Source organism: Cryobacterium sp. MLB-32 (genome assembly GCF_000738085.1).
Taxonomy (GTDB): Bacteria; Actinomycetota; Actinomycetes; order Actinomycetales; family Microbacteriaceae; genus Cryobacterium.
The window spans coordinates 1-44355 of sequence record NZ_JPRS01000072.1; the positions used below are offsets into that span (position 1 = coordinate 1).

The window sequence follows — 44355 nt, forward strand, 5'->3', positions numbered from 1 at the left end:
GTGGCCGCGGCATCCGCTGCCCGGGTTGCCGCGGGAGAGCCCGGCCTCGCGAGGTGTGCCCGCGTGAGGTCGGCTCGAAGGCGACCGGCGAGCCCCCGCAGGGACAACGGATAGCGGCTGGCATCGTCGGGATCGGCCGCCGGTTCGTCGGGCACGGGGAGCAGTCGAAGGAACACGGACGGTTCGTATTCTTCGTTGCTGATGCACGTGACGAGCAGCTCAGTGCGAGCCCGGCTGGCCGCCTGGGCGAACATTCGGAGTTCGTCGTGCAACACGTCCAGTCGGGCATCAGAGGCGGGCAGGCTGCCTCCGGAGGCCAGGGCAGCGAGGTCCCCGGCTCCCAGCAGGGAGCCACGGATGCGCAGGTCTGGCCAGACGTTCTGTTGCACGCCCGCAAGCACCACGACGTCGAAATCCCGGTTGATGGTGCCGCTCGGAGTCGATACCGTGACGGCGTCGCCGAGCGCCCGGGGCGCGAGGGTATCTTCGGGCACATCCGTATCGACCAGATGTTCGAGGAACAAGACGGGCGGTGCCCCCGGGGTGCGCTCGACATAGCGCTGGGCGGCCGAAAACAACGCGACGACGGCGTCGAGGTTGTGGTTGGCCTCGTCGGCGACGATGCCCGTTCCGGTGGACTGTTCCTTCCACTCCCGCGCCAGACCGCTGCGCTGCCACAGGCCCCAGAGCAACTCTTCGATGGTCGCGCCGGCGGCGTGTTCGACGGCGGCCTGACGCAGACTTTCGGCACAGCTCGCGGCACGGCGGGCGGTGCGGTTGTCAATGCCGGCCAGCAGACCCGTGGTGGTGAAAACGGCCGCCAGCAGCTCGTCGGAGCTGCGATAGCCACCCGAAGACGGAGGCTCCGGGTGGCTCAGCTCCTGTTGCCGGAGCGCCGCACGCAGCCGACGCAGGGTGATGGGGTCGAGGCCGCCCAGCGGGCCGCGCAGCAGCTCAGTGGCGGCCTCAGAGCCGAGGGGTTTGCGGCCGAGCGTCACCTCAAGCGCGAGGATGAACGCACGCACCGCGTAGTCGTCGCGGAGGGCGGTCTGGGCCGTGGAAACCTGGGTGGGTACTTCGAGGGCCGCGAGGCCACGGGAAAGCGCAGGTACGAGCGAACCACTCCGCACGATCACGGCCATCCGGCCCCAGGGAATTCCGCCCATGACGTGGCGTTCCCGCAGGCGCCGGGCAATCACGGCGAGTTGCTCGGCCGGGCTGTCGACAACAACGGTGTGCACGCGGTCATCGGGTGCCTCCATCGAATCGGCCACCGCAACGGATCCCGCATTTGGCTCCACAGCGGACACCGTGTCGGCCGTTCGGATCGGTGTTGCGCCACCCGCCGCGCTCGCTGCGGCGCGCTGGGTTCCGGCCGCCGCTGTGCCGATGCGGTGGGTGATCTCCCGCACGACAGCGCGAATGGCCGCTCCATGTCGGTAGACGGTGCTCAGAATCAGTGCGGGCCCGACCCTGACGCGGTCTGCTTCGGGCCGCGACCCCGGCACGGGGTTGAGATAGGCACCCAGTCGGCCGAGGGCGTCCGGATGCGCTCCGTGGAAAGATCCGGTGGTGATGTCGGGGTCGCCGAAGGCGATCACGGACACGCCCCGCGCCACGAATTGCGCCAGAAGTCCGAGGGTTGCCTGAGTGACCTCCTGGGCATCGTCGAGCACGATGAGCCGGATCCCCGCGAGCGTGCCTAAGACCTCGGCCCCGGCGAGGCCCGAGGGTGCCCGCGCCACGACCGCTGCCGCGTACCTGGCCAGCTCCGTGGAGTCGTATTGTCCGGCACGCGTCTGGTCTTTGACGTCTGCGTATTCTCGAATGAAGTCCGCCGCGGCCACCCACTCCGGGCGCTCCGTCGTGCGGCCGAGCCTGGCCAGTTCGTCGGGCGTGATGCCGTACTCGACGGCGCGCATCATGAGGTCCCGCAGCTCGGTGCGGAACCCCCGCAGTCGCCGCACGTCGGCTCCGAGAACGTCCGGCCAGGCCGGGGCGTCGGGTGCCGTGCGACCGGCGCCATCGGACTGATCGTCGAGGTGCCCCTGCAGCAGTTCCGCAATGATCTGGTCTTGTTCGCCTCCGGTGAGCAGGGTAGGCGCCGGGCCACCCGCGGCGGCCTCGGCCCCGCGCACAATCTGGAATGCCACCGAATTGGCGCTTCGGGCCAGCGGACCGTTGGTCGGGATCCCGAGCCGGAGGCCCAGCCGGTCACGCAGGGTGGTGGCGGCGGTGCGCGTGGGTACGAGCACCAGCACCTCGCTCGGCGTATATCCCCGGAGCAGTATGCGATCGGCCACCAGCTCGATCAGAGTGCTCGTCTTCCCGGTACCCGGGGCGCCGATCACCGCGCAGGATACGCCGTCGGGCAGATCCACCGCGGCGCGCTGGGATTCGTCGAGGGAGGCAGCACCCGCGCCGACTACCGGCTCGGTCGTGTCGGCATCAACCGCGCCGGCCAAAGAGGAGGAATTCACAATTCAACGGTATCGGGTTGCGCCGACAGTGAACGGTGTCAGGCACGCACGCCGTTCTGTCGTAACCTGACGGTTAAGCAACGAAAGGCTCATCTGGTGGATATCCGCATTGGCATCTTCAACTCTCCCCGTGAGATTGGTTTCGAGACCTCACAGCCGGCTCATGAGATCGAGGAAACGGTCGCGGCCGCTCTCGCAGCTCAGACCGGATTCCTGAAGCTCAGCGACGACAAGGGCAAGATCTACATCGTTCCCACCGTGGGCCTCGCCTACGTCGAACTCGGCTCCGAGCAGTCCCGCCACGTCGGTTTCGTGGCCTAACCCACATGGAACTGCTGTTCGTGGCTCTCGGCGGCACCGTGCTGGGACTCGCGGCGCGCTACGCCCTGCCGGGTCGCTCCACCATGGGGGTCATGCTGATTCCCGTTCTGGGTACCCTGGTCGCTTCGGCGGTCTGGGTAGGGCTCACCTGGCTGGGCTGGGCCTGGGACGCCGGCGCGATCTGGTGGGTGTCCCTCGGGGCCGCGGCCGCAGCATCCGTTGGAACGCAGCTCGTGCTGGCACGACGGCGCACGCAGAGCGACAGCACCATGCTGCATACCCTGATGAAGACCGGCGTTCCTGCCGGAGCCTAATCGGGCACACCAGGCACCCACGTGTGCGGAGTGGGATCGTGGAAACACGCACCCACTCCGCCTGCGGTCGCGAGACGGATCAGGCGGTGCGACGGATCAGGCGGTGAGGCCGAGACCGTCCATGCGCCGGGTGTGAGCAGCGATGAGGTCCGTGAATACCGGTTCGATACGCGCGTCAGCCGCAGCCGGCACCTCACAGCCGGGCATTGCAGACCGCGCCAGCAGCAGGGTGTCGCCGACGAGACGTCGTCCCCACATCGCGAGCCTCGATCCGAGGGCAGGGTCCGCGGCGATGGCTGCCTGGAGTTCATGTACGAGCACGTCCGTGCCGGAATCCTCGCCGAGGAGCTGCGCGACCCGGGGTCCGACGTCGCGCGGCAGACCGTCCGACAGCCGGATGAAGAAGTCTTCGAGCAGGCCACCGGTGAGATAGCAGCTCAGCAGAAGCTCATGCCAGTCCGACCCCGCGGTCTGCTGGCGAAACCGGTCAAGGGCGGAGACGAACGGCGCCATGACGAGGTCCGGTTCGCCGCCCTTGCGACGGATCTCGGTGATAAGTCCATGGTGTTTGGACAGCGCCCGCCCTGCGGCGGCGCTCAGGCCCTCTTTAGAAGCCAGGCTCGGGGCCAGGGCTACGGCCCGGGCGAGACTCTCGAATTCGCCGAGTTCGCAGTACGCCGTCTGACCCAGGTAGTGCATGTGGTCGGGGGTGAGGTCACCGATATCGACCTTGACGCTCGACTGTGCCACACCGCGGGCGGCAAGCCGGGGTGTCTCCACGCGCTGCGGGCGCCGACCGATCCACGTGACCACGAACCCCAGCTTACGACCGCGCGCCTCTGGCCGCGGTACACACCGCGCAGTAAGGTGGAATTACGTCGCCGACAAGGATCGGTGACCGGTGCCCGAGACAGAAGACGAGCGCACCCCCGTTCTAGTTAATGACAGGCATATATTCGTGACTTTCTCCGAACTCAATATTGACCAGGACATGGTCGATTCCCTTGCCGCCAAGGGCATTCTCGAACCGTTCCCCATCCAGATGCAGACCATTCCGTTGGCCCTCTCCGGGCAGGACATCATCGGTCAGGCCAAGACCGGTACGGGCAAGACCTTCGGTTTCGGTCTTCCCCTGATCCAGCGTCTCGGCTTGCACCCCGAGCCGGGCGTGCAGGCGCTCGTTGTCGTTCCCACCCGCGAGCTGTGCGTGCAGGTCTCCGAAGACCTCGAGCTTGCCGCCCGCAACCGCGACACCAAGATCGTGTCCATCTACGGCGGCAAGGCGTACGAGGGCCAGATCGAGCAGCTCAAGGCCGGCGCGCAGATTGTGGTCGGCACCCCGGGCCGCCTCCTCGACCTCGCGAACCAGCGTCTGCTGAGTTTCGCGAACGTGCGCGAGATGGTACTCGACGAGGCTGACAAGATGCTCGACCTCGGATTCCTGTCCGACATCGAAAAGCTTTTCGCGCAGACGCCTGCCGACCGCCACACGATGTTGTTCTCCGCAACGATGCCGGGCCCGATCGTGGCACTCGCTCGCCGCTTCATGAACCGCCCCATTCACATTCGGGCAAGCGATCCCGATGAGGGCCTCATGCAGGCCAACATCGAGCATCTGGTTTACCGTGCGCACAGCATGGACAAGGACGAGGTGATCGGCCGCATCCTCATGGCAGAGGGTCGCGGCAAGACCATCATCTTCACCCGCACCAAGCGCGCGGCGGCCAAGCTCGTCGAAGAGCTCGGTGACCGCGGTTTCAACGCCACGGCCGTACACGGCGACCTGAACCAGGAACAGCGCGAGCGCGCCATGGCCTCCTTCAAGTCGGGCAAGAAGGACATCCTGATCGCCACGGATGTCGCGGCCCGCGGCATCGACGTCGAAGACGTCACACACGTGATCAACCACACGATCCCCGAAGACGACAAGGCGTACCTGCACCGCGTCGGCCGCACGGGACGTGCCGGCAAAACGGGCATCGCCGTCACCTTCGTGGATTGGGACGACATGCACAAGTGGTCTCTCATCAACAAGGCCCTCGACTTCGGCCAGCCCGAACCACTGGAGACATACTCGTCCTCGCCGCACCTCTACACCGACCTGAAGATTCCGGAAGGGTCCAAGGGCCGCCTGCGCGCTACTCCCGTGAAGGACGTCGCAACCGGCACCGGAGCTCCACGTTCGGGCTCCGCACGGTCAGAGTCCGGCCGTTCCAGCTCGGGGCGTTCGGGTTCGCGTACCGGCTCGAGCCGCCCCGATTCAGGCCGCGGCGAGTCCGGCCGCACCAAGGCTCCGCACACCGAGGCAGCCCCCGCTGCCGACGGTGGCCGTCCGGCTCGCAGCCGGTCCCGCACTCGCGTCGGCACGACTACCAACCCGGACGCCCCGGCGGCAACGCCCGCCGCCGGAACCCATGACGGCGGAGGCGCCGAGCACCACGATGGAAACAACGCCCCGCTGCGTCGCAGCCGCACGCGCCGCCGGTCGCCGCAGTCGGGTGGAGCCGGCCAGGCCTAGTCTCCGGTCCTCGCGCACCGCTACCGCACCTGCGGTCGCGGTGCGCATTTTTTCGCGGTGCCGCCCCGACCCGAAGGTCAGCCGGAAATCCGTGATCAGCCGTAAATCGGCGCGTGGCCGCGACCCTGCTCGATCAGGCGCTCAAGCACCTCGTCCGTCGTCGTGTTTTCACCGAGCCGGTTGGGCTTGCCCGTGCCGTGGTAGTCGCTCGACCCCGTGACGAAGAGCCCATATTTCTCGGCCAGCCCCGCCAACCGCGCCGTCGCCTCCGGCTGGTTCTCCCGGTGCCGCAGTTCGAGCCCGAACAGCCCGGCGTCTTTCAGACGGGCGAGCCTGGCCTCGGGCACGACGTCCGCCACGCCGCGAGTGGCGGGGTGCGCGATCACGGGAACGCCCCCGGCCGCTCTCACAAGTTCGATGGCTCGCAGGGGGTCGGGAGCGTAGTGCGGCTGGTAATAGCCCGCCTTCCAATGCAGGATTCCGGCGAAAGCATCGCTGCGCGTGATCGCATGTCCCCTGGCCACGAGAGCGTCAGCGATGTGCGGTCGACCGACCGTGGCGTCGGGAGTGGTCTGGGCCAGCACGTCGTCCCAGGTGAGCGCGTAGTCAAAGCCGATGCGCTGCACCATCTGCTCAGCTCGGGTCAGGCGCGCGGACCGGATGCGGGCCGTTTCACCGACGATGCCGGCATCCGTCGGGTCGAAGAGGTACGCAAGCAGGTGGACGCTGGAGTAGTCGACCCGGGTGCTGAACTCCATACCCGGAATGAGGGTGAGTCCTTCGGCGCGAGCCACGGTCGTCGCCTCAGCCCAGCCCGCGGTCGAATCGTGGTCCGTCAACGCCACGGTGCCGAGCCCGGCGGCGGCGGCGGCGCGCATGAGCTGGGCGGGTGTTTCGGTGCCATCGGAGACGCTGGAGTGCGTGTGCAGATCGATGGGACCATGAAATCGACGGACAACAGGCATAGCCCCATGCTAGTTGGCACCCGGCTCGTCGCTCTCCTGCGGAGGCGGGCACTCTTTCAGGCTGCTGATCTACAGTTATCAACCTATGTTCTCGCGAATCGTACGTTCCGTCGTGGTGATCGGAGTTGCCGCGATCCTCGTCGTGCTCGCGTGGCCCCAGGCCATCGGACTGCAGAACACCTGGGTCTTCGCCCACGCGGTATCGCTGCGCGGACTGGCCGTGCTCGGAGCAGGCGCCCTCATTGTCGTGTTGCTGCTCCTGTCAGGAATCCGTCCGCTCCGCCGCCTCACCGCGTCGTTCATCGTTCTGGCGGTGATCTTCGGCGGTGCCAACGCCGCCGTCCTCGTCTCTCGCGGAGTGGGAACGGATGCCGCGGCGCAGGCCGCTCCCACCGTCGATTCGGTGACCGTGCTCAGCTGGAACACCCTCGGTGATGCCCCAGGACCCGCGACAATCGCCGCCCTCGCGCTCGAACAGAACGCCGACGTCGTGACGCTGCCGGAAACGACGAAAGCGACCGGCGTCGCTATTGCCGAGGCGATGCGCGCCGGTGGACGGCCCATGTGGGTGCATACTCTCGCCTTCGACCAGATTTCCAAGGCACGTTCCACGACCCTGTTGATCAGTCCGAGCCTCGGCGACTACACGGTGTCGAATTCGGCAGGATCGGGCCCGCCCGGAAACACCAATGTGCTCCCGACAGTCGTGGCCATGCCCACCGACGGTGTCGGGCCGACGATCGTAGCCGTGCACGCCGTCTCCCCGATCCAGTACGAGATGACAAACTGGCGCTCAGATCTGGACTGGCTGGCCGAGCAGTGCCGCAGCGAGAATGTGATCATGGCCGGTGACTTCAATGCCACCATCGACCACATGAGCGGCCGGTCCACCGCGCCCGGCGCGGTGCTCGGGACCTGCCGGGATGCAGCCCTCTCCGCGGGCTCGGCCGGGCTCGGCACCTGGCCGACCAGGCTCCCCGCCCTGCTGGGCAGTCCCATCGACCATGTTCTGACCAGTCCGAACTGGACGGTGACAGACATGCACGTGGTCAAATCCCTCGACTCGGCCGGAAGCGATCACCGCCCGATCGTCGCCACGCTGACGACCGCGCCGTAGCCGCCTGTCCCCGATCCCGAACGGCCACCGTCGTGGTCTGGCCGGACCTCAGACGACAATGCGACAATGGGTTATGGCCGATTCCACCGCAACCGCGATCACCCCGCCCACCCGCTCCAATGAGAACCGGTCTACAACACCGGGCTCCGAGGGCTTCAAAGACTTCATCTCCTCCGGCTGGGCCGAGCGCACCGACGTGCTGCCGCCCGCACGAGAGCAGGCACCGTTCGCCGCCGCGCGCCGCGAACGACTGTCGGCGCAGTACCCAGGTCAGCGCCTGGTCATCCCGGCCGGGCGCCTCAAGCAGCGCTCGAACGATACCGACTATGCCTTCCGCGCCCACTCCGCCTTCGCCCACCTCACCGGGTGGGGAAGCGATTCAGAGCCCGGAGCCGTATTGGTGCTCGAACCCTCCGCCTCCGGCCACGATGCCACCGTGTATTTCCGCGAACGTGCCGGCCGTGATTCCGACGAGTTCTACGCCAACCCGGACATCGGTGAATTCTGGATCGGCCCACGCCCCTCCATCGCGCAGGTCGCGAGCGACCTCGCCATCGCCGTGCGCGGAATCGCCGACCTCGCCCATGTGTTCGCCACGGTCGACAGCGAAACCATCGTGCTTCGCGAAGCGGACCCCGCCGTCACGCTTGAGATCGACGAGGGTCGCCTGCGATTCGCCGCCGACAAGGTGCTCGGCACGGACGCTGCCAACAGCCCGTTCAGCCTCGAGGTCAACGGAGAGCACGAGGTCGACGACGACCTGGCTCGCCGGGTCTCGGAACTGCGCCTCGTGAAGGATGCCTGGGAGATCGATCAGATGCGCCTGGCCGTGGCGGCCACCGCACGCGGTTTCGACGACGTCGTTCGCGACCTGGGGAATTCCAGCGACCACGCCCGGGGAGAACGCCTCGTGGAGGGCGTGTTCAACACGCGCGCCCGCAGCGACGGCAACACGGTCGGCTATGACACGATCGCGGCATCGGGACCGCACGCCTGCATCCTGCACTGGACACGCAACGACGGCCCCCTCACCCCCGGCGACGTCATCCTCCTCGATGCCGGTGTGGAGCTCGATAGCTACTACACGGCGGACATCACCCGCACCCTGCCGGTGAACGGTACCTACTCAGCGACGCAACGCCTGGTCTATGAAACTGTGCGCGAGGCAGCGGATGCGGCTCTCGCCGTGGCCGTGCCCGGCGCCATCTTCCGCGACGTGCACGCCGCCGCCATGACCGTCATCGCGCGCCGCACCGCGGAATGGGGAATGCTCCCGGTCACGGCGGAAGAGGCCCTGCTGCCCGAAAACGGACACCACCGCCGGTACATGGTGCACGGCACGAGCCACCACCTCGGCCTCGACGTGCACGACTGCGCGAAGGCGCGCCGGGATATGTACATGGACGGCGTTCTCGAGCCCGGCATGGTCTTCACCATCGAGCCCGGCCTGTACTTCCAGTCCGACGACCTCACGGTGCCGGCCGAATTCCGTGGAATCGGCGTTCGCATCGAAGACGACATCCTGGTGACGGAGACCGGAGCGGAGAACCTTTCCGCGGGCATCCCCCGCTCCGCCGACGAGGTCGAGGCCTGGATCGCCGGGCTCAAGGCCTAGCGCAGCCCTGCCGCCGGTCCGCGGCCGCGCGGGTCGGCGGCTAGCGGTGCCGGCAGCGAGCAGCGTCGGCAGCTAGCGTGCCGGAGGGTGTTCGCCAGGAGCGGGAGCCCGCTCCCCGTACTCCGGCGGTTCCACATTTCCGGCGGGCCGTTCGGTGCCGGCGGCCGGTGGTGCAGCGACGGGCTCCCCATCGGGGACAGCGACATCCGCTGCCCCCGAGCCGGAGCCGGCCAGCAGGTTGCGCGCCCGGTTGACCAGCGCGACGTCGACGATCACCTGGTAGTTGCCCGCGATGACCTGCATCGTGGACGTGAAGTCCCGGCGACGACGGTTCACCGTGTAGGTCGCCAGGCCGAAGAACATGCCGAAGCCCGCACCGATCAGCAGGGCGGCGGCCACGAACGGCAGGCTCGAACCCGTCGGGGAGAAGATGAAGAACAGCAGTCCGAAGAAGATGCCGAGCCACGCTCCGGACGCTGCACCGGCCAGCGCGACACGCCCGTAAGTGAGCTTGCCGGTCACCCGTTCCACGCTCTTTAGATCATTGCCGACGATCGAGAGTTGCTTCACCGGAAAATCGAACTTGGTGAGCGCCTCCACGGCAGCCTGCGCCTCGACGTACGTCTCATAGGTGGCCAGCACTTCTCCTCGGGGCAGCGACGGGGGCAAGACACGACCGCGGGCACCGAAGGGGCTCTGATTGCTCATGGCGCCATTCTTCCACGGTCGTCATAATTCTCAGGCCGGTGGCCTACATTTGTAGTGTGAGTGCCACGAGAGTTTTTGTTGCCCGTTTGGCCGGGTGCACCGTCTTCGACCCCGCGGGAGACCGCGTGGGCAAGGTGCGCGACGTTCTGGTGGTCTACCGAAAAAGCCATCCGCCCCGCGTTGTGGGACTCATTGTCGAGATTCCGGGTAAACGCAAGGTCTTCGTCTCGATCGGCCGGGTGTCGAGCATCGGCTCGGGGCAGATCATCACGACCGGCCTCATCAACGTGCGCCGCTTCGAGCAGCGCGGCGGTGAGGTGCGCGTGATCGCCGAGCTGCTCGGCCGCAAGGTCACCTTCAACGACGGCAGCGGAAACGCCACGATCGAAGACGTGGCGATCAAGGAGACGACCGAATCCGAGTGGGAGATCAGCCAGCTCTTCGTACGGCGGCCCAAGACAAGCCCCTCCCTCTTCGCGAAGGGCGTCACGACGTTCGCGACGTGGCCGGAGATCCACGAGACCACGACCGACGGTGAGGCGCAGTCCGCCGAGCAGCTCATCGCCACCTACTCCGAGCTCAAGCCCGCCGACCTCGCCAACACCCTGCTCGATCTGCCCCGCGAGCGCATGTTCGAGGTCGCGAGCGAGCTGCCGGACAATCGGCTCGCCGACGCCCTCGAGGAGATGCCCGAGAGCGACCAGGTGGGCATCCTCACGAGCCTCGGCGATGCCCGCGCGGCCGATGTGCTCGACCAGATGCAACCCGACGATGCGGCCGACCTGATCGCGCAACTTCCGGAAGAACGCGGCGAACAGCTACTGGATCTCATGGAGCCCGAAGAGGCGGAAGACGTTCGTTTTCTGCTGAGCTACGCGCCCGACACGGCCGGTGGTCTCATGACGACCGAGCCGGTCATCGTGTCGGCCGACGCCACCGTGGCCGAAGGACTGGCCCGCATCCGCCGTCACGACCTCGCCCCCGCCCTCGGCGCGGCCATCTGCGTGACCCTGCCGCCCTATGAGGCCCCCACGGGTCGCTTTCTGGGCATGGTTCATTTTCAGCGGATGCTGCGCTATCCGCCGCATGAGCGTCTCGGCACGCTGCTCGATCAGGGGCTCGACCCCGTCACGGCGAACACGTCTGCTGCCGAGGTGTCCCGCATCCTCGCGAGCTATGACCTCGTGTCGGTTCCCGTGGTGGACGACAATCACCGCCTCGTCGGTGTCGTCACCATCGATGACGTGCTCGACTACCTGCTCCCCGACGATTGGCGCAGTCAGGACAGCGACGACGATATCGGCCGCCGCGCCGCCGCGCGGTACGACCTGAAGACGGGGAGCATCCCGCTGCCCGGGGCACGGAGGGGTGATCATGGCACGAGCTAACCGTTCTGATCTGCGCCTCGACGCGCCCAAGGGACTGCGCCCGACCACCCTCGGCGGTCGTCGTGGTGCTCGCAGTAACGACCGATTCGGCCGATTCACCGAGGCCATCGCTCGCGCCATGGGCACGCCGTGGTTCCTCCTCGGACTCACCTTCTTCGCCCTGGGCTGGATCGCCTGGAACACGCTCGCGCCCGTGGAATGGCGTTTCGACTCCGTCGCCCTCGGCTTCATCGCCCTTACCCTGGTGTTGTCCCTTCAAGCGTCCTACGCGGCCCCGATGATCCTGCTCGCGCAAAACCGGCAGGACGACCGCGACCGCGTGCAGTTCGAACAGGATCGCCAGCGCGCGGAACGCACCCTCGCCGATACGGAATACCTGGCCCGCGAAGTCGTCGCCCTGCGCATCGCGATCAAGGACCTCGTCTCGAAGGACTTCATCAAAAGCGAGCTGCGCACACTGCTCGAAACCCTCGATCAACGCCAGAACGAGTCGGACGACGACACCGACGTCGCCAGCACCACCCGCGGACGTCGCTCCCTTGACTGAGCCGCGCGCTGACGGCACCAGAACCAGCACAGGAACAGAAGCACTCGTGCTCCAGGCCCTCACGGGGGTGACTGACCCGGAAATCCGCAAGCCCATCACGGAGCTGGACATGGTTTCGGGCGTGAGCGTGGACGCGGATGGACGTGTGCAGGTCGGCATCCGTCTGACGATTGCCGGCTGTCCGGCCGCACAACGCATTGAAAGCGACGTGCTCGCGGCGGCCGAGTCCGTGGTCGGCCAAGGCCGGGCCAGCGTCGACGTGGCCATCATGACGCGCGAGCAGCGCGACGCCCTGACCGAGAAATTGCGCGGGGGCAAGGCTGCCCGTGTGTCGCAGTTCGGCCCCGATTCGCTCACCCGCATCTACGCCGTCACGAGCGGCAAGGGCGGAGTGGGTAAGTCCACGATCACTGCGAACCTGGCCGTGGCCCTCGCCCGGCAGGGCTTGCGCGTGGGCATCGTCGACGCCGACGTGCACGGCTTTTCGATTCCCGGCCTGCTCGGCCTGGTGAAAAACGGCCTGGCCATCAAGCCCACCCAGGTGGGCGACATGATTCTGCCGCCGATCAACTACGACGTGAAGGTCATTTCGATCGGCATGTTCGTCGATGATGCCTCTGTCGCCGTGGCATGGCGCGGCCCCATGCTGCACCGCACCATCTCGCAGTTCCTCACCGACGTGTACTTCGGTGACCTGGACATCCTGCTGCTCGATCTGCCGCCGGGCACCGGCGACGTGGCGATCACCGTGGGACAGCTGCTGCCGCACGCCGACGTCATCGTCGTGACGACTCCCCAGCCGGCCGCCGCCGACGTGGCCGAACGCAGCGGCGTCGTGGCGCGACAAACCGGTCAAAAGGTCTTCGGAGTCATCGAAAACATGAGCGGTCTCACGCAGCCCGACGGCAGTGTGCTGGAACTCTTCGGTTCCGGCGGCGGCGCCGAGGTGGCCCGGCGGTTATCGGTCGGTCAGGACTCCCCCGTGCCGCTGCTCGCCCAGGTGCCGCTGAGCGTCGCGCTGCGCGGCGGCGGTGACGAGGGCACGCCCGTTGTGCTTGCCGACCCGACGGATGCCGCCGCCGTGGCCATCACGGCGGTCGCCACCCGTCTCGCCACGAGGGCCAGGGGCCTGTCCGGCCGCAGCCTCGGCATTACTCCCCTGTAGCTGCTGCTCGTAAGGGCGGCCACTTAGACTGGCGGCATGTCGCACTCTTCCCTCGATTCGCGGGTCGTCGCCGCCCTCGACAGCAGCATCTCCACGTCGTCTGCCGCTTCCGTCACCGTCCTGGCGCCGTTCACCGGCCAGGTGCTGCACGAGCTGCCGGTCAGTCTCCCGACGGACGTGACGGATGCCTACGCCCGCGCCCGTCGTGCCCAGATCTCCTGGGCCAGAGCCGTGTTCAGCCACCGTCGTCGCGTGCTGCTGAGGGCGCACGATCTGCTGCTCGAGCGCCGCGACCTCCTGCTCGATGCCGTGCAGACCGAGACCGGTAAGACACGCGGACAGGCCTTCGAGGAGGTCTTCCACGCCGCGAGCATCACCCGCTACAACGCTCTGACCGCCCGGCGTGTCCTGCGCGGGGAACGACGGCGGGCCGGGATCCCCCTTGCGGTGACCACACGACTGCGCTACCGGCCCAAGGGGGTCGCGGGGGTCATCACGCCGTGGAACTACCCGCTGGCTCTGGCCGCAATGGACGTCGTGCCGGCCCTCGCCGCGGGCTGCGGTGTGGTGCAGAAAGCCGACAATCAGGGCGCGCTCAGCATCCTGGCCCTGCGCGAGGCCTTTGTCGATGCGGGCGTTCCGGCCGCCCTGTGGGCGGTGGTCACGGGCGATGGCGCGGAGATCGGCGGCGCGGTCACCCGGCACGCCGACTACGTGTGTTTTACCGGGTCTACGCCGACCGGCATCCGGGTCGCCCATCAGGCCGCCGAGAACCTCACGGGCACGTCGCTGGAGCTCGGCGGCAAGAACCCGCTCCTCGTGCTCGACGATGTCGACGTGCGGCGGGCGGCGGCAGACGCCGTCTACGCATGTTTTTCCTCCCTCGGCCAGCTGTGCGTGTCGATCGAGCGTATCTACGTCGAGCGCGCGGTGGCCGGCCCGTTCGTGCGCGAATTCGTGGCTGCCACTCGGCGGCTCACTCTGGCTCCGCCTTCGATTACACGCCGGATGTCGGTTCCCTCACCACCCAGGCACAGCTCGACCGGGTAACGGCTCACGTCGCCGATGCGGTCGGTAAGGGCGCTACCGTTCTCACCGGCGGCCGGGCCCGCCCCGACCTTGGGCCGTACTTCTACGAGCCCACCGTGCTCACCGGGGTTACGTCCGGCATGGACTGCTGCGCCGCCGAGACCTTCGGCCCCGTCGTGTCCGTCACGATCGTGGAGTCGGAGCGTGAGGCCATCGCTGCGGCCAACGACTCGCCATTCGGTCTGAACGCATCCGTATTCTCCGGCTCCGCCCGCCGGGGACTCCGGGTCGCCGAACAGCTGGAGGCCGGCAGCGTGAATGTGAACGAGGGGTACCGCGGGTCGTTCTCCTCCGTGGATGCGCCCATGGGCGGCGTGAAGCTCTCGGGACTCGGCCGCCGCCACGGACCGGAGGGGTTGCTGCGCTTTGTGAACCCGGTCACCATCTCACGAGCGACCGGTCTGCTTCAGCTACCGCGAACGGGCCGGGAATTCGACGCCCTCGCCGGGCCGATTCTGCTGTTGGCTCGAGTGCTAAAGGGCCTCCGACTGCGCTGAGCGCTCATTCGCTTTCAGCAGAGTCGCCGCGTGGTCGGGAACCGGATTCATCTGGTCCCGAGGCGGACGCTCGTAATCGGACACCTTGGGGCGCGGCGGAATGTGCACCTTCGGCGGGTCCGACCGCTCGAACGGCACCAGGGACAGCAGGTGGCTGATCACGTTCAGTCGCGAGGCCCGTTTGTCCTCACTCTCGACAACCCACCAGCGTGCTTCGGGAATATCGGTGTGCACAAACATGTCGTCCTTGGCCCGGGAGTAATCGGCCCACTTGGTGATGGAGAGCACATCGGTCTCGGACAGCTTCCAGCGGCGCATCGGATCGTTCAAGCGCGAACGAAACCGCTTTTCCTGCTCGCGGTCCGAGACGGAGAACCAATACTTGACGACGAGGATCCCATCCTCAACGAGCATGCGTTCGAAGATCGGTGCCTGGTGCAGAAAACGGTGATATTCGTCATTCGTGCAATACCCCATCACCCGCTCCACTCCGGCCCGGTTGTACCAGGACCGGTCCATGAGGACGATTTCTCCGGCGGCCGGCAGGTGTTCGATGTAGCGCTGGAAATACCACTGCGTGCGCTCCCGATCGGTGGGCATCGGCAGGGCCACGATCCGGGCGATGCGGGGATTGAGGTACTCGGTCACGCGCTTGATGGCGGATCCCTTGCCGGCGGCGTCCCGGCCCTCGAAGATCACAACGATGCGTGCCCCGGACACCTTGACCCACTGCTGCATGGTCACCAGCTCGGCCTGCAGGCGGCTCAGCTCGTGCTCGTAGGCGGCCTTCGGAACCCGGACCACCTTCGGTGCCTTGGCCGTCATTGACTCTGCCCTTCAGTCGATGCCACGTTTGGTGAGATCCTTCGGTTCATAGGACGGCAGCCAGGCCAGCAGGTCGGGCAGCCACCACTGAACGGTACCGCTCAGAAACAGTGCCGTCGAGACCGCCACGGCCGACAGGGTCACGGAATCTGCCCAGCCGGCGCGGTCAAGCAGCCCCGCACAGACCAACCCGGCCGTCCCTGCGGCGAGGAGACCCTGCGCGAGCCAGGATGCGAGAGCCACGAGGCTCGTCGGAATGGGCAGAAGCTGGGCGGGATGCCACCCGGCCTGCCAGCCCCAGTTCGTCAGCAGCGACACCAGCCCGGCGGTGACGGCGAGGAGCTGCGCCGTGGCGGAACCGGGCACGGCCCCCGCTATCGCGGCGCCGAGCGACGATGACGACAGAGGCACACCGAAGAGCAGCAGAATGCCCACGGCTCCGATCACGGTGTCCCGACCGGGGTACCCGGAGTTGGCGGGGACCGTGCGGATTCGGTGCCCGGCCACAACAAACGCTCCGGCACCGGCGAGCAGCAGGACGAGCACCGCTACCGTACCCATGCCGTTGCCCGTCGCGTACCCGGACAGCGCGGTCGCGACAAAGACGGCTCCCGCCACGGTGTCGAGCACCCACCAGGTGTGGGCGAGTCGGTGGTGGTGCCTCACGTCGGCCAGTCGGGTGCTCTGCTTCCCGTCGAGGTGGGCCACGATCTGTTCGATCTGCCGCCACTGCCGAGACGCATGCACGAAACGGAATACTGCAAAATAGAGGCACGAGGCGAGGAGGATGAGGGGCGCGCCCCAGGACCACCCCACGACCGCAGGTGCGCCAGCGGCCGACGAGAGCACGAGGCCGCCCGCCAGGACCGCGATCGTCAGCAGGGCCCGCGGGGGATCGAGCACGAGGGGCACCAGAACCGTCACCGGGCGCAGGAACACGAGAACAACGTGCATCCACCACGGACTCCCCCACCGGGCGAGGGACCGAAACGCCACCCGGAGGGACTGCGAGCCCACGGCCACGCGGTAGCCGGGCTCGAGGTTGCGCAGGGAATCCGCGCCCCGGCGGAGGGATGCTCGAATCTGGTCGGGTTTCACCTGAGCGCCGAGCGTCCGCTCACCATTGGCCGCGCGCGTACCCGTATCCGCTGCATGTCGTCCCAGCGGCGCCCAGTCTTTCAGCCCCGCGGCGTGCAACAGGATCTCGTCCTGAACGAGCAGGACGGGATCGTCGTCGGGGGGCTCGACCGCGGTGAGCGGTGAATCCATCGGCAGCGCGCTGAGAAAGCGTGCGACGCCCGCCCCGGCATCCAGGCGCCCCCACCACCAGTCGTTGAGCCGCCACTCGGCGCTCAAGAAGCCCGACAGGTTGAGGTAGCGCGACCCGTTGAGTTTTGATGTCGCCCTCAGCTCGCTCTGACTCAGCAAGGCATCGATTACCGGGGGCTGGAGCTGACTCTGCGGCAGCACGAGCGCGGAGCGTAGTCCGGCACGAAGCTGACCCCGCAGGAGGCTCGCGTAGTCGCCGTAATGAGCGGGCGATTCGTTCGCCGATATCTCCCAGAAGTCCAGGGTCAGCAGGGATTCCCGGATTCCCCGGGCGGCCGTGAACGCGGAGGTGTCCAGGGCATCGAGGCCGGATCGTGCCGAGATTCCGCGCCACGGCGACTGTGCCCACTCGGTGCTCTGCGAGATGAGCGGGTTGACCTCCGGCACGTGCTGAAGCAGCGTGACGATCCCGTCGAGCGCGGCCCAGCCGGGCAGCACCCGTTCCGGACGCAGCCATTGGGTGACGATGACCCGTGCCACCTCGTCTGCGGTCGTCCCATCGGGCACCTCGTTGGCGACCTCGACCACCCCGGCCAGGATCTCGTCCTTCGCTCGCTCCGCCGCGTCGAGCACCCCGTAAACGGCGAGCCGTACGTCGCCGACCGTGGCATACTCCTGACAGTCAAGCTCGATGTCGGTGTTCCCGGTCTGCTCGAACGCTGAGCGTTCCAAGGTCTGGATCCACGCCAGAACATTCAGCGCGGCCGCGCACAGCGCCTCGGCACCGGAGCACACGACGCTCTGACGCAGATCGGCCTCGGTCGCGTCATCCGCGATGCCGGCGTAATCGTCCCGGATCTCGCTCTCGAGACTCGTCAGCTGGCGCGGTTCGAGTGCCGTGACCACCGAGCGCACCGGGAGATCGGTACCCAGCTGCCAGACGGCCGGGTCGAGCAGCACACGGGTCAGCACATCGAGGTCTGTGGAGGACCGAAAGCGCACGTAGGCTCGCAGCGCATCCGCCGAGGAAACAGCAGCCAGGTCGCCGACCAGCACCTGCAAACCCTGGTCTCGTCCCTGGGCGAGAAACAGTTCCCGTCGAAAATCGTCGACTGCTTGCACCTCCTCATCGCCGGATTCGCGTCCAAAGCTGACCGCGAGCGCTCCAACCGCCACGTTGAGCACGAGCGACAGTCGATCCCGGCGCGGTGACACCGGCCGGTTCGTTGCCAGATCCGGCCGCGGGTAGTCCCCGCTGAATGGCTCGGGCACGTGGGGGCGAATCGACACCGGGCCTTCGGGATTGAGGTAGATCAGCGCGCGCCGGGAATGCACGTCGGAGGGCATCCGGCGAATCGCACGAAAGGCGCGGTCGATGGGAATGTTGTCCGTCAGGCCGCCGTCGATCACGCGATAGGGCACATCGTCGGCCGTGCGGTGAGCATGAAACGCGAAGGTCATGTCGATGCGGTCGTCGACGGGCGGCCCCGAGCCGGACGCGACGGAGGAGATCAACGCGGGTTCGAACCCGCCGGGAACGGAGGATGTCGATCGGGCCGCGTAGGCGAGGCGGGCGAGGCTCTCGACGTGCCCCGACGACTGCACCGCCGGGATTCCACGGCGGTACTCGCGCGCCAGCGCGGTCTGCTCTCCGACCGGGTCCTCGTCAGGATCGATGGGGTGGGCCGCGCCGACGAAATGGAAGTGCCCCCGGCCTTCCCTCGTGCCACGGTCGGGGCCGTCCTCCCGGTCGAGAATGGTGGCCGACAGATCGACCACCACGTGCGCAGCACGGTGAAGTTCGTTTCCCGCCGCGAAGTCGGGGTCGTAGTAGGCGGCGATGGCATCGTTGACGGCCGGGGCGAAGTACTCATCACCTCGCAGCGGGGCGTTGATGGGACGCAACCCGGGTTTCTGCAGAAACCGCCATATGGCCCCGTCTCTGGCCCAGGTGTGCAGCATCTCATCGGGGGCCGCGCCCGTGCGCTGGGCGGCCGCGTACATGACCGAGTTCAGTCCTCCGGCGCTCGCCCCGGCCAGTACGTCAAATTCCACCCGGTCGAAGCCGCGGTCGGCCAGCATCCGCGCGTACAGCCCCGCACGAGCCACCACGTGCTCGTTGAGCGAATGGTCGAGCGTCGGTGACTCGGGGTCGGCTACGAGCATGTAAGCGCCCACCCCGTCGCCCTCACTGACCAGACGCAGCCGGCGCAAAATATCGAGTTCGGCGACGGTTCCGCCAATCCACACGGCGAGGCTCACACCGCCCCTCATTGCGAGAGCAAGGCGGAGTGTGCGATCGAAGGGGCGTGGCCGGGTATCGTCGAACAGCTCGGGTACGCGCGGAGGCTGCGGATCGCTCGGCGTCAGCCGCAGCCGCACTGCGAATCCTGCCGGTTGGGTCATCTGCAGCCCGATTCTCTGGAGTGCTCACGTGACTCGCAGCCTAGCGCCCGCGCCGGGTGCGTCGCCAGCGTGCACAAGCCACTTCGCGCGACTCCCTAGGCTGCTCCAGCCGGGTGACGGGATCGGCTCGCGAGGTCTTGAGACTGGTCTCGACAAGCTCGACCCGAGCGTCCCTCGCTCCTCGACCAGCGGGAGGGCGGAGGGGAGCGGTCGGCTCGAGGGGGAGCCGCCAGCGCGTTCGCCAGCCGGCGACTCCCCCGCGTTGGTCTAGCCCCGGAAGGGAATCACGCCGGTGATCTCCACGTGAATGGTCGCACCCGTCGGCGCCAGGTACGAGGCGCTGTCGCCACGGTACTTGCCGATGATGGCCTCGCCCAGCGGCGATGTCGGGGAATAGACGTCGAGGCCGAGCTCACCATCCACGTTCATCAGCTCGCGCGACCCGAGAAGGAAGGTCTCCGGCTCGCCCCCGCTCGCAAAGTGAACAGTGATCTGCATGCCCGGCTCCACGAGTCCGTCATCGGGCTTTTCTCCCAGCTCGGCGTGCTGCAGCATCCGCTCAAGCTCCCGGATCCGGGCATCACTCCGCTGGCCCTTTTCGGAATCGGGGCTCACGACCAACGAGAGTTCTGCCAACTCGGCGCGCAGACGTTCGAGCACCTTCGGCGTGACCCACAGCGTTTCTTCGGCAGCAACAGCCATGACAAATACCTCCACAAACCCAAAAAATCCTCCAGACATAGGCGTCTGGCGGATTGACCAATGTCTCATCTCAAGCGCGCGGGGTCAAATCCTCCCGGACGCGGTCACCGAACCACGCAGGTTTCGCGGCAGGTACTGATCGAGGCGCACGTTCTCGGACTCGACTCGTCTGTGAGGCGTTGCCCACTTAATCGCCTGGGGACATGCGCTGCACTGCCTCACACGACCTCTGGTGGGGCTAAGTGGCCTCGGCGTCGAAGGGGGCGGCGAGCGGCGCGGCAGCGGTGATGGGGGTGAGGGCCGCTCCGCCGGTGGCTGCACCGAGCAGGGAGGCCGCCGCCGGGCTCGCCCGGCCGATCGTGGCCGACTGGGGTTTGACGGGTTCTTCCTCGGTGAGGGCTTCCCGAATGATGCGCCGCGGGTCATACTGTCGCGGATCAAGCTTCTTCCAGTCCAGTTCGTCGAACTCAGGGCCCATTTCATCGCGAAGGCGGTCCTTGGCACCATTGGCCATGTCCCGCAGCTGCCTCACCAGACGTCCCAACTGGGCCGCGTAGTGTGGCAACTTTTCGGGTCCAAGCAGGAAGACGGCGATGATCCCTATGATGAGGACCTTCTCAAACGTCAATCCGAACATAGTCCCAGAATATCGCCCGGCGAGGCATCCATCGACCACCCCTGCCTCGGCCATAGTCTTGATCTATTCATCAACTGGAGTGAACTGTGTCTGACATTGTATTGAACTGGAAATTCTCCGACGACTCTGTCGTGGAGTCCGAAGCCGTGGCCAAGGCCCGACAGCAGTCCCTCGAGCTCGGGATCGACGCGATCGCGCCCTCCGTGGGCGCCCAGACCGCCGTCATCGCGGCTGCGACCGGTGCCCGCAGCATCCTGGAGGTCGGTACGGGCGCGGGCGTGTCCGGCCTGTGGCTGTTGCGCGGCGCGCCCGGCGCCATGCTGACCTCGATAGACACCGAGGTCGACCACCTGCAGCACGCCAAGGCGAACTTCCTTGAAGCCCAGATCCCCGCAAACCGGGTTCGGCTCATCACGGGCAAGGCCGCCGACGTGTTGCCGCGCATGAACGAGAATTCCTACGACATAGTCTTCATCGACGCCGACCCGCAGTCGGTCATCGAGTACGTCGAGCACGGTCTGCGTCTGGCCCGTCCCGGCGGCACGGTGCTTGTCGCACACGCCCTGTGGCGAGGTCGGGTGGCCGACCCGGCCAAGCGCGACGACGTCGCCACCGGCTTCCGAACTCTGCTCGCCGAGATCGCCTCGTCGAACGCCGTGATCAGCGCGCTCTCCCCCGTGGGCGACGGCCTGCTCCAGATCACGAAGCTTCGCGCCTGACGCATCCGCTCGTCTGTGTGATGACGAGGGCAGATCCTCGAGCGCATAAAAAATGGCTGCACGCCCCTGACATAGCGGGGAAGCGTGCAGCCATTCATGTAAGTGAGGCTACTTGACTGCGTTCACAACTCCGGCGAGCGCGTCGTGAAGTTCTTTGGCCTCGGCGTCGTTCACGGAGACGACGAGTCGCCCTCCACCTTCGAGCGGTACACGCACGATGATCAGGCGCCCCTCTTTTACAGCCTCCATTGGCCCGTCTCCGGTCCGTGGCTTCATGGCCGCCATGAACTCCCCTTCCATTCGTCTTTGTATACCTATTATCGACCATTGAGCCGCGAGACGTTAATTGCGGGTCTTCCGGAGACGACTTACGGCGGTGTCCAGTCCTGACCGTCGACGCCCCAGCAGATCAGGAGCCAGCCCCACTGGCCGGCAATGCAGAGCAGCACAATCCCGATGCGGTAGAGCGGATGCCGTGGCACGGCCACCGCTCCGAGCAGCGGAAACAACGGCATCAGCAGCCGGAATGTACTTGACTGCGGAAAGAAGACCGCCAACAGGTAGAGCGCGTAACTGGCAGCCCAGAACCGCAGGTCAACACCGAGGCGACGCACGATCGGCGTGAACATGAACAGAACAAACGCACCGATCAGGGCCACCACCACGACGATGCCGCGGGTCTCACCCAGCCACCAGACACCGCTCTGGAACCAGGCCGCGAACGGAACCAGCTCCTGATAGCCGATGTACGGGGCGCGCCACGCCAGTTCGGTGTCGGTATAGGCCGTCATACTGCCCGTGGCGATCCAGGCCGCGATCGGCCAGGCGAGCCCCATCACGCCGCTGAACACAGCGACGGAAGCCGAGAGCACTCGCTCCCGCACCGGGAACGGGTCCTTCGCACGGGTGACAAACCGGTAGATCACGTGCAGGGCCATGGCCAGCGCGAAGGCAAGTCCGCTCGGCCGGGTGAGTGCCATCACGGCGATCACGGGGAAGAGCAGCACGTAGCGTCGCGCCAGCAGCAGGTATAACGCGAGGGTGAGAAAGAAGAGGTACATCGATTCGGCGTAGCCGAATTGCAGCAGGGGCGACAGGGGCGCCACGCAGAACAGCACGACCGAGAAGAGTGCCGTTGACGAGTCGAGCACCCGATTCATCAGCTTGTAGAACAGCAGAGCTGTCGCGAGGCTGAACGCGACGGAGACGAACACCGCCACGGGGGCCCACTCCTGAGCGCTCAGAACCATCAGGGAACGCGCCACAATCGGGTAGCCCGGCATGAAAGCCCAAGCGTTCTCGCTGATCTGCCCGGCGTCCGTGAGCGGCAACACCGAGGGATAGCCGTACAGGGCCACGATGTTGTACCAGCGGCCGTCCCACATGTTGGCGAAGTCCACGTAGTTCGGGCTTGCTCCGGTCCACGCGTTCGGGCCCTGCACCCGCGCCAGAACGAGAATCATCGTCGTGGTGACCACCCGGGAGAGCAGCCAGATCACCAGGACGCGGCCCCACCACGGCGTGAGCCGGCAGCGCGCCAGCCAGCGCGACGGCATCCGTTCGCTCGACAGCGCCGCCGGGCGGCTCATTACCGGGTGGATGCCGCGAGCCACGACCGCAGGCCGTCCTCGCAGTCGGTGATCTGCTCGACGGCGACGCGCTCGTCATCGGCGTGGGCCTTGAGCGGGTCGCCCGGGCCGTAGTTCACGGCGGGCACGCCGAGGGCGGAGAAACGGGCGACATCTGTCCAGCCGTACTTGGGCATCGGTTCGCCGCCGACGGCCGCGAGAAACTGCTGGGCCAGCGGCGCGTTGAGGCCGGGACGGGCACCCTCCGCCTTGTCGACCACGACCACGTCGAAGCCCGCGAACAGCTCGCGAACGTGCGCCTCAGCCTCGTCGGCGTTGCGGCTGGGAGCGAAGCGGTAATTCACGTGCACGATGCATTCGTCGGGGATAACGTTTCCCGCCACCCCGCCGCTGATTCCGACGGCATTCAGGCCCTCGCGATAGACGAGTCCCTCTACCTCCACCTCTCGCGGCTGGTAGGCGGCAAGGAGGCCGAGGATCGGGGCAGCCTTGTGGATTGCGTTCTCGCCGACCCACGCGCGCGCGGAGTGCGCGCGCAGCCCGACGGTGCGCACGTCCACGCGCAGGTTGCCGTTGCAGCCCCCCTCGACGCGGCTGTTGGTCGGCTCGCCGAGGATGGCGAAATCCCCCGCAAAGAGGTCGGGCCGATTGCCGGCGAGTCGTCCCAGGCCGTTGAGGTCGCCCGAGACCTCCTCGTGGTCGTACCACATCCAGGTGATGTCGACTCCGGGCTCGGTCAGTTCGACCGCAAGCTTCAGCTGTACCGCCACACCGGCCTTCATATCGACGGTGCCGCGGCCCCACAGGTACTCGACTCCATCGATGGTTTCGAAGCGGGTCGGCAGATTCTCGTTCAGGGGCACGGTGTCGATGTGACCGGCGATGACGACCCGCTGGGCACGGCCGAGGTTCGTGCGGGCCACGACGGTGTCCCCGTCGCGGATGATCTCCAGGTGCGCGTAGCCGACGAGGGCCTGTTCGATGGCGTCGGCCAGAGCAGTCTCGTTGCCCGACACCGACTCAATGTCACAGATCTGACGGGTGAGGTCGATCGACGATCCGGCGAGGTTCAGGGACACGAGTTTCGAAGCTGTAGAAGGCACTCTACTAATCTAGAGGAATGGTTATCGCAGTTTCTTCCGAGTCTTCGTCCGCACACGCCTGGGGCTACGGCCTCGCCACGATTGCGTCCGACGGAACCGTGCTCGACACCTGGTTCCCCTCCCCCTCGCTCGGCGAGCTGCCGGCCAACCGCGACCGCTGGATCGTACCGGCCGAACTCAGTGAGGCCGCAGGCCCCGACGAACGCCGCTCCGTGCGCCTTGAGGCCGTTACCGTGCAGATCGACCTCCAGTCCCCGGTCGCCGGCACGTCGGATGCTTACCTGCGTCTGCACCTGCTCTCCCACCTGCTCGTGAAGCCCAACAGCATCAACCTCGAGGGCATCTTCGGCCATCTGCCCTCCGTGGTGTGGACCAACGCCGGCCCGATGCTGCCGGCAGACTTCGCCCGCTTGCGCCCGTCACTGCAGCGCGCCGGCATTCAGGCCAGCGGCCTCGACAAGTTCCCGCCGCTGCTCGACTATGTCATTCCGGCCGGCGTGAGAATAGCGGATGCCTCGCGCGTTCGCCTCGGCGCCCATCTGGCTCCCGGAACCACCGTCATGCACGAGGGCTTCGTCAACTTCAACGCCGGAACGCTCGGCTCGTCCATGGTGGAGGGGCGGGTATCGCAGGGAGTCGTCGTGGGCGAAGGCTCCGATATCGGCGGCGGCGCGTCCATCATGGGCACGCTCTCGGGCGGCGGTACGCAGCGCGTCTCGATCGGGGCCCGGGCCCTCCTCGGGGCGAACTCGGGCGTCGGCATCGCGATCGGCGACGACACGGTGGTTGAGGCGGGCCTCTATGTGACGGCCGGCACGAAGGTCGTACTCGTCGGTTCGCCCGTCGGCAACGACGGCCAGGCGCGCACGGTGAAGGCGGTTGAACTCAGCGGCGTCCCGAACCTGCTGTTCCGTCGCAATTCCATTTCCGGCGCCGTCGAGGTGCTCGCCCGCACCGGAACGGGCATCGTGCTCAACGAGGCCCTGCACGCGTAGCCGCCACCACCGGGTGCCCACTTACCGGTAGCATCCGGACTACACACTAATCACGAGGGAGTGATGTGGGCACCGACGCACCTCGAAGCAGACGACACCGCAGGCTGAGTTTCCTGTTCGCCGGCCTGGGCGTGCTACTTGCCCTCGCCCTGATCGCATCCGGTGTCGGTGTCTGGACGGTGACCCGCTCATTCCCCATGCTCTCCGGCCAGGTCGACATCCCTGGCCTCGGGTCCCAGGTCACGGTCGTTCGCGACGAAGCAGGTATCCCCTCGATCACGGCGAAGACGTCAGCGGACCTGTTTCTGGCGGAGGGATACGTGCACGCCCAGGATCGCTTCTGGGAGATGGACTTTCGACGTCACGTCACCTCCGGCCGATTGTCCGAACTGTTCGGCGACAGTCAGGTGGGCACCGACACCTTCGTACGCACGCTGGGCTGGCGCGCGGTCGCGGAGGCCGAGGTGGCGCTCCTCGACCCGGAGACCCTCGGCTACTTCCAGGCCTATGCCGACGGCGTGAACGCCTACCTCACCACCCACCGGGGCGCGGATATCTCCCTTGAGTACGCCGTGCTCGCCCTGCAGCACCCGGGTTACGAACCGGAACCGTGGACGCCCGCCGACTCGGTGGCGTGGCTGAAGGCGATGGCCTGGGACCTGCGATCGAACCTCGTCGACGAAATCGACCGCGCCCTGCTCACCCCCGACTACTCGCCCGCCGAGATCGCCGAGCTGCATCCGACCTACCCCTATGGCACCCACCCCACGATTACGGGCGGCCCCCCGGCCGGTGCGGCGGCGGCGACCGCTCCCGCCTCCGTGGAGACAGCGAAACCCTCCACCGAGGTATCGGTCACCGCGAGCGGATACGGCGAGGCCCTCGCCTCGCTGCGCACCTCGCTCTCGGCCGTGCCGGAGCTGCTCGGTCCGGCGGGCGGCGACATCGGCTCCAACTCCTGGGTCGTGTCCGGTGCCCTCACCGACACGGGCACGCCGCTGCTGGCCAATGACCCGCACCTCGGGCCCGCGCTTCCATCGGCGTGGTACCAGGTGGGACTGCGCTGCAGCACGGTGAGCGCCGAGTGCCCGTTCGACGTGGCCGGATACAGCTTCTCGGGGCTGCCAGGTGTCGTCATCGGTCACAATGCGCGCATCGCCTGGGGTTTCACGAACCTGGCTCCGGACGTGGCCGACCTGTATGTGGAACGGGTCACCGGCGACACCTACGAGTACGACGGCGTGGCGAAACCGCTTGCTGTGCGCAGCGAGAAGATCACCGTGGCGGGCGGGACCGACGTGAAGATCACGATCCGCTCGACCGAACACGGCCCCATCGTGAGCGGGCTGACCGGCACCGACTTTGCCGCCATTGCGAGCGATTACCCGCCCGCCGCCGGCATGCCGTCCCCAGCAGAGGCCCCGGATGCCGCGGCACCGACCGCGACCTACGAGCTGTCCCTGCAGTGGACCGCCCTGAGCCCCGGCCGAACGGCATCCGCCATCTTCGCCCTCAATCGCGCCACCAACTGGGACAGCTTCCGAGCGGCCGCGGCGAACTTCGACGTGCCCTCGCAGAATCTGGTCTACGCCGACGTCGACGGGAACATCGGGTACCAGGCCCCGGGGGTCGTGCCGATCCGCATCACCGGCGACGGAACCGTGCCGGTGCCCGGCTGGACCAGCCAATACGGCTGGAATGGTTATATCCCCTTCGACGCCCTGCCCCAGGTGTTCAACCCCCCGAGCGGATACATCGTGGCAGCGAACAATGCCGCCGTCGGCCCCGACTACCCATACCTGCTGACGGCCGATTGGGATCTCGGCTACCGCGCCGACCAGATCACGAAACGGCTGACCGCCCTGATCGCTGACGGGACCCCGCTGACGGGCGCGATGATGAGCGAGATACAGGCGGATGATTTCAGCGCCATCGCCCAGGCACTCGTGCCAGCCCTGCAAGGTGTCACCGTCACCGGGAAGGCGCTCAAGGCCCAGCAGCTTTTTGAGGGCTGGGACTACACAGTACGAGCGGACAGCGCCGCTGCCGCGTACTTCAACATCGTGTGGCACCGGCTCCTCTCCGAGATGTTTGACGCCAAACTCCCCGACGGCGCCGGCATGACCGGAGGCGACCGGTCGTTCGCCGTGGTGACAACCCTGCTCGCCCAACCGGACTCGCCGTGGTGGGCGAACGAACGCACCGGCACCACGGGCCAGTCGAAGATGCTGACCCGCGTGCTTGAGGACGCCGCAACCGAGGGGGTCACCCGCATGGGGTCGGACACCTCCCAGTGGGAATGGGGCCGTATCCACACCCTCGAACTCACGAACCAGAGCCTGGGCAAATCGGGGGTGGCGCCGATCGAGATGCTGTTCAATCGGGGCCCCTACGAGCTCGGGGGCGGGTCGGCGGTGGTCAACGCCCAGGGCTCCGATGCCACGGTTCCCGGCTATGCGGTGGACTGGGTGCCTCGATGCGGCAGGTGATCGATCTCGGGGACTTCGACCGGTCGACGTGGATCAACCTCACCGGCGCATCCGGGCATGCGTTCCACCCGAACTATGTCGACCAGGCTCCGCTGTGGCAGAACCATGAGACGCGCCCGTGGCGCTTCACTCCCGTGGCGCTCACTGACGCCGCGACGGACACGCTGACCCTGCTACCGGGCTGACCGGCGCACCCAGGATCGGCCTGCGAGGTCTCGATCGCTCCTTCGTCGCTCCTCGACCAGCGCACCACCCGTCGAGGAGCGACGAAGCCTAACGCTGCGGGAAGTCCCGAGCGCCGGATCCCACGTACAGCTGCTGCGGGCGGCCGATCTTGGTGGCCGGGTCTTCGTTCATCTCACGCCAGTGCCCGATCCAGCCGGGCAGACGCCCGATGGCGAACAGCACGGTGAACATGCGGGTCGGGAAGCCCATCGCCTTGTAGATGACTCCGGTGTAAAAGTCCACGTTGGGGTAGAGCTTGCGCTCCTTGAAGTAATCGTCGCTGAGGGCGAGGTTCTCGAGTTCCTGCGCAATGTCGAGCAGGTCATCCTTGATGCCCAGGGCTGCCAGAACCTCGTGGGCGCTCTCCTTGACCAGAGTGGCGCGCGGGTCGAAGTTCTTGTAGACCCGGTGGCCGAATCCCATGAGCTTCACCCCCTGCTCTTTGTTCTTCACTCGCTCGACGTACTTTTCGACGCCTTCGCCGGACGCCTTGATCTCACCGAGCATCTTGAGAACTGCCTCGTTCGCACCGCCGTGCAGGGGACCGAAGAGGGCGTTGATTCCGGACGAAACAGACGCAAAGAGGTTTGCCTCGGTGGAGCCGACGAGGCGCACCGTCGAGGTGGACGCGTTCTGTTCGTGGTCTTCGTGCAGCATGAGCAGACGCTCAAGCGCCTGGCTCACGACGGGGTTGCCCACATAGGGCTCCGCGCGGTTGCCGAAGTTCAGCTTGAGGAAGTTGTCGACGAAGCTCAGCGAGTTGTCGGGGTAGAGGAACGCCTGGCCGATGCTCTTCTTGTGCGCGTAGGCCGCCATCACGGGCAGCTTGGCGAGCAGGCGGATCGTGGAAATCTCGACCTGCTCCGGGTCCTTCGGATCAAGGGAATCCTGGTAGAACGTCGACAGTGCGGACACACCGGAGGCGAGCACGCTCATCGGGTGGGCCTTGTGCGGCAGGGAATCGAAGAAACGGCGCATGTCTTCGTGCAGCAGGGTGTGGTGACGGATGCGGTCGTCGAAGTTCTCGAGTTCGAGCTGCGTGGGCAGTTCTCCGTAGATAAGCAGCCATGCCGTCTCGAGGAAGCTGGAGTTCTTGGCGATCTGTTCGATGGGATAACCGCGATAGCGCAGAATACCCTGCTCGCCGTCGATGTAGGTGATCGCGGAGCGCGTCGCCGCGGTGTTCACGAAGCCATAGTCAATCGTGGTGAGACCGGTCTTCTTCGTGAGCGTCGAAATATCGATGCTCGACGCGCCGTCGGTGCTCTCCACAATGGGAAACTCCGCCGTGCCTCCCGGGTAGCTAAGAGTTGCCGTCTGCGGTTCCACAGCAGTTTCCTGCTCTGGTTCGTTGGATATCGTTTGCTGCGCGACGTCGGTCACGGAGCCTCCCTGAGTCTCGCTGCGTATGGTGCCGGGCGTTCGCCACGGCATATTCGTGCGCCCGGCAAACTCGTTCCGACTACAGCCTAAAGGGCCGGACGGCCTACTGTTGCATCCGCCAAGAGTTCGGGTGTTTCATTATCGATGTTCCACACACCCGTGTTTACGGGGTGGAACGCGCCCTGTCGGCATGCCTCGAAGACACGGTCAAGCCGCGTTCAAGCGAGAAGACGTTTGGCGGCCGCGGCGATTCTCTCGTCGGTTGCCGTGAGAGAAAACCGCACGTGATCGTCGAAGAAGTCGCCGTAGAACGGTCCGGGACCGGCGAGGATTCCCCGATCAGCGAGCCGCGCGATCGACTCCCAGGCCGGCCGTCCCTCGGTCGCCCAGAGATAGAGCCCGGCCTCGCTATTGTCGATCCGGAAGCCGGCCGCTTCGAGTGCTGGTTTCAGTACTGCCCGGCGGGCCCGATACCGCTCGCGCTGAACGGAGACATGATCGTCGTCGCCGAGGGCGGCGATCATGGCCGTCTGGAGGGGTGCCGGCAGCATGAGTCCGGCATGTTTGCGCACGGTGAGCAGGCGAGCGAGCACATCCGCGTCTCCGGCGGCGAAGGCTGCACGGTAGCCCGCCATGTTGGATTGCTTACTGAGGGAGTAGATCGCGATCACGTTCGTCAGGGAGCCGTCGATCACGCGGGGGTCGAGGATGCTCGGAATCGGCTCCGCGTCCCAGGGCTCGTCCCACCCCAGCTCGGCGTAGCACTCGTCGCTCACGATCACGGCACCGAGTTCGCGGGCCCGCAGCACCGCCGCGCGCAGTTCGGCGACGGAGAGCACCCGCCCGTCGGGGTTGCCGGGGCTGTTCAGCCAAATGAGCTTCGTGCCGGCGGGCCACTCGGCCGGGTCGTCGGACGCGAGCGCCGTGGCGCCGGCGATCGCAGCGCCGATCGCGTAGGTCGGGTACGCGGCACGGGGGTGCACGATCGTGTCGCCTTCCCCGATGCCGATCATGAAGGGCATCAGCGCGACGAGCTCTTTCGAGCCGATCGTGGGGAGCACGTTCTTCTCGCTCAGGTTCGTCACGCCGCGCCGCCGGGCGTACCAGGCCACGATGGCCTGTTGAAGCTCGGGCGTTCCGGCGGTCTGCGGGTACGCGTGGGCATCCGTTGCCTGGGCGAGGGCCTCGCGAACAACTCTCGGAGTCTCATCGGCGGGCGAGCCGATCGACAGGTCGACGATCCCGTCAGAGTGAGCCTTGGCACGCGACATGAACGGGACCATCTGGTCCCACGGGTAGTCGGGCAGCGACGTCAGCACGAGAGACTAGTGCTGAACCTGGGGTGGCAGCACGGAGATGACGGGGTGGTCCTTGGCGAGCACGCCGACCTTGGCGGCTCCGCCGGGGGAACCGATGTCGTCGAAGAATTCCACGTTGGCCTTGTAGTAGTCGGCCCACTGTTCGGGCAGATCGTCTTCGTAGTAGATGGCCTCGACGGGGCAGACGGGCTCGCAGGCGCCGCAGTCCACGCACTCGTCGGGGTGGATGTAGAGCGAGCGCTCGCCCTCGTAGATGCAGTCGACCGGGCATTCATCAATGCAGGCCCGGTCCTTCACGTCGACGCACGGCAAGGCAATCACATACGTCACTTGATTTATGTCCCTTCGAGAGCAGGGTTTTATCCTACGCCCGTTCGGCCTTGGGGCCGATTCAGCGGACGCTCACCGCCGAGCAGGAATTGTGGGCCAGGCCAGCACCAATGCCGTCACAAGGGCCGGAACAACGGTCCAGAGTGTTCCCGTCAGGCCGGCCGGAACCAGTACGGAGCCACCGGCACCGCGCAACGACAGCACAAAGATCGTCACGAGTAGACCGGTGGCGGCCAGAAATGCGACCGTACGAGTACCGCGCAGGAGTCGCAGACCCACCAACAGGGCCGAAACAGCCACGAGCGCGAGGATCAGCCCACGGGGATGCTCACCTCACCGACGCTGGCGGTGGACTGATGCGCGAGGGTGCCAAGCACGCCGAAGGCGACTCCGGCACCCACCCCGAGCACGCCGGCCAAGACTCGATTCATCAACGGGGGTGGCGCTGGGGCCACCGGGGGCGGGCGCGGCGGATCGAGGCGGGCATAGGCCTCCGCCCCGGAGACGGGCGTGGTCGGCCCACCCGTGACGGTAACGGCGCGGTCTGCCACGGTCCAACGCCCGGGGAAACAGGCGAGCGCCCGCAGCTTCTGCTCAAGGTGATCGCTCACGTCGATGGCTACGGGCCGCTGGGTGGCCGCTTCAGACATACGTCGGCACAGGAAGACGGGCAGGCCGGCGGCGTGCGCCGCCGCGGTCGCCGTGAGCCGAAGCGCGTCGCTCACCGTGCCGATCGCCACGGCCGTGGCCCACTGCTCGGCGACGGCGTCAGCCAGCGCGTCGGCACAGGCTCGATCGGGAGCCGATACCGGCGGCAGCGTTCTCCACTCCGTCGCCCCGAGCGCACCGAGCGCCGCTGTCACGCCCGACACCTCGGGGGCCGCGAACCCGTCTGGAGCGCCGGCATCCGCTTCATACAGGACGAGGGAGGGAGACCCGAGGTCGTGCAGGCGAGCGATTGTGCCGCCAGTCAGCCAGGATTCATCGCCTGGGCGCCCATGCACGAACACGATGTGTTCGCCGCTACCGGACATAACCATGGGACCCCGCTGCATTCCTCGATAAAGACACATTCACCTCACAGAATCATAACTAGACATGGGCGGGTGTCCGGGGCTAGAGTCGGAAAAGGTAAGGTTAGCCTTACCATCATTCACAGCTATTCCGCATCTTGACCTTCTGGACGTGACGTGCTCGGTAACTACCTGATCGGCCTTCGCGAGGGGCTTGAAGCAGCCCTGATCGTGACTATTCTCATCGCCTACATCGTCAAGATCGACCGCAAAGACGTTCTGCCGCGCATCTGGCTCGGCGTCGGACTCGCGGTGGCGCTCGCTCTGGGAATCGGCGCACTCCTCACCTACGGCACCTACGGGTTGTCCTTCACCGCCCAGGAGATCATCGGCGGCGTGCTCTCGATCATCGCCACCGCCCTCGTGACCTGGATGGTGTTCTGGATGCTGCGCACCGCCCGCGACCTCAAGGGCCACCTCCAGGGCAACATCGACCGGCACCTCGTCGGTTCGGGCATCGGCCTCGTTCTCGTGGCCTTCCTCGCCGTGGGCCGTGAAGGTATCGAAACGGCGGTCTTCCTCTGGGCCGCCGTACAGGCGAGCGGATCCAACTCGATGCCGCTGCTTGGTGCCACGCTGGGCATCCTCACCGCGATCGCCCTCGGCTGGCTGATCTACTCCGGAATGCTGCGCATCAACCTCTCGCGCTTCTTCACGTGGACCGGTGCGATTCTCATCATCGTCGCGGCGGGCGTGCTGTCGTACGGCGTGCACGACCTGCAGGAAGCCGGCATCCTCCCAGGCCTCAACAGCCTCGCCTTCGACGTGAGCGCCGCCGTGCCGACCGGCAGCTGGTACGGCACCCTGCTGAAGGGCACGCTCAACTTCTCCCCCGCCACGACGTGGTTGGAGCTTCTGGTGTGGCTCGGCTACGTCGTGCCCACCCTGACACTGTTCATCGCGAAGAGCCGCCGCGGGCGCGTACAGCCCGCTGCGGCCTCGCACCCGGCACCCGCCCCGGAGACGGCCCTCGCCCGCTGAGCCGATCCCGGTTGAATCTCACACGGTGAGCCTCAACGCCCCGCCCCGCCCTACCGCCTCCCGGGCTCAGTCCGGCCCTGCTGACTCTCCCCCCCCGTCTCGAAGGATTTCTATGCGCGCCCATGTCCCCCGTCATGCCCTCGCCCTCTGCGCCGTCGCCACCATCGGCATCCTGACCCTCAGCGGCTGCGTGGCTAATGCCCCGAAGTCCACCCCCGAGAATCTCACGGTCGACAGCTCCGCCACGGAGTGCACCGTGTCATCGGACACGGCGCCCGCCGGCACCGTGAGCTTCACCGTGACCAATTCCGGCGATCAGGTGACCGAGTTCTACCTGCTCGCCGAGGACGGCCTCTCCATCAAGGGCGAGGCCGAGAACATCGGTCCCGGTCTCAGCCGCGACCTGGTCGTTCAGCTCTCCGCCGGGAGCTACTTCACGGCCTGCAAGCCGGGAATGACCGGCGACGGAGTGGGCAAGGCAGATTTCACGGTGACGGAGTCCGACGCCGCAGCGAAGCCGAACGCCGACCTGGCCGCCCAGATCGACACGGCCAACACGAACTATGCGTCCTATGTGAACGACCAGGTCGGCCAGCTCGCCACGGGAACGACCGCCTTCGCCGCCGCCTACACCGCTGGCGACGACGACTCCGCGCGCGCACTCTACGCCCCCACCCGGGCGCACTGGGAACGCGTCGAGACCATCGCGGAGTCCTTCGGCGACCTCGACCCGAAGCTTGACCTCCGCGAGGCGGACCTTGAGGAGGGCCAGGAGTGGACCGGGTGGCACGCGATTGAGAAGGACCTGTGGCCGGCCGAGGCCGAGGCCGGTTTCGCCGCCTACACGCCGGAGAAGCGTCGGCACCTCTCGGAGCTTCTGGTCGCCGACACGGACACGCTCAAGGGCAAGGTCGACGGGCTCAGCTTCACTCTCGCCCAGCAAACCAACGGGGCGATCGGCCTGCTCGGTGAGGTCGCATCCGGCAAGGTCACCGGCGAAGAGGAAACCTGGTCGCATACCGATCTCTGGGACATGCAGGCCAACGTCGACGGCGCCGCCGTGCTCTACGCCGGCGTGCGCGACGTGCTCGTGCACGAGGACCCCGATCTGGCCGAGTCGCTCGACAGCGAATTCGCTGCCCTGCAGGCCCTGCTCGACGCTCAGCGGGTGGGCGACGGCTTCGCCCTCTACACCGACCTCACGCCCGCCCAGATCCGTACCCTCGCCGATCAGGTGAATGCCCTCGGCGAACCTCTCAACGAGCTCACCGGCGCCTGCTGCTGTGATCCTTCGTCGGAACAAGCCCCGGTCTGAAACAGCGGAGGCGTCCGAGGCCGCTGGCGATGACACAGACGCCCCCGAACGCGGCATCACCCGTCGCGGGCTGCTCGGTCTGGCCGGCGCCGGTGCGGCCGGTATCGGCCTCGGGGTGGCCGGGGATCGTGTCGTCGCCACCGCGGTGGGCACATCCGCTTCGTCGGACTCCGCCACGTATCCCTTCTACGGGTCTCATCAGGCCGGCATCGTCACGCCTGCGCAGGACCGCCTGCACTTCGCGGCTTTTGACATGGCGGCGGATGCCACCCGTGCCGACCTGATCGGGCTGCTGCGCGACTGGAGCACCGCCGCGGCCGCACTCACCGCCGGGCACGACGTGGGTGAGTTCGGAGCGATCAGCGGCAACTACGACGCTCCCCCCGAGGACACCGGGGAGGCCCAGGGGCTCCCACCTGCCGGGCTGACGATCACCTTCGGCTTCGGCCCAACCCTGTTCGAAACCACGGATGGTGCCGACCGATTCGGCATCAGAGCTCGTCGTCCCACAGACCTCACTCCGCTCCCCCACTTCTCCGGGGACGCGCTCGAGGCCGCGTTCAGCGACGGCGACCTCTGCATTCAGGCGTGCGCAAACGATCCACAGGTGGCCGTGCACGCCATTCGAAACCTGTCCCGCATCGCATTCGGCCGCGCCGTCATCCGCTGGTCCCAGCTGGGATTCGGACGCACCTCCAGCACGAGCACGACGCAAGCCACCCCGCGCAACCTGTTCGGTTTCAAAGACGGAACGGCCAATATCAAGGCAGAACAGCCCGCCGTGGTCGATGAGCAGGTCTGGGTTCCGGCATCGGACGGCCAGCCCTGGCTCGTGGGCGGATCATATCTGGTCGCGCGGCGCATCCGAATGACGATTGAGACCTGGGACCGCACGATTCTTCGCGAGCAGGAGGCGGTGTTCGGCCGCACGAAGGGCGAGGGCGCGCCGCTGTCCGGTGGCACCGAGTTCACGGAACCGGACTTCACCGTGGACGGGCGGGATGGCCAGCCTCTCATGGCGACCGCCTCGCACGTGCGCCTCGCCCACCCTGGGCAGAACGCGGGCACCCAGCTTCTCCGCCGCGGCTACAACTTCGTCGACGGCAATGACGACCTCGGTCGGCTCGAGGCGGGACTCTTCTTCATCAGCTTCCAGCGGTCGCCGAAACAGTTCACCACCGTTCAGACCGCCCTCGCTCGCCACGACGCACTGAACGAGTACATTCGGCACGTGGGCAGCGCCCTCTTCGTCGTGCCGGCCGGCGCGCGCGCCGGCAGCTACGTTGGGGCGCCCCTCTTCGCCTAGGAGCTGCGCTCCACAGATCGAGGCACGAGCGATCGACACCCCGCAAGACCATCCACAGGACCCGAACACCAGCTCACGCGGTCTCGATCGCTCCTCCGTCGCGCCTCGACCAGCGGAAGGGCCGGTCGAGACACGAGCGATCGAGACCCCGCAAGACAATCCACAGGACCCGAACACCAGCTCACGCGGTCTCGATCGCTCCTCCGTCGCGCCTCGACCAGCGGAAGGGCCGGTCGAGGCACGAACGATCGAATCGCTGGTCGAGGCGCGAGGCACGAGCGATCGAGACCCGGTGAGACGATCCTCCGGGCGCTAGAGGGGGGTGACGGTGTATAGGATGCCGTCCTTGTTGCCCACGACCACCACCCGGTAGGTGTTGTTGGTCATCGCGACGACGCCGGACGTCTCCCCGGATGCGCTCGTATCTGCCACGAAGCCCGCCTCCTCCAGCTGGGTGCGCGCATCTGCAAGCGGATCAGCGGACGTGGCATCGATCGTGACGACCCAGCCCTGCTGGTCGCTCGTCGACGTTCCGGCACCGAACAGAACCGTGCCGTCGATCACGGGCACCTCGCTCGGCCAGCCGGCCGGCAGCTGACCGCCGAGACTCACATTGCCACCTGACGCATCGGTGACCGCGGTGTTGACGGCACCACCGACCGCGTCGCACCCCGAAAGCAGCGGTGCGATACCGAGGGCGGTCACGATCAGGACAGCAGTAAGGGCACGACGTGATGAAGGCATGCCCACATTGTGCCCCGAAACACGAAAACCCGCAGCCACGGGCTGCGGGTTTTCCTGACAAGCGGGTGCTGCTTAGTTGCCGTCGAGCTTCTTCACGCGCGAGACCTGGCGCGAGCGCGCGGCCGCGGTCAGCTCAACCTTGCGGATGCGCACGGCGGCGGGGGTGACCTCGACGCACTCGTCTTCACGGGCGAATTCGAGGCACTGCTCGAGGGAGAGCACCTTGGGCGGCGTCATCGACTCGAACGTGTCGGAGCTGGACTGACGCATGTTGGTCAGTTTCTTTTCCTTGGTGATGTTCACGTCCATGTCGTCGGCGCGCGAGTTCTCGCCGATGACCATGCCCTCGTACACCTCGGAGGTCGGCTGCACGAAGAACGACATGCGCTCCTGCAGGTTGATGATCGCGAACGGGGTGACCGCACCGGAACGGTCGGCCACGATGGAACCGTTCGTTCGGGTGTTGATCGTGCCGGCCCAGGGCTCGTAGCCGTGCAGGATCGCGTTGGCGATACCGGTACCGCGCGTGTCCGTGAGGAACTGCGTGCGGAAGCCGATCAGGCCGCGCGACGGAACGATGAACTCCATGCGAACCCAGCCGGTGCCGTGGTTCGCCATGTTCTCCATGCGACCCTTGCGAGCGGCGAGCAGCTGCGTGATCGCGCCGAGGTATTCCTCCGGTGCGTCGATGGTGAGGTGCTCGAACGGTTCGTGGATCTTGCCGTCGACGCGCTTCACAACTACCTGCGGCTTGCCGACGGTGAGCTCAAAGCCTTCACGACGCATCTGCTCGACGAGGATGGCGAGGGCCAGTTCTCCACGACCCTGCACCTCCCAGGCGTCCGGACGTCCGATGTCGACGACCTTGAGCGACACGTTACCGACGAGTTCGCGGTCGAGGCGGTCCTTGACCATGCGAGCGGTGAGCTTGTGGCCACGGATCTTGCCCATGAGCGGCGAGGTGTTGGTTCCGATGGTCATCGAGATGGCCGGGTCGTCGACCGTGATGGTCGGCAGCGGGCGCACGTCGTCGGGGTCGGCCAGGGTCTCACCGATGGTGATGTTCTCGATGCCGGCAACGGCCACGATGTCGCCGGGGCCTGCGCTCTCGGTCGGGTAGCGGTCCAGCGCCTTCGTGATGAGCAGCTCGGTGATCTTCACGTTGGAGACGGTGCCGTCCTGCTGCACCCAGGCCACGGTCTGGCCCTTCTTGATGGTGCCCTGGAAGATGCGCAACAGTGCGAGGCGGCCGAGGAACGGCGAGGCGTCGAGGTTGGTGACGTGCGCCTGCAGAGGGTGCTCGTCATCGTAGGTCGGTGCCGGAATGTGCTTGAGGATCGCGTCGAAGAGCGGCTCGAGGTCGTCGTTGTCCGGCAGCGTGCCGTCTTCCGGCTTGTTCCAGCTCGCGGCTCCGTTACGGCCGGACGCGTAGACGACGGGTACGTCGAGCACGGCGTCGAGGTCGAGGTCGGGGAAGTCGTCGGCCATGTCGCTCGCGAGACCGATGAGGAGGTCCTGGCTCTCCGCCACAACCTCGTCGATACGGGCGTCGGGACGGTCAGTCTTGTTGACCAGCAGGATGACGGGCAGCTTGGCTTCGAGCGCCTTACGCAGCACGAAACGGGTCTGCGGCAGCGGGCCCTCGCTCGCGTCGACGAGGAGCACGACACCGTCGACCATGGACAGGCCGCGCTCGACCTCGCCACCGAAGTCGGCGTGGCCGGGGGTGTCGATCACGTTGATCGTGATGGGTCCCTCGTGGGCGTGGATGCCCTTGTACGAAACCGCCGTGTTCTTGGCGAGAATCGTGATGCCCTTTTCGCGCTCGAGCTCATTCGAGTCCATGGCGCGCTCTTCGACCTTGGCGTGGTCGGAGAACGAGTCGGTCTGCTTGAGCATCGCGTCGACCAGCGTCGTCTTGCCGTGGTCAACGTGAGCGACGATGGCAACATTTCGGAGGTTATTGCGCGTAGCAATCGCCATAAAAGTAGATCCTTACGAAGAATGAATGCCGCAGAGTAACACTGGCGACGAAGAGTGGATGAGCGGGGCCACAGTGAGACCCAAGGAACTATCCTACCGCATTCGAGCACAAGCCTCGTGGGGACGGTCTCACGGACAGATTACGCGTCCCTGACGCCCCTCCCGCACGACGTACGGGCGGGGCGAGGCCCGATGGCCTCACCCCGCCCGCGTGCTGTCGTCAGCGGATGGTGCCTAGATCTTCCAGCCCACGATCGTCCAGTCGACGGTCTCGAACTGCTCGGCCCCGTAGTTCACGAGTCCATCCTTGACCGCGTACACATTCGGCAGCGGCGCCAGGGGAATGATCGGCACGTAGGCGGCAAGCACCTTGTCGATCTTGTCGGCGATCTTGAGTCGCGCCTCCGGATCGAGCTCCGTGTTCGCCTGGTCGTAGAGTCCGGAGAGCGACTCATCGGTGATTCCCGTGAAGTTCGACTCGGAATCGACCGGGGAGAACAGGGCCTCCGATGACGAGATCGGGAACGCCGTGCCAGCCCAAGAGAAGCCGGTCATTTCGAAGTCACCCGGGATGACGTAGTCGGAGAAGAACCCGGCTGCCGGCACCTCATTGAGTTCGACGGTGACTCCGACGTCCTTGAGGTCGGCCTGCACCTGAACGGCACGCTGCTTGTTCGTCGCGGTCTCTGCCGGAATCGTCATCGTGAGCACGAGGGGCACTCCGTCTTTCTCACGCGCGCCGTTGTCTCCCTCGGTGTAACCGAGTTCGTCAAGCAGCGCCTTCGACTTGTCGGTGTCGAAGCCGATGGCGTCTCCGACGTTGTCTTCGAAGCCCTTCTGTCCGGGCATGAAAATGTAGCTGCCTGAGTCGTGGCAGGCACGCCCACGGGGGTATTGGCAGATTCGGAAATGAGCGAACGGTTGATCGCATGGCCAACGGCCTCGCGAAGTTTCACGTCCGCGAGCGGTCCCTTGGAACCGTTGAGCGTGACGTGTGTCCACGTGAGCCCGCCGGAAGACTGGATGCTGGCATCGGAGCGGGCCTGCGCCGTCTGGTAAGCATCCGCGTTCGACGAAATGGAGAGCACGTCGGTTTCGGAGTTGCCGAAGGCCGCGGCCTGTGAATCGCCGCTGACGACCTTCACGTAGACCGTTTCCAGCTTGGGAACGTCACCCCACCACGCCGGGTTGCGGGTCAGCGTAACGACCTGACCGGTGGTGTCGATGTCGGAAATCATGAACGGGCCGCTCGAGGGCATCGGCGATGTCACGTATCCGGTGTTGAACGCTTCTGGCGTCGACGCCACAACGGCGGGCAGGATGCCCGGAACGTCAGCGAAGATGGATGCCCAGTCTGCGTTCACCGCGCTGAACGTCACGGTGAAGTCGAAGTCGCCCTCGATCGGCTCGATGGCAGAAATCTCTTCCCAGATCGCGGTCGACGCCGGCTGGTAGGCCTCGTTAGTCCCGTTCATCGCGCCCCAGGTGGCTGCGTAGTCTCTGTAGGTGATCGGGGTGCCGTCTTCCCAGACCGCGTCGGGGTTGAGCTTGATCTCGACGACCTGAGGATCTTCGCTGATCAATTCAACGCTCGTGGCGTAGTTCGTGTTGAGTTCAGGTGTTCCCTCCTCGCTGATGTCGTAAACGCTGCCCGTCGTGAGAGCAATCGTGTTGTTGGTGTCGACCTCATTGCCGTCCACCTGCGCGGGGTTCCAGTTCGCGGGCATGGCATTGATCGCAAGGTTCAGCGTGCCGCCATCGGCAATCTCATCCGCCGTGGCACGGTCCCACGCTGTCGCGGGAACGGCACCGCTCGGGCTGTCGGCGGCTCCATCCGCTGCGGTGTTGCCGGGCGCGCATGCCGAGAGGAACAGGGCAGACGCACTCAGAACGGCGACTGTTGCGAAAACAGTACTTTTCCGTCTCATTGTGATTCTCCTTTATTTCTTGGTGAGGCTATTTCTTGGTGGGACTCGTGCGTTGTACTGCTGGGTGAAGCGGTCGGATCGGTCTGTGTGAGCTCCACGTGGTGGCAGGCTGCTTCCACCGTTCCGTGGGGCGTCAGGTGGGGATCGGCACTCGCACAGAGGGCTTGCTTGTCTGCGTCGAGTGTCGTGAACAGCGGGCATCGGCTGCGAAAGTTGCACCCGTCAATGTGCTCCGTCGGACTGGGCAGGTCGCCCTCAAGCAACACTCGCTGGCGGCTGCGCTCGATGACGGGATCGGGAATGGGAGCCGCCGAGATGAGCGCTTGGGTGTACGGATGCCGCGGGTTGGAGAACACCTCGGCCACCGGCCCATACTCCACGATGCGGCCCAGGTACATGACCGCAACCATGTCGGCAATCTGTCGCACGATGGCAAGGTCGTGGGCCACAAAGAGATAGGAGAGGCCGAGCTGCTCCTTGAGGTCCTCGAGCAAGTTGATGACACCGGCCTGGATCGAGACATCAAGCGCCGACACGGGCTCATCGAGCACGACCAACCGAGGGTTGGTCGCCAACGCACGAGCGATGCCGATTCGCTGCCTCTGTCCTCCGGAGAATTCGTGCGGGTAGCGATCGGCCATCACCGGGTCCAGCCCAACCAAATCGAGCAGCTCTCGCACACGTTGACGAATCGCTTCCGGCTTCACCCCGTGCACGGTGAGGGGTTCGCCGATGATGTCGCCGATCGGCAGTCGAGGATCGATGGCCGCCATCGGGTCCTGAAAGACGATCTGCACTTCCTTGCGCAGACGAAGCTTCTCGGCGCGATTCAGCGTGGCCACGTCCTTGCCGTCGATCAGGATCTGGCCTCCCTGGGGCTTGCTCATCTCGAGGATCTCGAGGATCGTCGTGGACTTACCGCAGCCCGACTCGCCGACGAGCCCGAGTGTCTGTCCCGCAGCCAGCGAGAAGGACACTCCGTCCACCGCCCGAACGGTTCCGATACGACGAGAAAATACCCCGCCCTTGGTGAGCGGAAAGTGACGTACGAGGTTTGACACGGTGAGCACCGGACCATCCTCCACACGCGTTTCGGCCTGCTTCACGGCCAAGGGCGCCGGCCGGGGAAAAATGTCCACGCGGGTGAGCGTTCCGGTGGCGATCTCTGCAGAGCGATGGCAGGCCGCCACGTGCGTGGCCGCAACCTCCCCCGTCAATTCGATGTCAGCGGCACCGTTACCGGTGGCGGTGCCGTGCTGAGCAAGTTCGGGCTCGATCTCCCGGCAGACATCGATCGCAATCGGGCAGCGCGCGGCAAAGGGGCATCCGCGCGGCAGCGCCGTGAGCGAGGGTGGCCGCCCCTCCAACGGAACAAGTCGCTGAGTGCCGGCTGTCTGCATATTGGGGACCGAACGCAGGAGCCCAATCGTGTAGGGCATATGCGGTTCGGCGAAGACGTCAGCTGTGGTGCCGTTCTCCACGAGTTTGCCGGCATACATGACCGCAATGCGGTCGGCGTGTCCCGCCACGACGCCCAGGTCGTGGGTGATGAGCACGACCGCGGCCCCGGTGAGTTCTTTTGCCGTTTCCAGCACTTCCAGGATCTGAGCCTGGATCGTCACGTCGAGTGCCGTCGTGGGTTCGTCGGCGACGATGAGACGCGGGTCGTTAGCGATCGACATGGCGATCATGGCGCGCTGCCGCATCCCGCCGGAGAACTCGTGCGGAAAAGCCTTGGCCCGCCGCTCCGGATCGGGGATGCCGACCACGGTGAGGAGCTCCACGGCGCGCGCCCTGGCCGCTTTTTTACTCAGCGCGGCATCATGCAGGAGCAGAGCCTCCGCGATCTGGTCACCGACCGTGTAGACGGGCGTCATGGCTGACAGGGGGTCCTGGAAGATCATGGCGATTTCTCGGCCGCGAATCTTCGAGAGCTCCCGGTCGTTGAGGTCGAGCAGGGCCCGGCCGCCAAAGGTGATGGTGCCGTCAATCACAGCCGAACTCGGCAGGAGGCCCATCAGTGCCAGGGACGAAACGGACTTTCCGGAGCCGGATTCGCCGACGATTCCGAGGAACTCGCCCTCGTTCACCTGATAGCTGATGCCACGGACTGCATGGACGTCCGCCCCGCCCCGCTGCGGAAAAGTCACCGACAGGTCGGCGACCTCGAGAAGCGGCGTGCGCGCCTTCGAGTGGTTCCCTGTCGCGCGGGCAGCGGAGGAGAGGTCGGTCACAAAATTAGTCACGGTTTACTCCCGAGGTCGGGTCGACGGCGTCGCGAAGGGCATCGCCCACGAGGCTGACCGCAAAGAGGGTTGCGACGAGAACGCCTGCGGGAAAGACGAACAGCCATGGTCGGGTGATGGCGGCGCTCGTGCCGTCGGAGAGCAGCGTGCCGAGCGACACGTCCGGGGCCCTGACACCGAAGCCGAAGTAGCTCAGGCTTGTTTCCGCCATGATCGCTCCGACCACACCCAACGTCGCATCGATGATGAGCAGCGAGGCCACGTTGGGAATGATGTGCCGCCCGAGAATCCGTGGCATGGGCACACCCATGTATCGGGCAGCCTTCACAAAGTCCTGATTCCGCAACGACCGGGTTTGGGAGCGAATCACCTGGGCCATAATCATCCAGCTGAATGCGGCCAGGAATATGGTCAGGAACACCCAGGACAGTCCCTTGAAAAGCGGGCTGAGGATGACCAGCAGAATAAAAGAGGGCAGCACGAGAAGCAGGTTGATGCACCAGACGATGACCTTGTCGACGATGCCGCCCATGTACCCGGCGACCGAGCCCGCCACTGCCGCGATCAGGGTGCCCAGCGGCCCGGCAATGAGTCCGATCACGAGTGATTTCTGCAGCCCCACGAGTGTCTGCGCATAAAGGTCCTGACCGATGCCGTTCGTGCCAAACCAATGCAACTGCGTCGGGCCGATTCCCATATTGAGTGGATCACGCCCCGTTGCCGAGAACGGGTAGAAGACCGGACCGAGAATTGCCCACAGTGCAATCAACACGATCGCGATCGCGCCCACCCAGAACCGAGGGGTGTGGGTGAGGCGATGCCAGATGAGTCGGCCGCGCGATCGCGCCCGGGTTGAGCGGATGCCGCCCGCGAGGTTGGCACCACCGTCACTGCTCAGTGCCGAGGCGGTGCTTTCAACGGGCTTGATGTCGACGTCAGCCATGTCAGTACCTCACTCTCGGGTCGAGGGCTGAATACAGGATTTCGGACAGGGTCGAGGAGAACAGCACGAGGACGGCCAGGAACAGCGTCGTGCCGGCCACACCGTTGATGTCGCTCTGCGTGATGGATTGAAGCGCAAACTCTCCCATGCCGTGGAATGAGAAAACGATCTCGAGCATGATGGATCCGGAAATGAGAGTCCCGAAACTGTAGGCGAAGAACGTGGACATCGGGATCAACGCAACCCGCACACCGTGACGGACAAGCGCGGAATTGCGCGAGCGTCCTTTGGAGCGGGCCGTGCGGATGTAGTCGGCAGCCAGCACGTCGAGCATGACGCTGCGCTGATAGCGGGAGTAGCTGGCCGCGCCCATGAGCACGAGTGCGATGGTGGGCAAGAGCAGGTGAATCGCCCTGTCTCCGGCCAGGACCCACCAGGGTCCGGACAACCCGGCCGAGTATTCACCGGTGAAGTTGATGAGCTGTTTTCCGACGGCACCGTTCATGGCTGTCGCACCGATCATCAGGAGAACACCCACGACAAACGTCGGAGTCGCGAAGATCAGATAGGAACTGTAGGTCACGACCTGGTCACTCGCGCGGTACTGCTTGACCGCGCCCCACACGCCGAACACGACGCCGAGCACGGCCCCAATGATGGAACCGATCAGAAGGAGTCGAAGGCTCACCCCGGCACGGGCGACGATCTCATCGATGACAGGAGTGCCGCCGACGGTGTTGCCGAGCGACCCGTGGGCAACCAGATTGACGACCCAGTCCCACAAACGAGTGAGAACAGGCACATCCGGGTTGGCTCCGAGGCCGTTCAGAATCCCCGTAATGGTGGACTCGCTCGGCTGGGGATTTCGGCCGTAGTACTTGGCGGCCGGATCGAGGGCGATACTGGCGACGACGTATGCGAGGCAGGTTGCGATCGCGGACAGGATGAAATAGTTAACGAATCGACGAGCAATATAAAAGATCATGCGGAATCGGTCCCCGATCCGTTAGAACCAGCACTCCGGCTTCCAGGAACAAACGACTGCCAATTTCAAACGTGTCGAAACCACGGTGATCCTCCTCTGCACCCTCGTGAGGTGCATGTGTACAGGTGCAAAGCAG

Annotated in this window: 36 protein-coding genes and 2 pseudogenes; 15 read left to right on the top strand and 23 right to left on the bottom strand. The window is 66.2% G+C overall.

The features are described 5' to 3' along the window. Positions 1–2480: ATP-dependent helicase (locus JF66_RS09295; RefSeq protein WP_156109719.1), on the bottom strand; the 2480-nt coding region annotated here is incomplete at its 3' end. Positions 2481–2576: 96 nt separating this feature from the next. On the opposite strand from JF66_RS09295, the gene JF66_RS09300 reads away from it, so the two are divergent. Together JF66_RS09300 and JF66_RS09305 are read left to right on the top strand one after the other, a co-directional pair. Next, positions 2577–2801: a DUF3107 domain-containing protein gene (locus tag JF66_RS09300; protein WP_035877306.1), complete on the top strand. Its 225-nt coding sequence runs from the start codon at positions 2577–2579 to the stop codon at positions 2799–2801. 5 nt (positions 2802–2806) lie between these two features. Beyond that, a complete protein-coding gene (locus JF66_RS09305; protein ID WP_035877307.1) occupies positions 2807–3115 on the top strand; it encodes a hypothetical protein in 309 nt (102 codons plus the stop codon). 96 nt (positions 3116–3211) lie between these two features. Here the strand turns inward: JF66_RS09305 and JF66_RS09310 are convergent, their stop codons facing one another. Next, on the bottom strand, positions 3212–3928 hold the full coding sequence (locus tag JF66_RS09310) for a ferritin-like fold-containing protein (protein ID WP_035877308.1): 717 nt from the start codon (positions 3926–3928) through the stop codon (positions 3212–3214). 145 nt (positions 3929–4073) lie between these two features. Here JF66_RS09310 and JF66_RS09315 point away from each other — a divergent pair, with 145 nt between their 5' ends. Continuing rightward, positions 4074–5633, top strand: a complete 1560-nt coding sequence (locus tag JF66_RS09315) for a DEAD/DEAH box helicase (protein ID WP_035877309.1) — start codon at positions 4074–4076, stop codon at positions 5631–5633. Between the two features lie 95 nt (positions 5634–5728). Here the strand turns inward: JF66_RS09315 and JF66_RS09320 are convergent, their stop codons facing one another. Then, the gene (locus tag JF66_RS09320) at positions 5729–6598 is read right to left on the bottom strand and encodes a PHP domain-containing protein (RefSeq protein ID WP_035877310.1); all 870 of its coding nucleotides are present in this window, start codon (positions 6596–6598) and stop codon (positions 5729–5731) included. 85 nt (positions 6599–6683) lie between these two features. Here JF66_RS09320 and JF66_RS09325 point away from each other — a divergent pair, with 85 nt between their 5' ends. Beyond that, positions 6684–7715, top strand: coding sequence for an endonuclease/exonuclease/phosphatase family protein (locus JF66_RS09325; RefSeq protein WP_035877311.1), 1032 nt, complete (start codon positions 6684–6686; stop codon positions 7713–7715). Between the two features lie 73 nt (positions 7716–7788). Beyond that, a complete protein-coding gene (locus JF66_RS09330; RefSeq protein WP_035877313.1) occupies positions 7789–9330 on the top strand; it encodes an aminopeptidase P family protein in 1542 nt (513 codons plus the stop codon). 72 nt (positions 9331–9402) lie between these two features. Here the strand turns inward: JF66_RS09330 and JF66_RS09335 are convergent, their stop codons facing one another. Further along, positions 9403–10038, bottom strand: coding sequence for a general stress protein (locus JF66_RS09335; protein ID WP_051973349.1), 636 nt, complete (start codon positions 10036–10038; stop codon positions 9403–9405). A 56-nt stretch (positions 10039–10094) separates the two neighbouring features. On the opposite strand from JF66_RS09335, the gene JF66_RS09340 reads away from it, so the two are divergent. The 4 genes and pseudogenes from JF66_RS09340 (at position 10095) to JF66_RS09355 (ending at position 14724) form a co-directional block, all read left to right on the top strand. Continuing rightward, positions 10095–11426, top strand: coding sequence for a magnesium transporter MgtE N-terminal domain-containing protein (locus tag JF66_RS09340; RefSeq protein WP_035877314.1), 1332 nt, complete (start codon positions 10095–10097; stop codon positions 11424–11426). Continuing rightward, a complete protein-coding gene (locus JF66_RS09345) occupies positions 11413–11973 on the top strand; it encodes a DUF1003 domain-containing protein (RefSeq protein WP_035877340.1) in 561 nt (186 codons plus the stop codon). Before JF66_RS09340 ends, JF66_RS09345 begins: the two co-directional genes overlap by 14 nt. Next, the gene (locus JF66_RS09350) at positions 11966–13138 is read left to right on the top strand and encodes an Mrp/NBP35 family ATP-binding protein (RefSeq protein WP_369797985.1); all 1173 of its coding nucleotides are present in this window, start codon (positions 11966–11968) and stop codon (positions 13136–13138) included. The genes JF66_RS09345 and JF66_RS09350 overlap by 8 nt, the downstream gene beginning before the upstream one ends. A 36-nt stretch (positions 13139–13174) precedes the next feature. Then, positions 13175–14724: pseudogene (locus JF66_RS09355) on the top strand (succinic semialdehyde dehydrogenase). On the opposite strand, the gene ppk2 reads toward JF66_RS09355, so the two are convergent. The 4 genes from ppk2 to JF66_RS09375 all read right to left on the bottom strand — a co-directional run bounded on the left by ppk2 (position 14701) and on the right by JF66_RS09375 (position 20563). Then, entirely contained in the window at positions 14701–15549 is an 849-nt protein-coding gene (gene ppk2, locus JF66_RS09360; protein WP_035877316.1) for a polyphosphate kinase 2, read from the bottom strand. The pseudogene JF66_RS09355 and the gene ppk2 overlap by 24 nt on opposite strands. A gap of 12 nt (positions 15550–15561) precedes the next feature. Continuing rightward, entirely contained in the window at positions 15562–19224 is a 3663-nt protein-coding gene (locus JF66_RS09365; protein WP_035877318.1) for a DUF3376 domain-containing protein, read from the bottom strand. Between the two features lie 267 nt (positions 19225–19491). Continuing rightward, positions 19492–19926 (bottom strand): GreA/GreB family elongation factor, encoded by a 435-nt coding sequence (locus JF66_RS09370; protein WP_035877319.1) that lies wholly within the window; start codon positions 19924–19926, stop codon positions 19492–19494. Positions 19927–20164: 238 nt separating this feature from the next. Then, the gene (locus JF66_RS09375; RefSeq protein ID WP_035877321.1) at positions 20165–20563 is read right to left on the bottom strand and encodes a twin-arginine translocase TatA/TatE family subunit; all 399 of its coding nucleotides are present in this window, start codon (positions 20561–20563) and stop codon (positions 20165–20167) included. A gap of 86 nt (positions 20564–20649) precedes the next feature. Here JF66_RS09375 and JF66_RS09380 point away from each other — a divergent pair, with 86 nt between their 5' ends. Continuing rightward, a complete protein-coding gene (locus JF66_RS09380) occupies positions 20650–21282 on the top strand; it encodes an O-methyltransferase (protein ID WP_035877322.1) in 633 nt (210 codons plus the stop codon). Positions 21283–21390: 108 nt separating this feature from the next. Here JF66_RS09380 and JF66_RS09385 read toward each other — a convergent pair whose 3' ends face one another. The 3 genes from JF66_RS09385 to dapE form a co-directional block, all read right to left on the bottom strand. Next, a complete protein-coding gene (locus JF66_RS09385; RefSeq protein WP_081882276.1) occupies positions 21391–21567 on the bottom strand; it encodes a DUF3117 domain-containing protein in 177 nt (58 codons plus the stop codon). Positions 21568–21650: 83 nt separating this feature from the next. Beyond that, positions 21651–22895: a hypothetical protein gene (locus JF66_RS09390; RefSeq protein ID WP_231556362.1), complete on the bottom strand. Its 1245-nt coding sequence runs from the start codon at positions 22893–22895 to the stop codon at positions 21651–21653. Then, positions 22871–23974, bottom strand: a complete 1104-nt coding sequence (gene dapE, locus JF66_RS09395; protein WP_035877323.1) for a succinyl-diaminopimelate desuccinylase — start codon at positions 23972–23974, stop codon at positions 22871–22873. Before dapE ends, JF66_RS09390 begins: the two co-directional genes overlap by 25 nt. A gap of 17 nt (positions 23975–23991) precedes the next feature. On the opposite strand from dapE, the gene dapD reads away from it, so the two are divergent. Continuing rightward, positions 23992–24969, top strand: coding sequence for a 2,3,4,5-tetrahydropyridine-2,6-dicarboxylate N-succinyltransferase (gene dapD, locus JF66_RS09400; RefSeq protein ID WP_035877324.1), 978 nt, complete (start codon positions 23992–23994; stop codon positions 24967–24969). A gap of 197 nt (positions 24970–25166) precedes the next feature. Beyond that, a pseudogene (locus tag JF66_RS09405) lies at positions 25167–27643 on the top strand (penicillin acylase family protein). A gap of 88 nt (positions 27644–27731) precedes the next feature. Here the strand turns inward: JF66_RS09405 and JF66_RS09410 are convergent. The 5 genes from JF66_RS09410 to JF66_RS22245 all read right to left on the bottom strand — a co-directional run bounded on the left by JF66_RS09410 (position 27732) and on the right by JF66_RS22245 (position 31755). Beyond that, positions 27732–29066 carry a citrate synthase gene (locus JF66_RS09410; RefSeq protein WP_369797987.1) on the bottom strand — a complete coding sequence of 445 codons (1335 nt, stop codon included), beginning with the start codon at positions 29064–29066 and terminating at the stop codon, positions 27732–27734. A gap of 218 nt (positions 29067–29284) precedes the next feature. After that, positions 29285–30385: a succinyldiaminopimelate transaminase gene (dapC, locus tag JF66_RS09415; protein ID WP_035877325.1), complete on the bottom strand. Its 1101-nt coding sequence runs from the start codon at positions 30383–30385 to the stop codon at positions 29285–29287. Positions 30386–30391: 6 nt separating this feature from the next. After that, positions 30392–30715: a ferredoxin gene (gene fdxA, locus JF66_RS09420; protein WP_035834817.1), complete on the bottom strand. Its 324-nt coding sequence runs from the start codon at positions 30713–30715 to the stop codon at positions 30392–30394. A gap of 72 nt (positions 30716–30787) precedes the next feature. Then, entirely contained in the window at positions 30788–31015 is a 228-nt protein-coding gene (locus JF66_RS22240) for a hypothetical protein (RefSeq protein WP_156109720.1), read from the bottom strand. A gap of 11 nt (positions 31016–31026) precedes the next feature. After that, complete coding sequence (locus JF66_RS22245) at positions 31027–31755, bottom strand: PIG-L deacetylase family protein (RefSeq protein WP_156109721.1); 729 nt, start codon at positions 31753–31755, stop codon at positions 31027–31029. A gap of 150 nt (positions 31756–31905) precedes the next feature. Between JF66_RS22245 and efeU the strand changes: the two genes are divergently transcribed. The 3 genes from efeU to efeB all read left to right on the top strand — a co-directional run bounded on the left by efeU (position 31906) and on the right by efeB (position 35390). Then, positions 31906–32769: an iron uptake transporter permease EfeU gene (gene efeU, locus JF66_RS09430; protein WP_035877326.1), complete on the top strand. Its 864-nt coding sequence runs from the start codon at positions 31906–31908 to the stop codon at positions 32767–32769. 112 nt (positions 32770–32881) lie between these two features. After that, on the top strand, positions 32882–34084 hold the full coding sequence (gene efeO, locus JF66_RS09435; protein ID WP_051973351.1) for an iron uptake system protein EfeO: 1203 nt from the start codon (positions 32882–32884) through the stop codon (positions 34082–34084). Continuing rightward, the gene (gene efeB, locus JF66_RS09440; protein ID WP_035877327.1) at positions 34053–35390 is read left to right on the top strand and encodes an iron uptake transporter deferrochelatase/peroxidase subunit; all 1338 of its coding nucleotides are present in this window, start codon (positions 34053–34055) and stop codon (positions 35388–35390) included. The genes efeO and efeB overlap by 32 nt, the downstream gene beginning before the upstream one ends. 312 nt (positions 35391–35702) lie before the next feature. On the opposite strand, the gene JF66_RS09445 is transcribed toward efeB, so the two are convergent. The 7 genes from JF66_RS09445 to JF66_RS09470 form a co-directional block, all read right to left on the bottom strand. Continuing rightward, positions 35703–36134: a hypothetical protein gene (locus JF66_RS09445; RefSeq protein ID WP_035877328.1), complete on the bottom strand. Its 432-nt coding sequence runs from the start codon at positions 36132–36134 to the stop codon at positions 35703–35705. A 72-nt stretch (positions 36135–36206) separates the two neighbouring features. After that, positions 36207–38117 (bottom strand): translational GTPase TypA, encoded by a 1911-nt coding sequence (gene typA / locus JF66_RS09450; RefSeq protein WP_035877331.1) that lies wholly within the window; start codon positions 38115–38117, stop codon positions 36207–36209. Positions 38118–38351: 234 nt separating this feature from the next. Then, on the bottom strand, positions 38352–38924 hold the full coding sequence (locus JF66_RS25005) for an ABC transporter substrate-binding protein (protein WP_255351521.1): 573 nt from the start codon (positions 38922–38924) through the stop codon (positions 38352–38354). Next, positions 38816–40045, bottom strand: coding sequence for an ABC transporter substrate-binding protein (locus tag JF66_RS25010; RefSeq protein ID WP_197059374.1), 1230 nt, complete (start codon positions 40043–40045; stop codon positions 38816–38818). Before JF66_RS25010 ends, JF66_RS25005 begins: the two co-directional genes overlap by 109 nt. After that, entirely contained in the window at positions 40042–42279 is a 2238-nt protein-coding gene (locus tag JF66_RS09460; RefSeq protein WP_051973352.1) for a dipeptide ABC transporter ATP-binding protein, read from the bottom strand. The genes JF66_RS25010 and JF66_RS09460 overlap by 4 nt, the downstream gene beginning before the upstream one ends. Before the next feature lie 4 nt (positions 42280–42283). Continuing rightward, positions 42284–43234: an ABC transporter permease gene (locus JF66_RS09465; RefSeq protein ID WP_035877334.1), complete on the bottom strand. Its 951-nt coding sequence runs from the start codon at positions 43232–43234 to the stop codon at positions 42284–42286. Between the two features lies 1 nt (position 43235). After that, positions 43236–44219, bottom strand: a complete 984-nt coding sequence (locus tag JF66_RS09470; protein ID WP_035877337.1) for an ABC transporter permease — start codon at positions 44217–44219, stop codon at positions 43236–43238. Positions 44220–44355: the final 136 nt, after the last annotated feature.

What these genes read in the sequence shown, in the direction of transcription:
- JF66_RS09345 (WP_035877340.1), top strand. Translation starts at nt 11,413, where the DNA reads ATGGCACGAGCTAACCGTTCTGATCTGCGCCTCGACGCGCCCAAGGGA.
- ppk2 (WP_035877316.1), bottom strand. Translation starts at nt 15,549, where the DNA reads ATGACGGCCAAGGCACCGAAGGTGGTCCGGGTTCCGAAGGCCGCCTAC.
- JF66_RS09325 (WP_035877311.1), top strand. Translation starts at nt 6,684, where the DNA reads ATGTTCTCGCGAATCGTACGTTCCGTCGTGGTGATCGGAGTTGCCGCG.
- JF66_RS09365 (WP_035877318.1), bottom strand. Translation starts at nt 19,224, where the DNA reads ATGACCCAACCGGCAGGATTCGCAGTGCGGCTGCGGCTGACGCCGAGC.
- JF66_RS09375 (WP_035877321.1), bottom strand. Translation starts at nt 20,563, where the DNA reads ATGTTCGGATTGACGTTTGAGAAGGTCCTCATCATAGGGATCATCGCC.
- JF66_RS09385 (WP_081882276.1), bottom strand. Translation starts at nt 21,567, where the DNA reads ATGGCGGCCATGAAGCCACGGACCGGAGACGGGCCAATGGAGGCTGTA.
- typA (WP_035877331.1), bottom strand. Translation starts at nt 38,117, where the DNA reads ATGGCGATTGCTACGCGCAATAACCTCCGAAATGTTGCCATCGTCGCT.
- JF66_RS09470 (WP_035877337.1), bottom strand. Translation starts at nt 44,219, where the DNA reads ATGATCTTTTATATTGCTCGTCGATTCGTTAACTATTTCATCCTGTCC.
- JF66_RS09330 (WP_035877313.1), top strand. Translation starts at nt 7,789, where the DNA reads ATGGCCGATTCCACCGCAACCGCGATCACCCCGCCCACCCGCTCCAAT.
- efeO (WP_051973351.1), top strand. Translation starts at nt 32,882, where the DNA reads ATGCGCGCCCATGTCCCCCGTCATGCCCTCGCCCTCTGCGCCGTCGCC.
- JF66_RS09305 (WP_035877307.1), top strand. Translation starts at nt 2,807, where the DNA reads ATGGAACTGCTGTTCGTGGCTCTCGGCGGCACCGTGCTGGGACTCGCG.
- JF66_RS09335 (WP_051973349.1), bottom strand. Translation starts at nt 10,038, where the DNA reads ATGAGCAATCAGAGCCCCTTCGGTGCCCGCGGTCGTGTCTTGCCCCCG.
- JF66_RS09445 (WP_035877328.1), bottom strand. Translation starts at nt 36,134, where the DNA reads ATGCCTTCATCACGTCGTGCCCTTACTGCTGTCCTGATCGTGACCGCC.
- dapD (WP_035877324.1), top strand. Translation starts at nt 23,992, where the DNA reads ATGGTTATCGCAGTTTCTTCCGAGTCTTCGTCCGCACACGCCTGGGGC.
- JF66_RS25010 (WP_197059374.1), bottom strand. Translation starts at nt 40,045, where the DNA reads ATGAGACGGAAAAGTACTGTTTTCGCAACAGTCGCCGTTCTGAGTGCG.
- JF66_RS09465 (WP_035877334.1), bottom strand. Translation starts at nt 43,234, where the DNA reads ATGGCTGACGTCGACATCAAGCCCGTTGAAAGCACCGCCTCGGCACTG.
- JF66_RS22245 (WP_156109721.1), bottom strand. Translation starts at nt 31,755, where the DNA reads ATGGTTATGTCCGGTAGCGGCGAACACATCGTGTTCGTGCATGGGCGC.
- JF66_RS09320 (WP_035877310.1), bottom strand. Translation starts at nt 6,598, where the DNA reads ATGCCTGTTGTCCGTCGATTTCATGGTCCCATCGATCTGCACACGCAC.
- JF66_RS09370 (WP_035877319.1), bottom strand. Translation starts at nt 19,926, where the DNA reads ATGGCTGTTGCTGCCGAAGAAACGCTGTGGGTCACGCCGAAGGTGCTC.